This is a genomic window from Chryseobacterium sp. 14P4.3.2, assembly GCF_057799275.1.
Genome location: NZ_JBYOKO010000005.1, coordinates 173,015 through 230,685, shown reverse-complemented (window position 1 = coordinate 230,685; position 57,671 = coordinate 173,015). Strand labels below are relative to the sequence as shown.

At 35.9% G+C, this 57,671-nt stretch carries 56 protein-coding genes, 1 pseudogene and 1 riboswitch (2 of these 58 running past the window's edge); of the genes and pseudogenes, 28 read left to right on the top strand and 29 right to left on the bottom strand.

Annotation, left to right across the window (positions count from 1 at the left end):
- The 7 genes and pseudogenes from AC27VX_RS10320 to AC27VX_RS10290 form a co-directional block, all read right to left on the bottom strand.
- Positions 1-181, bottom strand: a pseudogene (locus AC27VX_RS10320) (phosphoribosylanthranilate isomerase); its annotated part reaches 491 nt to the left of the window's first position; the annotation flags it as partial.
- 82 nt (positions 182-263) lie between these two features.
- Positions 264-1,037, bottom strand: a complete 774-nt coding sequence (gene trpC / locus AC27VX_RS10315) for an indole-3-glycerol phosphate synthase TrpC (RefSeq protein WP_488695433.1) — start codon at positions 1,035-1,037, stop codon at positions 264-266.
- A 137-nt stretch (positions 1,038-1,174) separates the two neighbouring features.
- Complete coding sequence (gene trpD / locus AC27VX_RS10310) at positions 1,175-2,161, bottom strand: anthranilate phosphoribosyltransferase (RefSeq protein ID WP_236859482.1); 987 nt, start codon at positions 2,159-2,161, stop codon at positions 1,175-1,177.
- Positions 2,162-2,199: 38 nt separating this feature from the next.
- Positions 2,200-2,802 (bottom strand): anthranilate synthase component II, encoded by a 603-nt coding sequence (locus AC27VX_RS10305; protein ID WP_488695431.1) that lies wholly within the window; start codon positions 2,800-2,802, stop codon positions 2,200-2,202.
- Between the two features lie 61 nt (positions 2,803-2,863).
- Positions 2,864-4,288, bottom strand: coding sequence for an anthranilate synthase component I family protein (locus AC27VX_RS10300; protein WP_236858427.1), 1,425 nt, complete (start codon positions 4,286-4,288; stop codon positions 2,864-2,866).
- 505 nt (positions 4,289-4,793) lie between these two features.
- Positions 4,794-5,183 carry a hypothetical protein gene (locus tag AC27VX_RS10295; protein ID WP_488695429.1) on the bottom strand — a complete coding sequence of 130 codons (390 nt, stop codon included), beginning with the start codon at positions 5,181-5,183 and terminating at the stop codon, positions 4,794-4,796.
- Between the two features lie 97 nt (positions 5,184-5,280).
- Complete coding sequence (locus tag AC27VX_RS10290; RefSeq protein WP_236858429.1) at positions 5,281-5,733, bottom strand: cupin domain-containing protein; 453 nt, start codon at positions 5,731-5,733, stop codon at positions 5,281-5,283.
- A 204-nt stretch (positions 5,734-5,937) separates the two neighbouring features.
- Between AC27VX_RS10290 and AC27VX_RS10285 the strand changes: the two genes are divergently transcribed.
- The 4 genes from AC27VX_RS10285 to lysS all read left to right on the top strand — a co-directional run bounded on the left by AC27VX_RS10285 (position 5,938) and on the right by lysS (position 9,552).
- A complete protein-coding gene (locus AC27VX_RS10285) occupies positions 5,938-6,159 on the top strand; it encodes a hypothetical protein (protein ID WP_236858430.1) in 222 nt (73 codons plus the stop codon).
- A complete protein-coding gene (locus tag AC27VX_RS10280) occupies positions 6,159-6,533 on the top strand; it encodes a c-type cytochrome (RefSeq protein WP_488695426.1) in 375 nt (124 codons plus the stop codon). The genes AC27VX_RS10285 and AC27VX_RS10280 overlap by 1 nt, the downstream gene beginning before the upstream one ends.
- A gap of 3 nt (positions 6,534-6,536) precedes the next feature.
- Positions 6,537-7,466, top strand: a complete 930-nt coding sequence (gene rlmF / locus AC27VX_RS10275; RefSeq protein WP_236858432.1) for a 23S rRNA (adenine(1618)-N(6))-methyltransferase RlmF — start codon at positions 6,537-6,539, stop codon at positions 7,464-7,466.
- A 388-nt stretch (positions 7,467-7,854) separates the two neighbouring features.
- Positions 7,855-9,552 (top strand): lysine--tRNA ligase, encoded by a 1,698-nt coding sequence (gene lysS, locus AC27VX_RS10270; protein WP_488695424.1) that lies wholly within the window; start codon positions 7,855-7,857, stop codon positions 9,550-9,552.
- Between the two features lie 138 nt (positions 9,553-9,690).
- On the opposite strand, the gene AC27VX_RS10265 is transcribed toward lysS, so the two are convergent.
- From AC27VX_RS10265 to AC27VX_RS10255, 3 genes are read right to left on the bottom strand one after another with little or no spacing between them, the layout of a single operon-like run.
- Positions 9,691-10,167: a ClbS/DfsB family four-helix bundle protein gene (locus AC27VX_RS10265; protein WP_488695505.1), complete on the bottom strand. Its 477-nt coding sequence runs from the start codon at positions 10,165-10,167 to the stop codon at positions 9,691-9,693.
- 49 nt (positions 10,168-10,216) lie between these two features.
- On the bottom strand, positions 10,217-11,221 hold the full coding sequence (locus AC27VX_RS10260) for a cytochrome d ubiquinol oxidase subunit II (protein WP_236858435.1): 1,005 nt from the start codon (positions 11,219-11,221) through the stop codon (positions 10,217-10,219).
- Positions 11,218-12,561 (bottom strand): cytochrome ubiquinol oxidase subunit I, encoded by a 1,344-nt coding sequence (locus tag AC27VX_RS10255; protein WP_236858436.1) that lies wholly within the window; start codon positions 12,559-12,561, stop codon positions 11,218-11,220. Before AC27VX_RS10255 ends, AC27VX_RS10260 begins: the two co-directional genes overlap by 4 nt.
- A 214-nt stretch (positions 12,562-12,775) precedes the next feature.
- Here AC27VX_RS10255 and AC27VX_RS10250 point away from each other — a divergent pair, with 214 nt between their 5' ends.
- The 7 genes from AC27VX_RS10250 (at position 12,776) to AC27VX_RS10220 (ending at position 22,500) form a co-directional block, all read left to right on the top strand.
- Positions 12,776-13,963 carry a hypothetical protein gene (locus tag AC27VX_RS10250; RefSeq protein ID WP_488695422.1) on the top strand — a complete coding sequence of 396 codons (1,188 nt, stop codon included), beginning with the start codon at positions 12,776-12,778 and terminating at the stop codon, positions 13,961-13,963.
- 157 nt (positions 13,964-14,120) lie between these two features.
- Entirely contained in the window at positions 14,121-16,055 is a 1,935-nt protein-coding gene (gyrB, locus tag AC27VX_RS10245) for a DNA topoisomerase (ATP-hydrolyzing) subunit B (protein WP_236858438.1), read from the top strand.
- A 78-nt stretch (positions 16,056-16,133) separates the two neighbouring features.
- Positions 16,134-16,556: a DUF5684 domain-containing protein gene (locus tag AC27VX_RS10240; protein WP_236858439.1), complete on the top strand. Its 423-nt coding sequence runs from the start codon at positions 16,134-16,136 to the stop codon at positions 16,554-16,556.
- Between the two features lie 306 nt (positions 16,557-16,862).
- Positions 16,863-18,752, top strand: coding sequence for a DUF3858 domain-containing protein (locus AC27VX_RS10235; RefSeq protein ID WP_488695419.1), 1,890 nt, complete (start codon positions 16,863-16,865; stop codon positions 18,750-18,752).
- Positions 18,753-18,754: 2 nt separating this feature from the next.
- The gene (locus AC27VX_RS10230; protein WP_488695417.1) at positions 18,755-20,686 is read left to right on the top strand and encodes a transglutaminase-like domain-containing protein; all 1,932 of its coding nucleotides are present in this window, start codon (positions 18,755-18,757) and stop codon (positions 20,684-20,686) included.
- Positions 20,687-20,777: 91 nt separating this feature from the next.
- Positions 20,778-21,605, top strand: a complete 828-nt coding sequence (locus AC27VX_RS10225; RefSeq protein WP_488695415.1) for an RsiV family protein — start codon at positions 20,778-20,780, stop codon at positions 21,603-21,605.
- 4 nt (positions 21,606-21,609) lie between these two features.
- Positions 21,610-22,500 (top strand): diacylglycerol/lipid kinase family protein, encoded by an 891-nt coding sequence (locus tag AC27VX_RS10220; protein ID WP_410681077.1) that lies wholly within the window; start codon positions 21,610-21,612, stop codon positions 22,498-22,500.
- 25 nt (positions 22,501-22,525) lie between these two features.
- Here AC27VX_RS10220 and AC27VX_RS10215 read toward each other — a convergent pair whose 3' ends face one another.
- Positions 22,526-23,806 carry a dicarboxylate/amino acid:cation symporter gene (locus AC27VX_RS10215; RefSeq protein ID WP_488695413.1) on the bottom strand — a complete coding sequence of 427 codons (1,281 nt, stop codon included), beginning with the start codon at positions 23,804-23,806 and terminating at the stop codon, positions 22,526-22,528.
- Between the two features lie 187 nt (positions 23,807-23,993).
- Positions 23,994-25,682 carry a gamma-glutamyltransferase gene (gene ggt, locus AC27VX_RS10210; RefSeq protein WP_488695411.1) on the bottom strand — a complete coding sequence of 563 codons (1,689 nt, stop codon included), beginning with the start codon at positions 25,680-25,682 and terminating at the stop codon, positions 23,994-23,996.
- Positions 25,683-26,042: 360 nt separating this feature from the next.
- On the opposite strand from ggt, the gene AC27VX_RS10205 reads away from it, so the two are divergent.
- Entirely contained in the window at positions 26,043-27,008 is a 966-nt protein-coding gene (locus AC27VX_RS10205) for an NAD-dependent epimerase/dehydratase family protein (RefSeq protein ID WP_236858445.1), read from the top strand.
- Positions 27,009-27,092: 84 nt separating this feature from the next.
- On the top strand, positions 27,093-27,845 hold the full coding sequence (locus tag AC27VX_RS10200; RefSeq protein WP_488695408.1) for a polysaccharide deacetylase family protein: 753 nt from the start codon (positions 27,093-27,095) through the stop codon (positions 27,843-27,845).
- A 175-nt stretch (positions 27,846-28,020) separates the two neighbouring features.
- Here AC27VX_RS10200 and AC27VX_RS10195 read toward each other — a convergent pair whose 3' ends face one another.
- Both AC27VX_RS10195 and AC27VX_RS10190 read right to left on the bottom strand, forming a co-directional pair.
- Positions 28,021-29,226 (bottom strand): metallophosphoesterase, encoded by a 1,206-nt coding sequence (locus AC27VX_RS10195; RefSeq protein WP_300687055.1) that lies wholly within the window; start codon positions 29,224-29,226, stop codon positions 28,021-28,023.
- A gap of 70 nt (positions 29,227-29,296) precedes the next feature.
- The gene (locus AC27VX_RS10190; protein WP_488695406.1) at positions 29,297-30,364 is read right to left on the bottom strand and encodes a 3-oxoacyl-ACP synthase III family protein; all 1,068 of its coding nucleotides are present in this window, start codon (positions 30,362-30,364) and stop codon (positions 29,297-29,299) included.
- A gap of 101 nt (positions 30,365-30,465) precedes the next feature.
- On the opposite strand from AC27VX_RS10190, the gene AC27VX_RS10185 reads away from it, so the two are divergent.
- The 8 genes from AC27VX_RS10185 (at position 30,466) to AC27VX_RS10150 (ending at position 36,768) form a co-directional block, all read left to right on the top strand.
- Positions 30,466-31,035, top strand: coding sequence for a hypothetical protein (locus tag AC27VX_RS10185; protein WP_488695404.1), 570 nt, complete (start codon positions 30,466-30,468; stop codon positions 31,033-31,035).
- A 3-nt stretch (positions 31,036-31,038) separates the two neighbouring features.
- Positions 31,039-31,770, top strand: coding sequence for a bifunctional demethylmenaquinone methyltransferase/2-methoxy-6-polyprenyl-1,4-benzoquinol methylase UbiE (ubiE, locus tag AC27VX_RS10180; protein WP_262912515.1), 732 nt, complete (start codon positions 31,039-31,041; stop codon positions 31,768-31,770).
- 3 nt (positions 31,771-31,773) lie between these two features.
- On the top strand, positions 31,774-32,556 hold the full coding sequence (porT, locus tag AC27VX_RS10175; RefSeq protein WP_488695401.1) for a type IX secretion/gliding motility protein PorT/SprT: 783 nt from the start codon (positions 31,774-31,776) through the stop codon (positions 32,554-32,556).
- A gap of 138 nt (positions 32,557-32,694) precedes the next feature.
- Positions 32,695-32,997 (top strand): hypothetical protein, encoded by a 303-nt coding sequence (locus AC27VX_RS10170; protein ID WP_236858451.1) that lies wholly within the window; start codon positions 32,695-32,697, stop codon positions 32,995-32,997.
- Complete coding sequence (locus tag AC27VX_RS10165) at positions 32,997-33,284, top strand: cell division protein ZapA (protein ID WP_034695967.1); 288 nt, start codon at positions 32,997-32,999, stop codon at positions 33,282-33,284. Before AC27VX_RS10170 ends, AC27VX_RS10165 begins: the two co-directional genes overlap by 1 nt.
- A 226-nt stretch (positions 33,285-33,510) precedes the next feature.
- Positions 33,511-35,100, top strand: coding sequence for a ribonuclease Y (rny, locus tag AC27VX_RS10160; RefSeq protein WP_300687049.1), 1,590 nt, complete (start codon positions 33,511-33,513; stop codon positions 35,098-35,100).
- Between the two features lie 73 nt (positions 35,101-35,173).
- Positions 35,174-36,415: an MFS transporter gene (locus tag AC27VX_RS10155; RefSeq protein ID WP_236858453.1), complete on the top strand. Its 1,242-nt coding sequence runs from the start codon at positions 35,174-35,176 to the stop codon at positions 36,413-36,415.
- A gap of 170 nt (positions 36,416-36,585) precedes the next feature.
- On the top strand, positions 36,586-36,768 hold the full coding sequence (locus tag AC27VX_RS10150) for a bacteriocin-like protein (RefSeq protein ID WP_236858454.1): 183 nt from the start codon (positions 36,586-36,588) through the stop codon (positions 36,766-36,768).
- An 80-nt stretch (positions 36,769-36,848) separates the two neighbouring features.
- On the opposite strand, the gene AC27VX_RS10145 is transcribed toward AC27VX_RS10150, so the two are convergent.
- The 4 genes from AC27VX_RS10145 to AC27VX_RS10130 all read right to left on the bottom strand — a co-directional run bounded on the left by AC27VX_RS10145 (position 36,849) and on the right by AC27VX_RS10130 (position 41,030).
- On the bottom strand, positions 36,849-37,784 hold the full coding sequence (locus tag AC27VX_RS10145; RefSeq protein WP_488695397.1) for a YeiH family protein: 936 nt from the start codon (positions 37,782-37,784) through the stop codon (positions 36,849-36,851).
- A 139-nt stretch (positions 37,785-37,923) separates the two neighbouring features.
- Positions 37,924-38,799, bottom strand: coding sequence for a LysR substrate-binding domain-containing protein (locus AC27VX_RS10140; protein WP_236858456.1), 876 nt, complete (start codon positions 38,797-38,799; stop codon positions 37,924-37,926).
- A gap of 238 nt (positions 38,800-39,037) precedes the next feature.
- Positions 39,038-40,345 carry a voltage-gated chloride channel family protein gene (locus AC27VX_RS10135; protein ID WP_488695396.1) on the bottom strand — a complete coding sequence of 436 codons (1,308 nt, stop codon included), beginning with the start codon at positions 40,343-40,345 and terminating at the stop codon, positions 39,038-39,040.
- 30 nt (positions 40,346-40,375) lie between these two features.
- A riboswitch (Fluoride riboswitch) is annotated at positions 40,376-40,443 on the bottom strand.
- 119 nt (positions 40,444-40,562) lie between these two features.
- On the bottom strand, positions 40,563-41,030 hold the full coding sequence (locus AC27VX_RS10130) for an acyl-CoA thioesterase (protein WP_236858458.1): 468 nt from the start codon (positions 41,028-41,030) through the stop codon (positions 40,563-40,565).
- Between the two features lie 118 nt (positions 41,031-41,148).
- Here AC27VX_RS10130 and AC27VX_RS10125 point away from each other — a divergent pair, with 118 nt between their 5' ends.
- Together AC27VX_RS10125 and AC27VX_RS10120 are read left to right on the top strand one after the other, a co-directional pair.
- Positions 41,149-41,511 carry an arsenate reductase family protein gene (locus AC27VX_RS10125; protein ID WP_236858459.1) on the top strand — a complete coding sequence of 121 codons (363 nt, stop codon included), beginning with the start codon at positions 41,149-41,151 and terminating at the stop codon, positions 41,509-41,511.
- A complete protein-coding gene (locus AC27VX_RS10120; RefSeq protein WP_300687039.1) occupies positions 41,511-41,900 on the top strand; it encodes a hypothetical protein in 390 nt (129 codons plus the stop codon). The genes AC27VX_RS10125 and AC27VX_RS10120 overlap by 1 nt, the downstream gene beginning before the upstream one ends.
- A gap of 49 nt (positions 41,901-41,949) precedes the next feature.
- Here AC27VX_RS10120 and gcvT read toward each other — a convergent pair whose 3' ends face one another.
- From gcvT to idi, 3 genes are read right to left on the bottom strand one after another with little or no spacing between them, the layout of a single operon-like run.
- Entirely contained in the window at positions 41,950-43,026 is a 1,077-nt protein-coding gene (gene gcvT, locus AC27VX_RS10115; protein WP_236858461.1) for a glycine cleavage system aminomethyltransferase GcvT, read from the bottom strand.
- A 9-nt stretch (positions 43,027-43,035) separates the two neighbouring features.
- Complete coding sequence (locus tag AC27VX_RS10110; protein ID WP_236858462.1) at positions 43,036-43,506, bottom strand: hypothetical protein; 471 nt, start codon at positions 43,504-43,506, stop codon at positions 43,036-43,038.
- A gap of 2 nt (positions 43,507-43,508) precedes the next feature.
- Positions 43,509-44,018 (bottom strand): isopentenyl-diphosphate Delta-isomerase, encoded by a 510-nt coding sequence (gene idi / locus AC27VX_RS10105; RefSeq protein WP_300687035.1) that lies wholly within the window; start codon positions 44,016-44,018, stop codon positions 43,509-43,511.
- Between the two features lie 302 nt (positions 44,019-44,320).
- On the opposite strand from idi, the gene AC27VX_RS10100 reads away from it, so the two are divergent.
- A complete protein-coding gene (locus AC27VX_RS10100; protein ID WP_236859485.1) occupies positions 44,321-44,731 on the top strand; it encodes an LNS2 domain-containing protein in 411 nt (136 codons plus the stop codon).
- Between the two features lie 88 nt (positions 44,732-44,819).
- Positions 44,820-45,779 (top strand): D-2-hydroxyacid dehydrogenase, encoded by a 960-nt coding sequence (locus tag AC27VX_RS10095; protein WP_236858464.1) that lies wholly within the window; start codon positions 44,820-44,822, stop codon positions 45,777-45,779.
- Between the two features lie 67 nt (positions 45,780-45,846).
- Here the strand turns inward: AC27VX_RS10095 and mscL are convergent, their stop codons facing one another.
- The gene (mscL, locus tag AC27VX_RS10090; protein WP_236858465.1) at positions 45,847-46,227 is read right to left on the bottom strand and encodes a large conductance mechanosensitive channel protein MscL; all 381 of its coding nucleotides are present in this window, start codon (positions 46,225-46,227) and stop codon (positions 45,847-45,849) included.
- 246 nt (positions 46,228-46,473) lie between these two features.
- On the opposite strand from mscL, the gene AC27VX_RS10085 reads away from it, so the two are divergent.
- Entirely contained in the window at positions 46,474-47,979 is a 1,506-nt protein-coding gene (locus tag AC27VX_RS10085; RefSeq protein WP_488695391.1) for an NAD(P)H-hydrate dehydratase, read from the top strand.
- 245 nt (positions 47,980-48,224) lie between these two features.
- Here the strand turns inward: AC27VX_RS10085 and lgt are convergent, their stop codons facing one another.
- Together lgt and yidD are read right to left on the bottom strand one after the other, a co-directional pair.
- Positions 48,225-49,073 carry a prolipoprotein diacylglyceryl transferase gene (gene lgt / locus AC27VX_RS10080; protein ID WP_262912549.1) on the bottom strand — a complete coding sequence of 283 codons (849 nt, stop codon included), beginning with the start codon at positions 49,071-49,073 and terminating at the stop codon, positions 48,225-48,227.
- A gap of 449 nt (positions 49,074-49,522) precedes the next feature.
- On the bottom strand, positions 49,523-49,771 hold the full coding sequence (yidD, locus tag AC27VX_RS10075; protein ID WP_236858467.1) for a membrane protein insertion efficiency factor YidD: 249 nt from the start codon (positions 49,769-49,771) through the stop codon (positions 49,523-49,525).
- Between the two features lie 102 nt (positions 49,772-49,873).
- Between yidD and AC27VX_RS10070 the strand changes: the two genes are divergently transcribed.
- Complete coding sequence (locus AC27VX_RS10070; RefSeq protein WP_236858468.1) at positions 49,874-51,151, top strand: replication-associated recombination protein A; 1,278 nt, start codon at positions 49,874-49,876, stop codon at positions 51,149-51,151.
- Positions 51,152-51,211: 60 nt separating this feature from the next.
- Here AC27VX_RS10070 and AC27VX_RS10065 read toward each other — a convergent pair whose 3' ends face one another.
- The 5 genes from AC27VX_RS10065 to AC27VX_RS10045 all read right to left on the bottom strand — a co-directional run bounded on the left by AC27VX_RS10065 (position 51,212) and on the right by AC27VX_RS10045 (position 56,654).
- Entirely contained in the window at positions 51,212-51,646 is a 435-nt protein-coding gene (locus tag AC27VX_RS10065) for a hypothetical protein (protein WP_236858469.1), read from the bottom strand.
- Between the two features lie 115 nt (positions 51,647-51,761).
- Positions 51,762-53,990 (bottom strand): DUF2339 domain-containing protein, encoded by a 2,229-nt coding sequence (locus tag AC27VX_RS10060; protein ID WP_488695388.1) that lies wholly within the window; start codon positions 53,988-53,990, stop codon positions 51,762-51,764.
- 111 nt (positions 53,991-54,101) lie between these two features.
- Complete coding sequence (locus AC27VX_RS10055; protein ID WP_488695386.1) at positions 54,102-54,809, bottom strand: hypothetical protein; 708 nt, start codon at positions 54,807-54,809, stop codon at positions 54,102-54,104.
- Positions 54,810-55,157: 348 nt separating this feature from the next.
- Positions 55,158-56,006, bottom strand: a complete 849-nt coding sequence (gene pheA, locus AC27VX_RS10050; protein ID WP_236858472.1) for a prephenate dehydratase — start codon at positions 56,004-56,006, stop codon at positions 55,158-55,160.
- A 225-nt stretch (positions 56,007-56,231) separates the two neighbouring features.
- Positions 56,232-56,654, bottom strand: a complete 423-nt coding sequence (locus AC27VX_RS10045; RefSeq protein ID WP_236858473.1) for an acyl-CoA thioesterase — start codon at positions 56,652-56,654, stop codon at positions 56,232-56,234.
- A 136-nt stretch (positions 56,655-56,790) separates the two neighbouring features.
- On the opposite strand from AC27VX_RS10045, the gene dnaA reads away from it, so the two are divergent.
- Positions 56,791-57,671, top strand: the 5' portion of a protein-coding gene (gene dnaA / locus AC27VX_RS10040; RefSeq protein WP_236858474.1) for a chromosomal replication initiator protein DnaA. The gene runs 574 nt beyond the window's last position; the window shows 881 of its 1,455 coding nt (coding positions 1-881); it begins with the start codon at positions 56,791-56,793; its stop codon lies off the right edge, out of view.

The window sequence follows — 57,671 nt, the reverse complement described above, 5'->3', positions numbered from 1 at the left end:
CGATCTTTGAAATGTCTTCTAAAGTCAAATGATTCAGAACATATCTCGGAGATTTTTCATAGAAAATAAAACCAAGAAAGCTGACTTTCATTGCGATAAGATCCTCAATCTGGTTCAGTTTCGTTAAACCACATACTTTGAGATGATAAGGGAGGCTTCGGTTAGCAGGTTGTGCGTTCATATTGTGTGAAAGTTAAACGTTCTGTAACATTTTGAAAGATTAATCATTCATTCTCAATTTTAATTTTCAAACTAGCACATTTTCAGATTTGTTTGGTAAACTCTTCAAATGCTTTGGCAGGATCTGTGTTTTTCATGAAATATTCTCCCATCAGGAAGCTGTCGAATCCCTGTTCTTTTAAATAATTAAAATCCTCAAGGTTATAAATACCACTTTCAGCAACTGACAGAATATCTTTTGGAAGAAGATTTTTTAGTCTGACAGAATGCTGAAGATCTACTTTGAAATCTTTTAGATTCCTGTTGTTAATTCCGACAAGATCTACGTTTGAGTTGCAGTGTTTCAGTTCCTCTTCAGTATGGATTTCCAATAAAACCTCCATATTAAGCTCATGGGCCAGATCCGTAAATTCCTGAACCTGATTGACCGAAAGACAGGAAGCAATAAGTAAAACAACATCAGCTCCGATACTTTTTGCCTCATAAAACTGATATTCATCAATCATAAAATCTTTTCGCAAAACCGGAATGTTGATCTGATTTCTTACACTCAGAATATCATCAAATTTTCCTCCAAAGAAATCCTTATCCGTTAAAATGGAAATTCCGCTGGCACCAGACTTTTCATAAGCTGAAACGACCTCTAATGGCTGTGCATTGTTATTGATGATGCCTTTAGATGGTGACTGCCTTTTAAACTCAGCAATAATTCCATTTTTATTCTTAACCGATTCTTTCAGGGAATAGGTTTTTCTTTCAAAAAACTCAGCGTCCTTTAACTGCTCAATGGAAGAAATGATTTTTGCCGCAGCTACTTCTTCTTTTTTTTTTTCAATAATTTTATCCAGTATAGTCATTTGTTTGTGTTAAGGTTTTTGAGTTGAAAATTGAAAGTTGAGAATTGAGAGTTACTAAAGCCCGTAAGCTATCTAAGTTTTCCATTTTCATTTTCAATTTTCAATTTTCAATTTCTCATTGTTCGTTTTCAACTTTCTTAGTTAATCAAAAGTTCAAAACTGTTCAGTGCTTTTCCGCTTTTCAGACTTTCCTTAGCTAATAGAAGACAGTTTTCATAAGTCCCGAATTTTTGGGTGTGGTGAAGTGCTACAGAAGCGTTGGCCAAAACCACAGAATTTTGCTGTTCGGTACCATTGCCTTCAAGAATATTTCTAAATATTTTCGCAGTTTCCTGGATGCTATTTCCTGCTTTAATATCTTCCAATGTCACCGGATTGAAACCCAGATCTTCGGCAGAATAAATTTCCTCACCGCTCTTGGTAATTACCTTACTGTCATGGGTCAGACTTATTTCATCATAACCATCCAGACCATGTACAAGAATAAATTCGGGATCCTCTTTTTGCAGGAGATACTGATAGATTCTTGCAATTTCCAGATTGTAAACTCCTATCATGGAAAATTGAGGTTTTACAGGATTTACCAATGGACCTAAGAGATTGAAAAACGTTCTTAATCCCAGTGATTTTCTCAACACTCCAACCGATTGTAAGGCAGGGTGGAAGTAAGGAGCGTGCAAAAAGCAGATGTTAGCCCTCTCAAGGTCTTCATTAAGCTGATCAGAATTATTTTTGAACTCATAGCCCAGCTCTTCCAGAACGTTGGACGAACCTGTGGTGGTGGAAGCCCCGTAATTGCCATGTTTTGTTACCTTCTGTCCTGCTCCGGCCACCACAAAGCTGGCCAATGTAGAGATATTGATTGTATTTTTTCCGTCACCTCCCGTTCCTACAATATCCATTGCATCCCGGGCATCAATATCAACAGAAACAGCCATCTGCAGTAATGCTTCTCTAAAGCCTTCCAGCTCTTTCAGGGTGATATTCCGCATCAGGAAAACGCTGATAAAAGCGGTTACTTCTGCAGCATTGAATTTATTCTGTGCAATTTCAATCATCATCGCTTTTGCTTCGGGTTTTGACAAAGTATGATGGTTGAAAAGGTATTGTAATATTTCTTTCATTTGGGGAACTTTTATTGATGATGGGATTTCTGTTGTTTTCATTGTAGAAGAAAGTTTTTAATAATGACTTCTCCTTCAGGGGTCAAGATACTTTCGGGATGAAACTGTACGCCGTGTACATCGTAGGTTTTATGCTGTAAAGCCATAATCATTCCGTCTTTATCTATGGCTGTGATCTCGAGTTCTTCAGGGAAATTTGCTGTATTGACGGCCCAGCTGTGGTATCTTCCCACCTCAAGGCCTGACCTTAGATCTCTGAAAAGTTTTGTATTTTCTTTTACCAGCTCTGTGGTAGTAGCTACCCCATGAAAAATCTCTGACAGGTTGATAAGGCTGCCTCCAAAGGCTTCCGCAATAGCCTGCTGTCCAAGGCAAACTCCAAGAATACTTTTTGTAGGTGCATATTTTTTGATTAAATCTAATAATATTCCTGCTTCTTCAGGAATTCCGGGGCCGGGAGATAAGATTATTTTGTCATACTGATCTACTTCTTCCAGAGTTATTTTATCATTTCTCACCACATCTACTTTCTGATTCAGAATCCTTTCAATGATCTGAACAAGATTATAGGTAAAGCTGTCATAATTATCAAAAACGAGAACTTTAGGCTGTGCTGGCTGAGTGTTTATAGTGTTGTCCATTTTTTATTTTTTTATTTGTTGGTGTTGGTTTGTAAAATTGTATGTTTCCTGTTTGAAATTTTCAATTCTCAACTAACTTCTCCGCTTTTTCTACCGCTTTTTTCAGCGCATTCAATTTATTATTCACTTCCTGTAATTCACTTTCAGGAACAGATTTTGCAACAAGGCCTGCTCCTGCCTGATAATAGAGGGTATTGTTCTTGCTTAAAAAAGTTCTGATCATAATGGCTTGATTACAAGTTCCGTTTAACCCTATCATTCCTATGCAGCCTCCATAATATCCGCGGGAATCTTTTTCATACTGGTTAATTAATTGAAGAGCTTTATGTTTAGGGGCTCCGCTTAAGGTACCCTGAGGGAAAGTTGCAGACACCATTTCCAGAGGGTTGATTTCTTCCGGCAGTTCTGCTGTTACTTCACTTACCATATGGATGACATGGGAGAAAAGCTGTATTTCTTTAAGTTTCGTAACCGTTACATTTTTTCCAAGCTTTCCAAGATCATTTCTTGCAAGGTCTACAAGCATAGTATGTTCTGCATTTTCTTTGGGATCAGCTTTTAAAGCTTCAATTGACTCCAGGTCGGTTTCAAAATTTCCGGTTCTTTTCGCTGTTCCCGCAATCGGATGGATTGTGGCTTTGTTGTCTTTGATAATCAATTGGCTCTCAGGACTTGATCCGAATAGTTTATAACTTCCGTAATCAAAATAAAAAAGATAAGGTGACGGGTTGATGTTCCTTAACGCACGGTATACATTAAACTCGTCTCCTTTGAATTTCTGCTCAAACCTTCTGCTTAGCACCAGTTGAAATACATCCCCACGCATACAGTGTTTCTGAGCTGTTTTTACAAGTTCAATATACTCTTCACTGGTAATATTTGAAGTTTCCTGGCCATTTTTTTCAAAAGGGTAGACTGGTGTATTCTGATTTTTGATGAGGTTTTCCAGCAGATGAAGTTCAGATTTTATTCCGTGAATCTGATTTTCAATAATATGCATTTCATCATTAAAATGATTGATGGCAATCACATATTGATATAATCTATATCTCAATATAGGAATCTCCACTTCCGGGCTTTGGGTTTTAAATTCCACATTTTCGAAGAACTGTACAGCTTCAAAACTGGTATAGCCAAAAAGACTTTGAGCAGTTTGTTCTATAGGATCATTGGTCTTCTCACATTCAAAGGTTTTGCGGAACTCTTCAAATATATCAATGATATCACGTTCTATAATAAACTGCTTTACCGGGGCAGAATGCGGCATTTTTACTTCAAATTCAGTAAGGCTTTTTACTTCAATTCCGGCAATCGCATTGATGGCGATAAAGGAAAAGTTGTTGTCAATACTCTTTGAATCAGAGCTTTCCAGGAGAATTGTGTCACGGAATTTATCTCGGATTTTAAGATAGATATTCATGGGAGTATGAAGATCACCCAGTGTTTTTTTTGAAACGGTTTTTATTTTGATTGTATCAGTAAACATCTGCTGTTTTATTTTTTAAGATTAAGGAATAAAAAAAAGACTTCAACGGAATCCGTCAAAGTCTATATATTGTTTATTTTAATTATTTCTGCTGTACAGTTAACAACATGACAATACTTCCAGACCCGACGAAGAGTTTGAAAGCCACCACCAAATATTGTTGCTCATGTTAAACATGTTACAAAAGTAGAAATTTTTTTAATACAAAGAATAAAAAAAATCAGAAAATAAAGAAAACTTAATATAAGAGCTTGTTATTTAAGCTGTTTGAGCTCATGTTTCAATTCTTTGATTTTTTCTTTGTAAGTTTCATTATCATATTCTTTTACATACTCTTCCAATGCGGCTATATATTCTTCAATGAATTCCTTATTCGTTTTGTCTGCCTCATACTTGGTTTTTGCGGAATTAACGGGAGCTAGTTTTTCATATTCTAATAAAATTTTTCCTTCTGTGGACTGATCATAAAGAATGACAATGTTTTTTTCATACCCTGGAATATATTTTATGGGAAGATCCTTTTGACTGGGGATTCTGATTGAATTTCTGATAGGATAAATAGAGGCAGTTGTAGTGGAAAAAAGGTCGTCGTGTATTTTCCGTCCTGTTTCTTTACAATAGCTTCATAATCATGAATATATGATTCGTTCAACGTGGAGTTGGTTTCAATATCTGAGGTGATAATAGCAGTACTTTCAACACCATAGGTGTTAAGAAACCAGGCGTTTAAAAACTGTCCGCAAAATCCATTCAAAATTGCCAAAGGAATGACAGGAATCAGAAATAATACTTTTTTGGTTACATAAGAGAGTAATCCAAAGAATAAAAAGAGCAGTATCACAGTATAAAAACCATGATGACTCGTAAAAAACAGAATTTTTGAAAGTAAAATCATCTTTAAATTTACTATTATCTTTTAATATGATGTTTTTTTAATCGCTTAGTTGACGAAAGAATTTAATGTCTTTGCGAACTTAGCATTAAAAAATAAATCAGTGTATCGGTTCTGATAGTGGGATATCAGGAGATCCACAATAGAAGACAATCAGGGTGGCTCCTTTCTCTCCCGTTTTACCTCTATGAGCCGTATTAACCATCTCGGGAAGCACCTGTCCTTTTTTTATCAATTGTGTTTTACCATCTTCTTTTCTTTCGATCTGAATTTCACCTTTTTCTACATAAGCTGCGTTGATAACAGGGTGCTTGTGCCAGTCCAAAGCCGTATTGGGGGGAATAGCAATTTTAAGCACTGAAATCTCTGGCTGTCCGGTGGGATAGCTTTCATAAAGACTTCCGTCCCATGATTTTGTGGTTTTCAGTAATATTGCAGATTCTACTTTATCAGAATAGGAGGATGTTTGAGGATCTGATGAATCCTCGCAGGATAGAATGAGGGATACAAAAGAACCAATTAAGGCCATTTTTAATAAATTTTTTGTGATCATAAGTTTTTAATTAAGAATACTATTTTTTTTGTTTGGATGATTGGTAACACAAAAGTAATAAGCTTATTTAAAATTCCCTATATTTTGAATTAATTTTTTTATAACAATCAATTTAGCCTGATTATTAAAATTTCTTTCAAAGAAAACATTTGTCATAAGTTTAAAACTTTATTTTTTATATTTTTGCTTCCAAATTAGAAAACAATGAAAAAAGTATTAGCAATTGCATTTATCGGAGGTTTATTAGTCGTAAACTGTTCTAAAAAAGTAGATCACTCTTTACAAGACAGCAACACAATGCTTGAAGAGCCAACAACAGCTACTGTTGCAGACTCTACAGCTAAACCTGCTGCTGCTCCAGCTGCTGCAACTCCGGCTACCCCTGCTCCTGAAGCTGCTAAAACAGATTCTACAGCAAAAAAATAATGAAAAAAATATTTTTGGCAGGTACATTGGGCTTTCTGATGTTTTCCTGTTCTAAAAAAGAAAATACAGCAGAAGTGGCGGTATCCTCTGAAAATGCTACCGTTTCAGAGCCGGCAAAATCTAATCTTTCAGGTGACCAGATCATGGAAACATTAGACTGCTCCGGATGCCACTCTCTGAATGAGAGAATGATAGGACCTTCTTACAAAGAAATAGCAGGCAAATATTCTGAAAAAGATACAGAACTGCTGGCTTCCAAGATTATAGAAGGCGGAAGTGGAGTTTGGGGAGGTGTCCCAATGGCTGCCCATCCACAGGTATCTAAAGAAGATGCTAAAAAAATGGTAGAATATATTTTAAGCCAGAAGAAATAAAATATGTCTGCTGAAAAATCCAGTCTGCACACAAGAAATCTGCATCGTAATCCCTATGATTTTGATCAGCTTATTTCTTGTGTGCCGGAACTGAAACACTATGTCTTTGTGAATGCGTATCAGACGCGGACCATTAATTTCAGTATTCCTCAGGCTGTTAAGCTGCTTAACAAAGCCTTACTCTTACATTTCTACAATATTAAAAATTGGGATATTCCTGATGCCAACCTTTGTCCTCCCATTCCGGGAAGGGCAGATTACGTACATTATATTGCCGATCTTTTAGCAGAATCCTTTGGTGAAATTCCTTCAGGGTCTTCAGTAAAAGGCTTAGATATTGGGGTAGGGGCGAATCTTGTTTATCCTTTGATCGCACACCGTTCTTATGGATGGAAGATGACAGGAACTGATGTTAATGAAGATTCTTTGAAAAATGCACAGCACATTTTAGATCAGAATCCAGACTTAGAGCCGGTTATCCAATTAAAATATCAGCCTGACTCAGGTCACCTATTCAAAAATATAATGGGTGCTGATGATCGGTTTACATTTTCCATGTGTAATCCTCCCTTTCATGATTCTGAAGAATCAGCCGTAAAAGGAAATATCAGAAAAACGAAGAATCTCAAAAAATCAAAATCCAGACAACCGCTCCTTAATTTTGGGGGACAACAGTCAGAATTGTGGTGTGATGGTGGTGAAATCGCATTTATTACAAAAATGATCCACGAAAGTTCTCTATACTCATCACAGGTTCTTTGGTTTACCTGTCTGGTTTCTAAAAAAGATAACCTACCCAAGCTAACAGCGCTGATAAAGAAACTAAAAGCTGATTTCAAAATTATTGATATGGTGCAGGGGCAAAAAGTAAGCAGAATACTTGTGTGGACGTTTATCCCTCAACAGAACCGAAGGGGTTGGGTATCCAAGTAATAATTTCTATTCCTTTTTAGCAGCTTATCCCGCTATTCACTCATACTCCTCACGCCTAAGCCAAACGCCAGAGGGTGTTGCGGGGTAACCGTTGCTATCGGGGCTAGGATTATAATAGATACTAGATATTGCTATTAAATATCCCTATTTGTTTTATCTGAAAGTAGAGTAGGCTTTAATGCGTACCAATATATCAGTAAATCTATCAGCTTTAGCTTACACCTTATTATCTTTGATAATTATTACTGTTTTCTGAAATCGTATCCATTCCTCACTTATGAATCATCTGCTGAACTTAATTTTTCGGAAATAATTTAGATTTCTGAAAAAAGCCATTGATGGTCAACTCAAAAATGCCTAAATTTGTACGCTTTTAGAAAAATAAGAAATGCAATTATCAGAACAAGAAATCATTAGAAGAGAAAAGCTGAATAAGCTTACTGAAATGGGGATTAATGCGTTCCCTGCGGATGAGTATACAATTACAGATACTACAGAATCTATAAAACAGGACTTTTCTGAAAATAAACAGGTTAAGATCGCTGGTAGATTGATGTCCCGCAGAATTCAAGGGAAGGCTTCTTTCGCAGAATTGCAGGATTCTAAAGGAAAAATCCAGGTTTACTTCAACAGAGACGAGATCTGTCCGGGTGACGATAAAGAATTATATAACGAAGTGTACAAACACCTTTTGGATATCGGAGATATTATCGGTATCGAAGGAGAATTGTTTACCACTCAGGTAGGAGAGAAGACCGTTTTAGTGAAAAACTTTACCCTTCTTACAAAAGCTTTACGCCCTCTGCCTCAGCCGAGAACAGATGAAAATGGAGTTGTGCACGACGGATTCACAGATCCGGAATTAAGATACAGACAACGTTATGTAGATTTAACAGTAAATCCACAGGTGAAAGAAATTTTCGTGAAGAGAACAAAATTGTTCAATGCCATGAGAACTTTCTTCAATGATGCAGGATATTTTGAAGTTGAGACACCTATCTTACAGTCGATCCCCGGAGGAGCTGCTGCAAAACCGTTTATCACGCACCACAATGCTTTGGATATTCCATTATATTTAAGAATTGCCAATGAACTATATCTGAAAAGACTGATCGTAGGTGGTTTTGACGGAGTATATGAGTTCTCTAAAAACTTCAGAAATGAAGGAATGGATAGAACCCACAACCCGGAATTTACTGCAATGGAAATTTATGTAGCTTATAAGGATTACAACTGGATGATGGATTTCACTGAGAAATTATTGGAGTTTTGTGCTATTCAGGTAAATGGTACTACAACCGCTACATTTGGAGAACATCAGGTTGATTTCAAAGCTCCTTATCCAAGAGTTTCCATGACAGAAGCGATCCTGAAATTCACAGATTTTGATATCACCGGAAAAACTGAGAAGGAATTATACGATTTCGCTAAGTCTATCGGAATTGAGGTGAATGAAACAATGGGGAAAGGGAAATTAATTGATGAAATATTTGGTGAAAAATGTGAAGGAAACTTCATTCAGCCAACTTTCATTACAGATTATCCGGTTGAAATGTCTCCATTGACTAAAAAACACAGAAGCAAAGAGGGCCTTACGGAACGTTTCGAATTAATGGTTTGCGGTAAAGAAATTGCAAATGCTTATTCAGAGCTTAATGATCCAATTGATCAGAGAGAACGTTTTGAATCTCAAATGGCTTTATCAGAAAGAGGAGATGATGAAGCAATGTTCATCGATCAGGATTTCTTGAGAGCTCTTGAGTATGGTATGCCGCCAACTTCAGGACTAGGAATCGGTATGGACAGATTAATCATGTTCTTAACGAACAATGCATCCATTCAGGAAGTGTTATTCTTCCCTCAGATGAGACCTGAAAAAGCAGTTCCGCAAATTGAGCTCGGAGAGGATGAGAAAGTAATCCTTGAAATCCTCAACTCGCAGGAAGAGGCAATGGCTTTATCTGAAGTGAAAGAAAGAAGTAAATTATCCGGTAAAAAATGGGATAAAGCTTCTAAGACTTTGACTAAGAATAACTTAGTGAAAGTAGAGAAGATTGACGAAAATGTTTTGATGAAACTGGCATAATATCATCAGATTAACGATATTCTAAGAGGTTGTTCCATTTTTGAGACAACCTCTTTTTTATTTTGGAAAATAATATATGCGTCTTTTTTATAAGTGTATTCGCAATTGAAATATTTAAAAATAAAAACCGGTGCAGAATTATTCTGTACCGGTTTTTTTGTTCCATTTTCGCAGCTGCGTTCTGAAATTTTTAAACGGGGCTACTGTATTGATGTGTATCCATTTCCATATGGGCCATTTTGCAGGAGTGGTTGCCCACTTTCTTTGTTCCGGTAAAAACAATGTTTCATGATCCAGAGATTCTATCCATTCTATAATTTCATTGATCTGCTTTTTCAGTAGGGCTCTTTGCTGTACCAGTGTAAAAACACCAAATTGATTATAAAAAGATTCATATAAACCTTTTAAATTATTCCATTTATAATCAGCAGTCGGGGTTTTCACATCAATCTCTTTCTTTTCATCATATTCCCATTGCAGAAGCAAATGGGTCCATCCGAGCTGATAAGAGAGATTCTGTGATGGTGTTTTATCTACTCCGGCTTTTAGTAAATCTTTATCAGCTTCTTTGATATCATCAAATTCCTTATCATACAACAGATATCTGTTCTTTATCTCTTCAATCAGTTATGTTTTATCCTTATAACTCTGCATAGGGTACTATTTATTTTCTCAGTTTACTGAAGGAAGCCATCAGATAGAATAAGAATGGGAGGATAAATAATGAACCCAACATTAAAGCCCACGCCAAAACAGAAATAGTCTTTTCAGGAGCCATATGTTCCAACAGGGAAAGATGCTGTCCATTTCCTAATAAAATAATATTAGGATTGTGCTGATACGTGGCTGCTACCAATATCATTACGATTTGAAAACCTGCCAAGGCTCTTACCGGTAACAGTTTTTGACGGTTCAGTGCTCTAAGAATCAATAAAAGGGCGATGGTGGCAAAAGCAATAGCCATAATACCCAAAGGCTTGGAAAATACCCACTTTAAAAGAGGAATATCAGAAATATAAGCAGTAGCAAATACAAGAATTCCAGTAATAACAACAAATATCATGGTTTGTTTAGACTTTCTGATCATCAGCAACAGTTCTGCTTTATCTTTTGTTTCTCTTAACGAAAAAATAGAAGCAAGATAAGCACAAAGTGCTACCGTAAATAAACCTACAGAAACACCAAACCAATTCAGCCAGCTGTAAATATACAGATCCACAAACCCTACAGCATCAGGATTAATAGAATGTGAAACAGTAGCTGCAGCTATTAGCCCCAAGAAGAAAGGGGTGAGAAGACTTGCGTAATAAAAAATATGAGTATACAGCACCTGCCAGTTGTCTTTTACAGCATCATAATGCCTGAATGTAAACGCTGTTCCTCTGGCAATAATACCTACGAGCATCAGAACCAGCGGTATGTGGAGATAGGTAGACATTGTGGTATAGATTTCAGGAAACCCTACAAAAAGGATTACAATAGCAATAATCAGCCACATATGGTTCGCTTCCCAGACAGGAGCGATAGATTCATACATGATCTCCTGGGTTTTATGACGGGATTTTTTATTGGTGAAAAGCTCCACGATACCTGCTCCAAAGTCAGCGCCTCCCAGAATAATATAAAGACAGATGGAAAGCCAGAGAAAGCCTATAACAATGTAAATCATGATTTTTTGTTTTTATCGTTAAACTGAGCGTCGGTAGGGTCGTAAAGTTTGGGAACCATTTGAATCTGTCTCTTTAAAAGGAAAACCAGGATCAATGATAATGAGATGAAAATAGCCGTAAAAAAGTAGAATGAATACTGTATTCCCGGCATGGGAGTCACGGCATCTATTGTTCTCATAATTCCGTAGATAATCCATGGTTGTCTCCCCACTTCAGTAACTGTCCATCCGGCTTCCAGTGCAATATACCCAAAAGGAGTTGCTATCAAGAATGTTTTTAATAACCATTTTTTAGTAAGCCATTCTTTTTTGAAAAAGAAAGCATATAAGTAAACCACGCCAATAAATATCATCACCATTCCAAAGAAGATCATTATCTGAAAAGCATAATGGGTAACGGCAATAGGAGGCCATTCATCTTTTGGAAAGTCCTTGAGTCCCTTTACTTCAGCATTAAAATCATTGCTCACTAAAAAGCTTAATACTTTTGGAATTTTAATGGCATATTTGATCTCCTCTTTTTCCTCATCAGGAATTCCGCCAATCACAAATGCAGCCCCTTTTTCCGTCTCGAAATGAGCCTCCATTGCGGCAAGCTTAATAGGTTGTCTTTCTGCTACTGATTTGGCAGCAATATCACCGCTTAAAGGGGCTCCAAATGCTCCGATAAGGGCAAATCCAACGGCAATTCTAAAAGCTTTGGTATGAAATTCAACATTTCTTTTTCGCATAATCATAAAAGCATGAACTCCGGCCACTGCAAATCCGGTCGCACAGAAGGCTGCCACAGTCATATGAAGAGCCTGAGGAAACCATGCATCATTGAGCATTGCTTTTATAGGGTCTATATTAAGGTATTGTCCATTGATATAATCAAATCCGGTAGGTGAGTTCATCCAGGAATTGGCAGCCACCACCAGAATTCCTGATGCCAGGCCGCTTACTCCAACCAGGAAGCCGCAAAACCAGTGGAACCATTTATTAAATTTTTCCCATCCATATAAAAAGAATCCGATAGCAATTGCCTCAATGAAAAAGGCTGTCCCTTCTAAGGAAAACGGCATCCCGAATATAGGACCGGCATGTTTCATAAAACCGGGCCATAGCAGTCCCAATTCAAATGAAAGCATTGTTCCGGAAACAGCACCTGTTGCAAATAGAATGGCTACCCCTTTGCTCCAGGCTTTTGTAAGTCCTTTATATACTTCGTTGTTGGTTTTTAAGTATTTCCAATGGGCAAAAGCCATTAGAAAAGGCATCACCATTCCCACACAGGAGAATATGATATGGAAGCCCAGAGAAAGCGCCATCTGGGCGCGGGCAGCTATAAAATCATCCATAATATCAACTTTTCAGTAAATAAATTTACGCATAAATTATTGATGTTGGGTATGATTTAAAACAGTTGTTATTTCAGCAATACATTTTAATTTTGAATCTTTTATTGGTTACCTACTCCTTATGTTTTCCTAAACAAAAGCTCTACATTTTTTTCACTTTTATACCCCGAAAAAAAATATCATCTTTGCAGGAATTTTGATTAAATTAACAACCATGAAATTTTTAAATAAGGGCGTTTTTATTATTTTTTTTCTATTTTACTCGTATTCTTTTACTCAGTATAGAAACGGATTGAAGGGAATTTATATGCCCCAGGGAGAACAAGTCAATCTTCCGGCAGAATATAACTTTTTTATAGACGAAGGACGCAGAATCGCGGGTGAGGTATTTTACCAGAATCTTCAACGTTCCAGTGGAAGAGACAGTAGTTTTAATTCATTGGAACTTATTTTTTTTGAAAACAGAAAATATGATTTTCTGAATACTGGATTTGTGCTGGTTCCACAAATGAACAGCAAGCTGATGGGAAAGAATATTTCCACGGTTACGGTCCGAAATAACAATACATGGAAAATGGCTTTTGGAACAGTAGACTTTGCTACTTACAATCCCCGAAATAATGTTACCAATTTCCTGTACATGGTTATTTGTCGGAACATGACGAATGAACAGGTTCTTGCTCATTTTTTTAATAGGATGGATACTCCAGCAAACAGTAAGATTTCAAAATATGTTCAGTTGATCAGGGATATTAACAAGGCGAACAAAATTAATGTAGGAGAAAAGATTGATGAATTTGCACCTGGGCTGTTAACCAGATTATGTAAAGATATTAATGCCCAGACTTTGGGTGACGAATGTACATTGGCTCTTTATAAAGCTTATATTGAAGATAAGGATGAAAATGTAACAAGACAGAATATTGACCGTTTCTTTAGATCATTGGGTAACCTATCTCTGCAGAATATGACCAATGATTATGTTCTTCCAAGAGGAGATCTGAATATGATGAATAAAGACATAAAACTGGTATTGCCTAATGAATTTTTTTATGCAAAAAAGAAGAACGACCAATCTGATGTTTCTTTTTTTATCGAAAAAATTGAACAGAACTTAACTTATGATTTTGATGGGAAAACCTATGTTCTTATATTTAAAGTAACGCCCCATATTGACAGCATGTCTTCAGACTTTAATTTTTTAGGAGAATATTATAATACGCTTAAAGGAAAACAGCAAGTTGAAAATATCGAGGTGAAAAAAAATGAAATTAATTATTTTGAATTTTTTCTATATCCGGATAGGATGGAAGTACAGGTAAATCTTACCAAGAAAGAAAATAGATTCAGCTATGGTTATAAATTGAAAAATATATTTAAAATTAAAAAGAATAATCCATAGATCTATAGATATGAGTTAAAAAGAAAAACGAGCAGAAAAAGTCTGCTCGTTTTTCTTTTTAACTCTACATTTTTTTGACACTTTTTAACTTTCATACCTCGAAAAAAATCACGATATTTGTAAGTCTTTGCATATAGCAAGATTTTTAATATTTAATATGAGTCAGAAACAATATACAGCTAGTAGTATTCAGGCATTGGAAGGAATGGAGCATGTTCGTATGCGTCCTTCAATGTACATTGGTGATGTTGGGACAAGAGGTCTCCATCATTTGGTTTATGAAGTAGTCGATAACTCTATTGACGAAGCGTTGGCAGGATACTGTGATACGATTTTCGTAAGCATTAAAGAAGGAAACGGAGTTGAAGTAAGCGATAATGGTAGAGGGATTCCGGTTGATTTTCACGAAAAAGAACAAAAATCAGCCCTTGAGGTTGTAATGACCAAAATAGGAGCCGGAGGTAAGTTTGATAAAGATTCTTATAAGGTTTCAGGAGGTCTTCACGGAGTGGGGGTTTCGTGCGTGAATGCACTTTCCAACGAAATGATCACTACAGTTTACAGAGACGGTAATGTATACCAGCAAGTGTATTCCAGAGGGAAAGCACAGACTGGAGTTGAAGAAATTGGCCATAGTGAAAAAAGAGGAACGAAACAGTTTTTCCAGCCGGATGATAGTATTTTTACAGAGTTAGTCTATAACTATGATACTTTAGCAAACCGTCTGAGAGAACTTTCATACCTTAATAAAGGAATTACAATTACCCTTACTGACGAAAGAGAAACTTTAGAAGACGGTTCTTTCAGAACAGAAATTTTCCACTCTGAAGGAGGATTAAAAGAATTTGTTGGGTATATTGATGGAAGCCGTGAATCTATTATGGAGCACGTTATTTTCATGGAAGGAGAGAGAGATGATATCCCGGTGGAAGTAGCAATGCGTTACAACACTTCTTTCAACGAGAACCTTCACTCTTATGTAAATAATATCAATACTCATGAAGGAGGAACTCACCTGGCAGGTTTCAGACGTGCTTTGACGAGAACCCTTAAGAAATATGCTGATGATTTAGGTATTCCACAGAAAGAAAAAGTAGAAATTACAGGAGATGACTTCCGTGAAGGATTAACCGCTGTAATTTCTGTAAAGGTAATGGAACCTCAGTTTGAAGGACAGACAAAAACGAAATTAGGTAACTCTGAAGTTTCCGGAGCTGTAGATAAAATTGTTGGGGAAATGCTGACTAACTTCCTGGAAGAGAATCCTAGTGAAGCAAAGTTAATCGTTCAGAAAGTAGTTTTAGCAGCAAAAGCTAGACAGGCCGCTAAAAAAGCCCGTGAAATGGTTCAGAGAAAATCTCCAATGGGAGGTTCTGGTCTTCCTGGGAAATTATCTGACTGTTCATCTAAAGATCCGGCAGAATCTGAACTATTCCTTGTAGAGGGAGATTCCGCAGGAGGTACTGCAAAGCAGGGACGTGACAGACACTTTCAGGCGATTCTTCCATTAAGAGGTAAAATTTTGAATGTTGAGAAGTCTATGCTTCACAAAGTATATGACAACGAAGAGATCAGAAATATCTATACCGCACTTGGAGTTTCTGTAGGAACAGAAGAAGACAGTAAAGCATTGAATATGGTTAAGCTAAGATACCATAAAGTTGTGATCATGACCGATGCTGATATTGACGGATCTCACATTTCCACACTGATTCTTACTTTCTTCTTCAGATATATGAAGGAACTTATTGAGAATGGATATATTTATATCGCTCAACCTCCTTTATATTTACTAAAGAGAGGTAACAAAAAAGTGTATGCCTATAATGAAAAAGAACGTGAAGAATTTACTCTGGAAATGTCTCCGGATGGGAAAGGTGTAGAAGTACAACGTTACAAAGGTCTTGGAGAAATGAACCCTGAGCAGCTTTGGGAAACAACCCTGAACCCTGAACATAGAATCTTGAAACAAGTGACTATTGATAATGCAGTGGAAGCAGACAGTGTTTTCTCAATGTTGATGGGAGATGAGGTTCCACCAAGAAGAGAGTTTATCGAAAAAAATGCGAAATATGCAAAAATTGATGCATAATCGTTTTTAAAAAATAGTAAAAAAGCTTCTAATTATTTAGAAGCTTTTTTTATATTTGGATAAACTAAAATTAATAATATGTTAACTCTTTTACAAACAGCTTCTTATGAAGGAGCAGATGCAGTTTCCGGCGCAGCAGCTGCAGGATTAGGAATTGGAACAATGTTTATGGGATTGGTATTCTATATATTCTATGGATACTGTATGTATAAAATTTTCAAAAAAGCTGGGAGGGAAGATGCCTGGGCAGCTTTTATTCCAATCTATAATACAATAGTATTGCTGGATATTGTAAAGAAGCCTCTATGGTGGATTATTTTATTCTGCATCCCTTTGGTTAATATTTATGCATGTTGGGTAGTCTATGACAGGCTTGCTAAAGGTTTTGCAAAAGAAACTCCTTTGTACACCATCCTTATACTTTTCTTTGGATTTATTTTTATTCCTGTACTTGGACTGGGGAGTGATCCTTATGACAGTAAGAGAATTCCAAATGATTAAAAAAATAGAAATGATAAAAAAAGACCTCAGAGATGAGGTCTTTTTTTATGCGTAAATACTGTTTTTGATAACGTATACGCTTGTTTAATAGTGTTTTGTGATATTGTTTTATATTATTTTAACAACTATTAAGATTTTCTTATGTTTGCATAATTTTAATAACCATGATGAAAATACCATTTCCAGAAGCTCTTTCTGCTTCAATTTACTTTACACCACCATATTCAATGGTTGTTATTATTCGTAACTTAAAAATAGCAAACTGAATTTTAACAATTTATTATTTCGTAAAAAATAACAATCAAGATGAAAATTTTAATTTTAGGGGCTCTTTCAACAGCCTCGATATATTTCGCACAGATCTATCCGGCTTCTTCAATTCCTGAAAATTTAAAGAAAAATGCTGATGTTGTCATCAGAAAAAACTTTACAACTGTTCAGATTAATAAAATTGATGAGATCAGATATCAGTATAACAGAATAATGACGGTTATCAATAAAGATGGAGATTCAAAAGCAGCAATATATATACCTTATCAAAAAGGGAATAATATTTCAAATGTAAAAGTAACAATATACGATGAAGCAGGGAAAAAAGTGAAGAGCTTTTCAAAGTCTGATTTTAGTGATTTTGCCAATAATCCTCAGGGAATATTTTATTCTGATAATAGGGTCTTAGCATTACCCTATACTTCAGCATATTATCCCTATACAGTAGATTTTTCATATGAGCTTACGGATGAAAATACTGTTTTTATTCCAGATTTTATACCTTTTTCATCTAATAATGTTTCTTTGGAAGAAAGTCAGTTGAAAATAACTAATAAATCAGGAATTGAGCTTAAAACTAAAAGCTATCCTTCAAAATATAATTATGCTTCAGTGATAGAAAGTGATAACGGAGCTGAGAAGACATATACTTTTAAAAATGTTCCGGCCATTGATGATGCACTGATGGTACCCGAGCCTGTAAAGATATTGCCTAAGATGGGCTTTTCTCTGGTACAGTTCAATCTGGCAGGAAAAAAAGGTACTTTAAATAACTGGAAAGATTTCGGGGTTTGGTATTACAATAATCTGGTAGAGCCGGTTGCTGTTTCTACACCTGCCATTAAATCTGAAATTGCTGCTTTGAAATTAGAGGGATCAACAGAAGATAAGGTGAAAAAGCTTTATCAGTATATGCAGTCTAAAACCCGTTATATATTTGTAGGGCTGGGGATAGGCGGCTGGCTTCCTATGTTGCCGGATGAAGTGAATAAAAAAGGATATGGTGACTGCAAAGGACTTACCAATTACATGAAAACACTTTTGAATGAGGCAGGTATTCCATCTAATTATTGCATTATCAACTCCAGTTCATCACAGGTCTCTTTTGATCCTGATTTTCCTTCGATGGGAGGGAATCACGCTATTCTGATGATCCCTACAGAAAAAGGAAACATCTGGCTTGAAAATACCTCTCAACAGATTGCTTTTAACCATCTGAGCTACAGTACAACCGATAGAAATGTGCTTGCTGTAACATCTAAAGGGATCGAGATTATTAATACACCAGCCTATAAGGCTGAAGAAAATAGGGAAAAGCAGGTGTTAAAGATAAACCTTAGTGAAGATAACAGTATCACAGGAGAGGGGAGCTTTTTTTATACAGGAAGTCAGTATGATTATAATTTAGGATTTGTAAATCTTAACCCTAAAGAGAAAAACGATGCCCTGAAAAGCAGGCTGAGTATCCTAAACTTTGAAAAAGTTGAAATGAAAAACTTTGTCAACGACAGAGATAAAGCAGTTATCACCTATGATATCGACTTTAAAACCAATAATTTTTCTAAAAAAGCAGGAAACAGTCTTCTGTTCAGAGCTGTTCCTATTTTTTCAGATAATGTATATAAAACTGATGAAAACCGTGAGCTTCCTTTTGAAGTAAGACAGTCTTTTGAAGATGATTATGACATCGCCTTTACTCTCCCTAAAGGATACCGAATAGATGAAACTCCTGCAGATTCCAATCTGACTTCTGAATTTGGATATTATAAAATAAGTTTTGTAAAAAGTGATGATCAGGTAAAAGTGATAAGAAAAATACAGATCAATAAAGGAATTTATTCAAAAGAAAAATACAATGATTATGTGAGTTTCAGAAAGAAGATCATGAATATGGACAACTCAAAAATCTTAATTACAAAAATATGAATATGAAAAAAATAATAGTATTAGTCTTATGTTCTGCAAATGCAATACTTATTAATGCACAAAAATACCAGTTTCTAAACCCTCCAAAATTTAACGATGCAGATTTATCTAAAGTAAAATCACTTCTGGATGAAAATGCACCTGCAGAAATTCTGTATAAATCCATGTATTTTATGGTGGATACTTCTACAGGGAACCTGAGCAAAAAATATTTTTACAGAGTAAAGATTTATGATAAAGATAAGGCAGAAGAATGGTTGAATCTTGAAATTCCTCTTTATAGCTCAAACGGCAGCAGGGAAACCTTAGGGAAATTCAAAGCTTTTACCTATAATCTGGAAAACGGAAATGTTGTTCCTGTGAAAGTGGAAAAAAGTTCGCAGTATAAAAGTAAAGAGAGCAAATATGTTACAGTGACTAAATTTGCTTTTCCCAGTGTGAAAAACGGTTCGATTCTGGAATATCAGTATGAAATAACATCTCCATTTTTATTCGCTATTCCGGAAATGTTGATAGAGTCTGATACCCCTTCCCTGATTACAGAATACGTTTTGGACGCTCCCCTTAATATTGCATATAATATAAATTACACAGGAAGTATAGCTCCAAAATACAGGGAAGTCGAAGAAAGGAACTTATATGGTACCCAGTGCAAAACGTTTAGATTTGGCTATGAAAATCTTAAAGGATTTAAAACTGAAAAGTGGGTGAGGAATGATAATAATTTCCGTACAAAAATCAGTGCTGAACTGAACTCAACCAATTTTAGAGAGCTTAAGCTATATTCATCTTCATGGGATCAGATCAGCAAAAGACTCTATGAAAATGAAGAGTTTGGAGGAGAACTTAAAAAAACGAAACTAGCCAAAGAAAATATCCCTGCAGGAGTGTTGGATATGAAAACGGAGCTTGAAAAAGCCAATGCTATTTTTTCATTTGTTCAAAAGACATTTAAGTGGAATAAAGACAGAGGAATTTATACAGAAGACGGTATAAAAAAAATGCTGGAAACCAAAGTAGGAAATGCCGCGGAAATTAACCTATTCCTCGTAATGATGCTTCGCGAAGCAGGGATAAATGCCAATCCGCTTATTATATCTACAGTGAACAACGGGTTGATCAATCTGATATCACCTAATGTTTCTAATATGAATTTTGTGTTGGCAGCTTTAGAAATTGAAGGAAAACAGCATATCTATGATGCAACAGTTAAGCAATCTTCTTTGGATGAAGTTCCATTGAGAAACTGGAATCAGTATGGGGTGCTGGTGACGAAAAATAAAGCAATGCCAATTGAAATGGCCAATATTAAAGTAAGTAATACTTTCCTTACTGCTGAAGCTAAAATCAATGAAGACGGAAGTGTTTCGGGAACATATTCAGATCGTGATACCGGCGCTTTTGCAATGTATGCTAAAGATAGTTACGATGATAATCCTGAAAAGTATAAGAAAGTGTACAAGGATAATTTCGCCATAGATTTTACAGAAATTGATTCAAAAGTTTTGGAAAATGGAGCATTTGAAAGTAAAATGAAATTTTCTTCAACGAATTTGATTGATCATGTAGGTAAAAAAATGATCATCAATCCTATGTTGTTTTTAAATAAAAACTCCAATGAATTTGATCAGACGGAAGCAAGGAAATTTCCTATCGATTTTGGAGCGCCAACCACCAAAGTCAAAAAGGTTATTCTTGAAATTCCAGAAGGATATACCATTGAAGAAATGCCAAAAGAAAAAAAGATAGTAACACAAGACAAAGAGATAGAATATACTTATTACGTTGAGAAGAAAGAAAATAAACTGGAAGTCACTTCTACTATGAAAGTGGCAAGTGCAGATTATCCAAAAGAATATTACTCAGCATTTAAACAAATCTGGGGCGTTGCTTCAAAATTCGAAAACCAGGTTATCAGTTTAATCAAAAAATAATTGATCTGCTAAAAGGATTACCCTTAAAAATATTTTTATAAAACCATTCATCTTTTGAATGGTTTTTGTATTAATATAGAAAATGAGAATTATGAAAAATACTATTGCTGTCTTAGTATTGTCTTCATTCTTAGCTTTTACAGCCTGTAAAAAAGGAGAAGCGAAAGGGGAGAAAATAGAAAAAGCAGAACAGAGGCCGTCAGAAAACTTTGTGGTAGATTCCGTAAATGTGAATGAATCCGTTAAAATTACAGACTCATTAAAACTTTCTTATACATCAAAACTATTGGTTCTTCCATCTTTAAAAGACAAAAAGTTATTAGACAGTATTTATTTCCAGAATGAAAAGATTAAAGATTTTTCCAAAAGTGGACTTCAAAGCTATCTGGAAAATGAGAAAAACAGCTATTTCAAATCTATGAAAGAGGATAATAAAGACTGGTACTCAGATATTACCTCTGCTCAGGAGTGGTATTCGAGTTCTTACATGAATCTGATATCCAATACTAACGGATATATGCATATTCGATACACAGGAAGCAGCTACGAAGGAGGCGCACATGATAATTATGGATTTTCAGAAAGGGTTTTTGACCTTAAAAACAGTAAAAAACTTGAACTCAAGGATATTACTTCAATGCCTAAAAATAAAATTGAAGCTATTCTGATGAAGAATATCAATAAGATTAACAGTGGCACAACGGATGGTGACGGAGAAGTGAAGAATTCTGAAATGCTTTTGGTAGATAAAATCCCCGCTTCTGATAATTTTTATTTTGATGAAAAGAATCTCTATTTTCATTACAGCCCCTACGAAATTGCAGCTTTTGCCGCAGGAGATATTACAATTCCGGTTTCATGGGAGGAATTAAATGGGACATTAAATGCCGAATTTAAAGAAAGAATGAAAATTAAGTAAATTAATGCTTCCAGTTCAGGAAGCATTTTCTATTTTTGCGGTGATGAACAAAGTAGCTTTTATTATCAATCCTTTTTCCGCCAAAAAAAACTATCAGCCGTTTTTGAACGAGCTTATATCTAAGGTTGGAGATCCCCTGTATTATGTCTCAGAATCTATTTTGGGAACAGATGAATTTATTCAGACTCACTTTGAGAATGTAGATATTTTTGTAGCTATAGGTGGAGATGGTACAATCTCTACTGTGGCCAAGAATCTGATTAATACAGAAAAAATTCTGGCTATTTTTCCGGCAGGTTCAGGAAATGGATTTTCTAACGAAACCCGTTTCAGTAAAAATCTTGATGAGCTTTTAGAAAAGATAAAAGCAAAGAAATCCAGAAAGATTGATACATTTACTGTCAATGACAGGCTTTCTATTAATGTATCAGGAACAGGGTTTGATGGTAAGGTAGTTAAGGAATTTGAAAAAACAACCCGTGGATTCAAAAATTATATTAAAGTTTCCCTGAAAACCTTTTTCAATTATAAACCGATCAAGGTGAAGTTCTTTGATGAAAAATATGAACAGTATAACGGGAGATACCTTATGCTGAATATTGCCAATACCCGCCAGTTTGGTAACAATGCCTATATTGCTCCGAAAGCGAGTAAAAGTGACGGTCTTGTAGATATGGTTCTGGTAAAAAAATTCCCTTTAACCTATTCCGCACTTTTCGCTTTCAGAATGTTTACCAAAAGATTGAAAGACGATGAATATGTAACCTATCTTCCGGTTTCCGAGATTTCATTTAAAGTAAATACCAAAAACTGGCATCTTGATGGTGAATTTAATAAAATAGAATCACCTATTCATGTAAAAGTACAGCCTTCAAGTTTGAATATCCTGATTTAAATTGGATAGGTTCTAATCCCAGCTATTACCTATTTAATTTCTTCTCCATTTCTTCCGGATGGTTCAAACAGTAATGAAGCTGGTCTTTGTCAAGCTGTTTTTCCCAATTTGCAACGACTATTGTAGCTACAGAATTGCCTATTACGTTGGTTAAGGCTCTGCATTCGCTCATAAATTTGTCAATTCCGAGAATAAGCGTCATTCCGGCAATAGGAATTTCAGGAACTACGGCCAGAGTTGCTGCCAGAGTTACGAATCCAGCACCTGTAACCCCTGCTGCGCCTTTTGAGCTTAGCATAGCCACTAAAAGAAGCATCAGCTGTTTTTCAATTGGCAGATGAATGTTTAATGCCTGTGCTATGAATAGAGAGGCGAGGGTCATATAGATATTGGTGCCGTCAAGATTAAAAGAATATCCCGTGGGAACCACCAGTCCCACTATTGCACGTGAGCAACCTGCTTTTTCAAGCTTTTCCATAATTCCCGGAAGGGCAGACTCCGAAGAGCTGGTCCCTAATACCAGAAGAAGCTCTTCTTTAAGGTAGAAAAGAAGCTTGAAAATATTGAATCCATTGTACAGCGCAACTGCTCCTAATACCAAAACTACAAAAAGAATAGAGGTAATATAAAAGGTAGCCACCAGGAATATAAGATTTAGGACAGAATGAAGGCCATACTTTCCAATAGTAAATGCCATGGCTCCAAAAGCCCCTATGGGAGCAAGCTTCATCAGTATATGAACAATTTTAAATACAGGAGTTGATAAATCCTGTAGAAAATCAGTCACTTTCTGACTTTTTTCTTTCGTCAGAACCAGTGCAACGCCCATTAAAATAGCTACAAGAAGAACCTGAAGAATATTATCACCTACCAAAGGACTGAATAAAGTGTCCGGAATAATATTCATAATAAACCCTGTAAGTGTTGACTCATGGGCTCTTGCCTGATACTGTGATACATCCCCTGTAAGGGTAGAAGGGTCAATATTTAAACCATGACCGGGCTGTAAAATATTTCCGACAAATAAACCAATGATCAGTGCAAGAGTGGAGAATGTGAAAAAGTAAATCATTGCCTTTACAGCAATTCTTCCCACTTTTTTCAGATCGGTCATGTGCGCAATACCCAAAGTAAGGGTAATGAAAATAACCGGAGCAATGATCATCTTTACCAATTTAATGAAGCCATCTCCCAACGGTTTCATTTTTTCTCCCAGTTCAGGATAGAATTTTCCTAAAAGAATTCCTGCAATAATAGCAATGATTACCTGAAAATAAAGCTGCTGATAAAACTTTTTTGCTTTCAATAGATGCGGTTTTTTGAGAAGGCGAAATTATGAATTTTTTATAAAAATATGACAAAAGTCATGAGTTTTAATATAAGCTTAAGCAATTGTATCAGGTGATGAGAATCTAATGTTTGATTTCCAGATACTAAGAAGGGCCGGATTTTAAAATCCGGCCCCTGATATATTCTATTTTGAATCATTTTTATTACTCTACAGCCACTGAGTCGTCTCCACGGCCATCTGCTACCGCATGAATATTTCCATTTTCATCAAGCACGATCATTTCTGTTTTTCCGATTTGCTTGGTCTTTTCAATGATATAATTTTTGTTTTTCAGCTCAGCAATAGTGCTTTCGGGAAAATTATTTTCTACAGTGATTGTTTCCGGAAGCCATTGATGATGGAACTTGGGTGTATTCACTGAAAGATTGGCATTTAATTTAAAATCTACAACATTGACAACAGACTGATATACTGAAGTCGGAATTGTAGTTCCTCCAGGTGTTCCCACTACCATATAAGGTTTTCCGTTCTTAAGAAGTATGGTAGGAGTCATAGACGAAAGCATTCTTTTATTAGGCTGAATTGAATTGGCTTCTCCGCCTACCGCTCCAAACATATTGGGAACTCCTGGTTTGATTGAGAAATCATCCATTTCATTATTTAGAAAAAAGCCTGCTCCTGAAACCAATACTTTACTTCCGTAATAGCCGTTAAGAGTTGTGGTCACAGATGCTGCATTTCCGTCTTTGTCAAGTACAGAAATATGCGTAGTTTGCATTGACTCTTTTGGTTGTGTAATTATTTTTCCTACCTCTGAGCTTGGTGTTGCTTTGTCAAAACTGAAGCTTTTCCATCTTTTTTTCAGATATTCATCAGAAATAAGATAAGAAGTTTTGTCCTGAATAAAATCCGGATCTCCCATATATTCTGCCCTGTCTGCAAAAGCTCTTCTTTCAGCTTCAACCATGATCTGAACTGCTTTTGTAGAATTTTGCTGATATTTTTCAAGGTTTTCAAAGCTCGCCATCCTAAGCATTTGAGCCAATAGAAGACCGCCGCTGGAAGGTAAAGGCATAGAAACAACATTGTTTCCTTTGTAATCAAACTCTAATGCTTTTCTCTCAGCTACTTTATAATTTTTAAGATCTTCCAGAGTGATAATACCATTACCTCTTTTCATTTCTGCAACCAAAAGTTCTGCTGTTTTTCCCTCATAGAATCCTTTTGCCCCTAGTTTTTGAATGAGTTTCAGCGTTTCAGCCAGCTCTTTTTGAACTAACAGGTCTCCTGCTTTCCATGGAGTATCCTTTACAAATAGGATTGAAGATTTATTATTCTTCTGGAACTTTTCTTTCTGGCTGTTCAGCATATCTGCTTCTTTTCCTGTAATGGTGAACCCTTGCTCTGCAAGATCAATAGCAGGCTGGATAATTTTATCCATCGGAAGTTTACAGTACTTTAATGTGGCAAAGAAACCAGCCACACTTCCCGGAATCCCTACTGCAAGCCTTCCGTTTTGAGACAGATCCGTATCCGCTTTTCCTTTTTTATCAAGGTACATATCTCTGGAAGCTTTTTTAGGAGCTGTTTCCCTGTAATCCAAAGTGAATTTTTCACCATTATTTTTCACGCCTACCAAAAATCCACCTCCTCCAATGTTTCCGGCTTGCGGATACACAACGGCCAATGCATATTGTGTGGCAGTGACTGCATCATAAGCATTTCCTCCCATTTTTAAGATTTTTGCTCCTGCTTCACTGGCCAGAGGATGTGCTGATACCACCACGCCCTTGTTTTTTACCTGTACTTCTTTGACAATACTGATGTCTGTAAACTGTGCCCAGCTTAATTGACTGGACAATAGTACCGAAACAATTAAAAACTTCTTCATATGATTTTCTTTATAACAAAAATAGAGAATTTTTGTCTAGATGATTGTTGATGATGGCGGAATAATTTCAGGTAACTGCTAAATAGCTAAAAGCACAAATCGCACGATTTGTTTTGGGAACCGAATAGTAAGGTAATTGGAGATTATTTGGAGCTTTGATTTTTAGTACACTGTTTTTTCACTGATATATTTTACAAAAAAGGTATGAGAAAGTGTGATTTGACTGGAAATTTGAAATGAAAAACCTCAAATTCATGATGATTTTTCGCTCTAAACTTCGGTATATTTTTAAATACACCTTTTTTATAATGGTTGACTTGTTTTTTTTACTTTTGTACAATTCTAAAAAAAATCTGAAAAATGGAATCCTATACGGAAAGAATACTGATTACAGGTGCCTTGGGACAAATCGGCACAGAGCTTACGAACAGACTTGTTGAAATTCACGGAGCAGACAACGTTGTTGCTTCAGGATTGGACAGATGGCAGGAAGGAATTACTTCTGCAGGACACTATGAAAGAATGGACGTTACTAATACGCAGCTTGTGAGACAGGTGGTTAAAGATTATGATATCACGACAGTGTATCACTTAGCTTCACTTTTGTCAGGAACTTCAGAAAAGCAGCCTATTTTCGCGTGGAAATTAAATCTTGAACCTCTGCTTCATTTTTGTGAAATGGCAAAAGAAGGGCTTCTTAAAAAGATTTTCTGGCCAAGTTCAATCGCTGTGTTTGGAAAAGGAATTCCAAAGCATGATGTAGGGCAGGAGGTAGTACTGAACCCGACAACTGTTTATGGGATTTCTAAAATGGCAGGAGAAAAATGGTGTGAGTACTATTTTGATAAATATGGAGTGGATGTAAGGAGTATCAGGTATCCGGGATTGATCTCATGGAAGACTCCGGCAGGTGGCGGAACAACCGACTACGCTGTTGAGATTTTCTATAAAGCAATAGAGGAGGGGAAATATACAAGTTTCATTTCTGAGAATACAGGAATGCCAATGTTGTATATGGATGATGCAATTAATGCAACATTAAAATTAATGGAAGCTCCAAAAGAAAGTCTGACTGTTCGTTCATCTTATAATCTTGGAGGAATGTCATTTACTCCAAAAGAACTGGCTGAAGAAATCAAGAAAGAAATTCCTGATTTTTCGATCGATTACAATCCTGATTTCAGACAGTCCATTGCAGATTCATGGCCGGCTTCAATTGATGATTCAGTAGCGAAAAAAGACTGGGGACTGACCTATGATTTCGGAATTTCTGAAATGACAAAAGATATGATCAAGAATCTTAAAGTAAAATTAACTAAGAATTAATTATATAAAGTTATTGTTTAATTAATAGATGTTTTAACATCTGATTTTTAATATTTTATAAATTTTATCTAAAATTTAATTTAAATGGTATTATTGACTTTTAACATTACGAATATGGAAGCTGAAGCAAAAAACGGGCTTCAGATTTCGGATGAAGAAAGGTTAAAGATTATAGAAAATAATACCAAAGCAATTCTTAGGATTTTAGATATTCATGATATAAAATCAAGTTTTTTTGTGGAGGTTTCTCTCACTGGAAAACTACAGAATCTTATAAAAGCAATTTCATCCAAAGGGCATGAAATTGCTTTTTATAATAAAGATTCAAGTCCGGAAGAAATAGAAAATGCCAAGAAGAATATTCAGGAACTTCTGGAAAAACAGATCAGAGGAATTCGTCAGAAAGAGGTAAAGGTTTCTCAGGAAATCCTGAAGATGATGGAGTTCAATTATGTTTCCAATATCGATAATGCCAATATTCTTTTTCCTCTCAAACGTCTGAAAAGAGATACTGAAATTACAGAAGAGGATGGGTTGAGTATTGTGCCGGAAAGTATCTCTCCATACAGCCAGCTGCCATACAATGATTTTGTATTTCAGATCCTGCCGATGAAGTATTACCAGAATATGGTTCTGGAAACATTGCAGAATGAAGAATTTGTTTTGATCTATTTAAACTCCTGGCAGTTTACCGATTTTAAGAAATACCGCTTTGAGATCCCTTTTTACAGAAGTTTATTTTCGGGCAAAAAAATGGAGGACAAATTAGATGCCCTCCTTACTTTTCTTAATGACAGGGAAATGGCTACTTCCCGTATGAAAGATTATATATTTTGAGTTGAAAATGAAAAATGGGAAGTTGAAAATTTACAAAACTTCTCTCCAATTCTAAATTTAAAATAGAGAAAAGTAACTGTAAATATCATCAGTAAACTAAACCACCAGAAACTAAATTTCCAACAGCAAATAACCGATAACTATTAATTTTCAATTTTCCACTTTCAACTAAAACCTAGCTCAGTTCAAAAAGAGTGATCTCTGGCAATACACCCACTCTCCCCGGATATCCCAATACTCCAAATCCTCTGTTTACATAAAGCATTTTCCCCTCACTCTCATATAGATCTGCCCATTTCGGGTAGCGGTACTGTACAGGTGACCATTTGATATTTTTAAGATCTAAACCAAATTGCATACCGTGAGTATGTCCCGAAAGGGTTAGATGAATATTCCCAGGGTGTTTTTTTACCACATAATCAAAATGGGTAGGGTCATGGCTCATTAATATTTTTGTTGCTGATTCCGGTACGTTTTTTAACGCGTCGTCAATTTTACCAAATTGAGGAAACGGTTTTAATCCCCAGTTTTCAACTCCCAAAATATATAGCTTCTCACCATCTTTTTCAATGACTCTGTGTTCATTTCTCAGCATATCAAAACCAGCCTGTTTTTCATAATCAATCAGTGTGTCAAGATTTTCTTTTTTAGCCTGAGGAGATTCCCAGGTTACATAATCACCGTAATCATGGTTTCCTAATACAGCAAGTTTACCGTCTTTAGCCTGTATTTTTGAAAATAAAGGAATGAAAGGTTTAAATTCATCTGCAACATTGTTCACCATGTCTCCCGTGAACAGAACCAGATCAGGTTTTTGCTCGTTGATCAGGTCGATCGCATGCTGCAATTTACCTGGATCTGAGAAGCTTCCGCTGTGAACATCCGAAATCTGTATAATTTTATACCCTTTAAAACTTTTCGGAAGATTGGCAAGCTTCACTTTTACCCTTCTCACTTTGTGACGGTATTTTCCGAAGGTAATTCCGTCTATGAATAAAGCAGAAAGAACTCCGCTCATTCCCAATCCTATCAGGCTTAAGAATTTTCTCCTTTCCGGAAAGAAGTTTTCAGTAGGTTTTGCAAAGCCGATCAGATATCCTCCGGCACGGATAATATCATCAATCAGTAAAAATAAGACTACAAAAATTTTAGGAAGAATAAAAACCAAAAATAATGAAATCATAATCTGTGCCCTTGCTGTACTCCTGTCAGATTTTTGATAATGAGCGATTTCGTAAGCAAAGATCCCATATACTGCTAACGATATAACCCAGTATCCGACCCTAATCCAGAAGTTATCCGTAAGTGTTTTTATGGCTTGATAAATATACACTTCCAAAAACAGGAAGATTCCGGCGATAATTAAAAAGTTTTTTTGCATGTTCTGGTTAAAAAAAGCACAAAGAATAACTTCCCTGTGCTTTTATATTTTTTTGTTTATTAAATATTTTTTAAGGAAATCTGTAAACGATAGCATTGATGTTCATTCCGGCACCTACCGAAGTCATCACAATGTTACCTTTTTCTTTAAACGTTTGACCCGCCATTTTTCCTTTAATTATTAAATCATACATTGTAGGAATAGTTGCTACAGATGTATTTCCAAGATCCTGAATGGTCATTGGGGAAATAGAGTGGTCATACTCCTTTATATCGTAAAGTCTGTGAAGTCTTTCAATCATAGCATAATCCATTTTGGCGTTGGCCTGGTGAATTAAGATTTTATCTATATCTTCAATAGAAAGACCTGCATCTGTAATGGTTTCTTTGATGGCTACCGGTACGTTTTTAAGAGCGTATTCGTAGATTTTTCTTCCCAGCATTCTTACATAAAGACGTTTTTGATCTACTTCTTTATTGATTGATGGAGCATTTTCAAGATAATTCAGTTCCGGACCATTGTCGCAGATTGTGTTGTGGGCAATGATTCCAACATTCTCATCGTCAGTAGCTTTTACCACTACAGCACCGGCACCGTCAGCAAAGATCATCCTGTTTCTGTCATGTGGATCTGTTACACGGCTTAATGTTTCCCCTCCAATTACTAAAACGGTTTTAGCAACCTTTGCTTTAATTAAATTATCAGCCAAAATCATAGCTTCTACCCATCCCGGACATCCGAAAAGCATATCATACGTTACGCATTTTCTGTTTTTGATACCCAGTTTGTTCTTTACCCTTGCTGCCATTGTCGGCATAAAATCAGCGTATCCGTTTTCAGTAACTTCCCCGAAATTGCTTGCGTAAATAATATAATCTAATTCCTCACCGTCTACTTTTGCATCCTCAAGGGCAACTTTTGCGGCTTCATAACCGATTTGTGAATTGGAAAGATCTTCCTCAATGAATCTCCTGTTTTCAATTTCTGTTATTTCTACAAATTTTGCAATCGTTTCTTCCACAGGCTTTTCAATCTTTACTCCATCCTCTGTGTAGAACTCGGAATTCATGAAATAATCCCTACCAATAACTCTGTTCGGAATGTAAGATCCAGAACCAATAATGATCGTATTCGGCATTCGTTTATATGATTTTTTTAAAGTTGCAAAGTTAATAATTAATATTAATAACAAAGAATTAAAAATATTATTAAATTTGCAAAAATTGTACTTTACAATCTATGAAAAACAACTCGTCCTTGAAAGGCTTACTTATTGCAGCTGTGGCGTTTATCGTTGCCTTTGGGATCTACTTCCTTTTTTTAGCCAAGAAGAATTATTATGTCGTAGATAATCCTACCCCGAATACGTATTACTTTAAGATCAATAACGGATCTGAAGGAATTCTGTCTGCCGGGCAGTATGTGCATGTGGATTTGAATAAAGGGAAAAACTCTATTCAGGTCTTTGATCAGAATAAAAAAATGCTTTACGATTCTGCATTTGAAGTGAACAAAATTCGTGGTTTGATTAACATTACACATCAGGATTATTACATTAACGATCAGTATTATGGGTATAATCTTAAAAAAGATTCCCTGCTGATGACACTTGATAAGACTGTTATTGACGGAAAGGATTATTTCGGAGGGGCAAAACGCTTCAACAAGCTTTACACAGAAGATTTTTACTACAATGTGGATGAAGATTATGACAAACTGATCAAGAATATCCAGCAGGTAGAATCAAGATCAAAGATCTTCAGAAAGCAGGATTACCTAAATTATTATAAAGAATATTACAAGTTTTAAGTTTTGACAAAAGATATCACCAAAGTTACTCCCTACAATTCAGAGGCTACTAAGAAAAGCCAGGTAGAGGATATGTTCGACAATATTGCACCGAAGTATGACCTTCTGAACCATGTTTTATCCATGAAAATTGACGTTTTGTGGAGGAAAAAACTGGTAAGATGGATGAAAAATGATAATCCGCAGGAAGTGCTGGATGTGGCTACAGGAACGGGAGATCTGGCAATTACCATTGAAAAAGGAACCGGTTCAAAAGTAGTTGGTTTAGATTTATCACAACAAATGCTGAATGTTGGCGTTATTAAAATAAAAAAACTTAAATTAGACGGCAAAATTTCAATGCAAAAAGGGGATGCAGAAAATCTTCCTTTTGAGGACAATAGATTTGATGCTGTGTCCGTTGCATTTGGAGTGAGGAATTTTGAAAACCTTACCAAAGGTTTGGCAGAGTTAAGAAGAGTAGTTAAAGATAACAAAAGTGTTTATATACTGGAGTTTTCAAAGGTTGAGGGGTTTATGGGGCCATTTTATATGTTTTATTTCAAAAATGTATTACCTGCCATAGGCAGATTGGTTTCCAAAGATAATAGGGCGTATACATACCTTCCGGATTCTGTAAATGCTTTTCCTTTCGGGGAGAAGATGAAACAAATTCTTTTAGATACGGGATTTAAGAAAGTTGAATATAAAAAATTAAGTTTAGGTATAGCCACAATTTATAAAGCAACAAAGTAACCTATGAATAAATTTCTATTAAAAGCACTGGTTTTAACCTCAGTAAATGTTGCCATTCTTTCGAATGCGCAATTCAGAACCCGAAACAGAATGGATAAGTTGGAAGACTTTGACGAGCAAAAATTCAGTTGGGGGTTTTATTTGAACGGGAACAGACTGGACTATCGCATCGTACTGCATCCGAGATATGGGATGAACGGGAATGAAAACCTTGTCACATCCAAGGAGAGTTATAGTTTCGGTGCCGGGCTGATTGCAAAATGGAGACTGAATGACTACTTAGATGTAAGAATGGAACCAGGTTTACAGTTTGCACAAAGACAGTTGACTTTTAATACCCAATCTAATGATATCTACGCGGGTGGATCTTTAACCAATCCTCCTTTTATGCCTGTTCCGCTTCAGGATAAAGATAAAGTTAGAGAAATTAAATCTACATTGATTGATATTCCTGTGCTTTTGGAGCTTCATGGGCAAAGATGGTATAACTCAAGACCTTACATTGCCGGTGGGGTGAACTATGTGGTGAATCTTCAGTCTAACGCAACTTCTACTGATGATAACATGCAGGGAATCTTCAGATCAACAACGCATAACTTTGCTTGGTCTGCAGAAATGGGGATTCAGTTTTATTTCAACAAATTTAAATTGACCCCTGCCATCAGAGGAACATTCTTTATGAATAACGAAAAAGTGGCTGATAACGCTACCACACCTCCATATTGGGCGGCTGCAATGTCTACATTACAGACAAGAGCAGTAATGTTCGTTCTGAAATTTGAATAATAAATTTCATATTAAAAAATACAAAGGAGGTGCCTGGCGCCTCCTTTTTTGTTGGTATTTCAAAATATAGAGCGTTTTATTTTTGTTAGTGTTATTATTTTTTTATTTTTGCTTTCAGTTAGAATATACAAACCTGAAATGCTTCAAGATTTAGAAAACAATTTTTCAGAATTAGAGAGAAAGATTTCGACTCTGCAAAAGAACTATAAGAATCTTACGGAAAATTTAGCGGAACTAAGTGTTGAGCATGAAGAGTTGAAGAAGAAGTATGATGAGGAAAGACGAAGAAATCAGGTATTAGCAGAAGAACAAAAAAATATAAAACTTTATTCAGCAATATCAGGGAATCCTGAACACAATAGATTAATGAAAAACCATATCAACAGATTGGTAAAAGAGATTGATTTCTGTATTGCTCAGCTTCAAAACAGTGGACTATAATGGAGGTAAGGAGAATAACCGTAAACATTGCAGGAAGGGTATACCCGCTGAACGTACCGGCAGCAGAGGAGGAAACTTTGCGTAAAGTAGGGAAGCAGATAGAGAATATGATTAAAGATTTTGAACAAAACTTCGATGTAAGAGATAAACAGGATGCTTTGGCTATGTGTGCCCTTAAACTGGGAACCAATGCAGAAGTAGTATCTCTTAACTACGAGAAAAATATTAATTCAACCAATGAAAGATTAACGCAGATTAATCAATCATTGAATGAAATAGGGAAATAGATTTTTTTTCCCTTAAAGACCTGCCTACAATAATTCTAACACATTAAAGGTAAACTCAACGCTAAACAATTACCGAGCAAATGTCCAGTGAATGGCGTGCCGGATTCCCGGATTACAGACAGTGGAAATCAGTTCAAATCGTGTTGATTAGGAGTTTACTCTCAATCCCTGGATTATTGTGGGCTTTTTTTATTTATATGAAGACAATTAAAACTCAATATATATTATGACAACAGCCATTATAGTCGGCGTTATTTGCTTAGTTATTGGGGCAGTAATAGGGATGTTTTTCTCTAGAAGCTCTCTGAATACTAAGGCAAAATTTATCATAGATGATGCAAAGAAAAATGCCGAAAACCTTATAGAAAAAGCTAACGTACAAGCCGAATCCATAAAGAAAGAAAAGAACCTTCAGGCAAAAGAAAAATTTCTGGAGCTAAAATCACAGCATGATGCTGACATTCAGTCCCGTGAAAAGAAAATACAGGAATCTGAAAAGAGAATGCAGGAGGTTGAAAAAAGAACCAAGGACAAAGAGCATAAGCTGAATGACGAACTTAGCAAAGTAGGAAAACTTGAAAAAGATTTGGATAAACAGATTGCTGATTATTCCAAGAAAAATGAGATTTTAGAGAAAAAGCAGCATGAATTAGACACTGCTAACGCTAAAAAAGTTGAAATTCTTGAAAAAATCTCTAACTACACAGCAGACGAAGCAAAAGCAGAATTGGTAGAAACCATGAGAGCTGAAGCTAAAACAAGAGCTCAGGCACACGTTCAGAGCATCATGGAAGAAGCTCAGATGAATGCGAAGAACGAAGCAAGAAAAATCGTTATTCAAACCATTCAAAGAATCGGAACAGAGCAGGCTATTGAAAATTCAGTATCTGTATTTAACATTGAATCTGATGAAGTAAAAGGTAGAATTATCGGTAGAGAGGGTAGAAATATCCGTGCTTTAGAAGCGATCACAGGAGTGGAAATTATCGTTGATGATACTCCGGAGGCGATTCTTCTTTCGTGCTTTGACCCGGTAAGAAGAGAAATTGCAAGACTATCCCTTCACAGATTGGTTACTGACGGTAGAATTCACCCGGCAAGAATCGAAGAAGTGGTAGAAAAAACAAGAAAGCAAATAGAAGAGGAGATCATTGAAGTAGGAAAAAGAACGATCATTGATTTAGGAATCCACGGATTACACCCTGAGTTGATCAAAATCGTTGGTAGAATGAAGTACCGTTCTTCTTATGGACAGAACTTACTACAGCACTCAAGAGAAGTAGCTAATATCGCTGCAACAATGGCTGCTGAATTAGGATTAAACGTAAAGCTGGCTAAAAGAGCAGGTCTATTACACGATATCGGTAAAGTTCCTGAGCAGGAATCTGAATTACCACACGCGTTATTAGGAATGCAGTGGGCTGAGAAATATGGTGAAAACCCGGAAGTAGTTAATGCTATTGGAGCTCACCACGACGAAATTGAAATGAAATCGTTATTATCTCCGATCATTCAGGTAGCCGATGCTATCTCAGGAGCAAGACCGGGAGCAAGAAGACAGGTACTGGAATCTTATATTCAGAGACTGAAAGACCTTGAATCTGCAGCATTAAGCTTCGAAGGAGTATCAAGTGCTTATGCAATCCAGGCTGGTAGAGAACTGAGAGTAATGGTAGAGAGCGGAAAAGTAAATGATGAAGTAGCTTCTCAATTATCTTATGACATCTCTGAAAAGATCCAGAACGAACTGACTTATCCGGGACAGGTAAAAGTAACAGTAATCAGAGAAACGAGAGCTGTCAATATTGCAAGATAATAATCAGATTAAGATATTTTATAAAAACCTTTCAAGAAATTGAAAGGTTTTTTATTTTTATCAAAACTTAAAAATGCAAGAACTGTCACTGTCTTCAAAACTGAAGTACATTTTTTCTATTCCCGTTGTTATTTCTGCCCTGGGCTATTTTGTAGATATCTATGATCTCCTTTTATTTGGGATTGTAAGAATTCCAAGTTTAAAAGCATTAGGGCTTAATCCTGATGCGGATGGGACCTTTATTCTGAATTGTCAGATGGTAGGGCTTCTCATTGGAGGAGTCTTCTGGGGGATCTTCGGAGATAAAAAAGGAAGACTTTCCGTACTTTTTGGTTCTATTCTCGTGTATTCTTTAGCGAATATAGCCTGTGGCTTTCTGCCTTATTTTCCAAAAGAGCATTTGGTGTACCAGTATGCAGGCTTAAGATTTATAGCAGGCATAGGGCTGGCCGGGGAGCTTGGAGCGGGAATTACACTGGTTTCTGAAAGCCTGCCGAAGAATTTAAGAGCGATCGGAACCTCGGTGGTGGCTGGTTTTGGATTAATGGGAGCCGTAGTAGCCCAGCTCACAGTAGAACTGGCCGGAGGATGGAACATCTCTTATGTCATTGGCGGAATCATGGGAATTCTGCTGCTGTTACTCAGAATAAGTGTATCAGAATCCGGAATTTATAAAAATATTGAACATAAAAGCGTTTCCAAAGGGAACTTTCTGTCTTTTTTTACCAATAAGAACAGATTGATAAGATATTTAAAATGTATTGCAGTGGGATTACCCACCTGGTATTGTATAGGGATTCTGGCCGTTTTAGCCAATCAATTTGCCCCTGAACTTGGAATAAAGGATGTCAACCCCGGAAAAGCAATTATGTGGGCTTACGTGGGGATATCTGCCGGCGATTTGGCGAGTGGTTTTATTTCCCATATTTTAAAGTCCCGCAAAATGGCTATATTTTACATGCTGAGCTTTACTTTGATCGGCGTGGCTGTTATGCTCTTTGGGAATACCAATACAGAAACAAAATATTATATGTTTTGCGTATGGCTTGGCCTTGGGACAGGGTATTGGGCGATGTTTGTAACGCTGGCGGCAGAACAGTTCGGAACCAATATCAGAAATACAGCAACTACCACAGTCCCGAATATGGTAAGAGGATTGGTTCCTGTGATGATTCTGGCATTTGACACCCTAAAAGGAAATTTTTCCGTGGTAGAAAGCGCTGCGATTATTGGAGTAGTGGTATTCGGACTTGCTTTTTATTCTTCGCTTACCATTTCGGAGACTCATAATAAGGATCTTGAATTTACAGAATAATTTAATTTGTTTAATAATTTTGAATGGATTATCCTAGTTGTTTTATAGATTAATACGATTAAAATCAATATATTATTTAAATTTATATTAAATTATGTTGCGGGTGATTAATATTTGTTTAACTTTGGAAGGTAAGTAAAACTATACTGTTTAATCAAAAACTAATTCACATGAACATTATGAAAAATGCTAAAAAGCTAGCAAAGCAAGATCTGAAAAATATTACAGGAGGGATAAGCGGAACTCCGGATTTATCTCTTTGCGGATGCAACTGTGCAGGATCTGTAGAAGGTCCTAAATATTGCGCGCAATATATCGCTTGTCCGCAAGTTTATACTTGTGGCGAGTATTAAGAAATTATTTCTACATGAAATAAACATTTCCACATTTAATATGCAGAACCCTTTTGACCTTCAAAAGGGTTCTGCTGTTTTTAATGGATAATATAAAGCAGACTGCCAACGCTTATCGTAACCCAAAGAATTACAGCGGTTAGTAGAGGCTTAAAACCTATGGTTTTTAATGTCTGAATAGAAAGGGTAGAGCCAATGAAAAACAAGGTCAGATTTAATCCGGATTTTGCCAAAACAGTTATAGAAGCACTGAAACGTTCAAGAAACGGGAAATAGGTATTAAGGAGAATTGCCAGAATAAAATAACCGATAAACCATGGGATTTTTATTTTTGAATCTTTACTTTTAAAAACAAACATGGTGATCAGTGAAATGGGAATGATCCATAAAGCACGGGCGAGTTTAACGGTTGTTGCTATTTTCAATGCTTCATCTCCATATTTACCGGCAGCACCTACTACAGAGCTTGTATCATGAATTCCCACGGCACACCACAAGCCAAACTGTTCCTGTGAAAGATTCAGAAGATGACCCATAGCGGGGTAAACAAACAGGGCAATAGAATTTAACGTGAAAACAATAGCCAGGGCAAGGGAAATCTGTTTAGTACTGGGTTTAATAATGGGAGATACAGCAGCAATAGCACTTCCGCCACAAATAGCAGTCCCTGCAGAAAGAAGATAAGATAAAGGTCTATCGAGTTTAAAGACCCTTCCTAATACATATCCCAGACCCATTACAACGGCAATACTTACAACAGTTAACATCAATCCTGTTTTTCCGGCATGCAGAGCTTCATCCAGCTTCAGTCCGAATCCCAGACCCACAATCGAGATCTGTAATAGCAAATGAATGTAATGATGAAGGTTTTTTTCAAATGGATTTCCGATAAAAATGGCCAGTCCAAAGCCCAAAGCAAGAGCTATAGGTGATGATATAAAGGGAGTAAGACACAAAACAGCCAATACAATAAAAAATACTTTCCGTGTCATTTCATTTTGAATGAAATCTTTCATAATGCGAACTTTTAAAATCTGCATCAAAATTGCGGAATATAGTATTACAAAGTAAATTGTATTTTGTTATGTTGGATAACTAGAGGTTATAATTGTTGGGTGTCAGATAATAGATAATTGTATTAATACATTCTATTAACTATTCAGCAAACCTTAGAAAAATTTCTATCAGGTCAGATTGTCCTCCTTTTGGGAGGATAAAATGAAAATCTCTTTCAATATTAAAGTTTTTGATATCAACAATAGTCAGGGTTTTGTTTTTCAGCTCATTAAGAATTGTGCTGATGGAAAGAAATGCCATCGCATCAGAATGCAGAAGATAGTTTTTGATACTTTCGCTGCTTCCCAGCTGGATAAGAGTATTCAATTCGTGGATATTGATTCCTTTCTCCTTTAAGCGGTTGTGGATGAACTCCAATGTTCCGGAACCCTGCTCGCGGAAGATCAGATCAATATCATAGAGATCTTTAAGATTTAAAGTTTTATTGGCCAGCACATGATCAGATTTTGCAGCCAGAACAATTTCATCAGCTTTAAAAGTTTTATAATCAAAATAAGAAGATTGGGATTCTCCTTCAATAATTCCCAAATCAATCTTTCCCTCCTTTAAAAGAGTCGAAATAGCTTCCGTATTTCCTGTAAGAAGCTCAATTTTAATATCCTTATAATAGACATTGAACTTGGCTAAGATTTCAGGTAAAATATATTGGGCAACGGTAGTACTTGCTCCGATAATAAGTTTCCCTTTATGCTGTTGATTGAGCTGACTGATTTCAAATTCAAGGTCACGATAGATATTTCTTATCTTTTCAGCATATTCATAGAGTATTTTTCCGCCTTGGGTAAGCTGAATGGAAGTTCCTTTACGGTCAAACAATTTGGAACCTAACTGAGTTTCTATTTCTTTGATATGCTTTGTGACAGCAGGCTGGGAAATATGAAGCTCTTCTGAGGCCTTCGTAAAACTGAGTCTTGAAGCTACCGTATGGAAAACTTTTAATCTGTAATCAAACATGGCGTAAAATTACGAATTATAGTTGTGATGAGTAATAGTGGGAAATTGAAAATTAAAAGTTAAGAATTTTCAGGTAATATTTAAGAGCAGGAACAGAGACTGTCAAAAGAAGAGTAGATAGAATTTAAGCTTTGGAGACTAAGTTTGATAATACAGATGAATACTATCTTAATCAGATTATTCATAACACATGCAATATAAAGTCCTGTTGAATCTGCATATTTACAATATTTTCAACTTACAAAAAGTCCGAAACAGATTTATCCTGTTGGCTTTCATATCTTCTGTTTTTAGCTTCTCCCACTTTCTGTCTGGTATAAATGCTGTTGTGTCCTGAAAGAAGATAAGATACTACGCACGCAATAGCTACATACACACCACATTCAGCTCCGAATAATTCTATTCCCATCAGCATACAGGCCAGCGGAGTATTCGTAGCTCCTGCAAATACAGCTACAAATCCCATTCCTGCTAATAATCCGAAGGGTAAAGGAATAAACACGGATAATGCGCTCCCTAATGTTGCACCGATAAAAAATAACGGAGTTACTTCACCTCCTTTGAACCCTGCAGATAAAGTGATGATGGTAAAGATCATTTTTAAAGCAAAATCATACAAGGGAAGCTGCTTTTCAAAAGACTCCAGAATAATGGGAACTCCCAAGCCGATATACCGGGTTGTTCCCATGGCAAAAACGGATAAAGCAATAATAATTCCACCTGCTGCTGGGCGAAATGGAGGATATTTGATATTAGTTTTAAATACAGAACCTGCCCAATGGATGATCTTACTAAAAGCAGCAGCACAAATTCCAAAAGTAATTCCGGCTAAAATACTGTATAAAATGGGCAAAAATTCCAGTTTTGGAATAAAATCAATATGATAATGAGTATGCTTTACATTCCATAAGGTTGTTGTCCAGTCCGCTAAAATAGCAGAAGCAAAAGCCGGAAATATAGCATTATATCGGATTTTTCCGATGAGAAAGACTTCAAGCCCGAAAACAGCTCCGGCAAGGGGAGTTCCGAAAACAGAACCAAATCCGGCAGCAATGGCAGAGATAATCAGTATTTTTCTTTCACTGGTATCAAGTTTAAAAGGTTTTGTAAGCTGATCAGCAATAGCTCCCGCCATCTGAAGAGCTGTTCCTTCACGGCCTGCAGATCCGCCAAACAAATGGGTAACAAGGGTTCCGAGGTAAACAAAAGGAGCCATTTTGAAGGGAATAGTTCCCTGAGGATTATGAATAGTATCAATAAGAAGATTATTTCCCGCTTCAACATCTTTTCCCCAGTAATAATAGAGAAGCCCGATAAGAAATCCTGCCACAGGAAGAAACGCAATCAGCCAGAGGTGGCTTTCTCTGAAATCAGTAGCCCATTCCAACGACTGAAGAAATCCCGCAGATGCTGTCCCCGTTAAGGCTCCGATAATAATGCTGATCACCAGCCACTTTAAAATATAGGGGAGGGCCGGAAATTTTCTGAAGAAAAAATGAGTGTGAAAAATCGCTTTTTTACCAATTGTTCGTTGATTTTTTGACATAATAAACCTGATTAGTTATTGTTAATAATCTCTCAATCAGGCGTCATCAGCTTTTGAAAAGCGGTTGGGTAAGGAAGAACACCATTTCCTTTTGATAGCACAAATATAAAAAGAAGAATCTGTTTTTCAAAAAAATATTACTTTGGATCATGAACATCCGTTTTTTTATCAATAAAAACATACATTTTGTTCAGAATCAATACTTTTCTCTCAGCTCCTATAAGAAAGGTTTCATTTCATTTTCAATCTGCGTTCTCAGTTCCATCAGGCGCTTGGCATATATTTCAAGCTGTTTTTCTTCCTCTGTTTCTGGAGTCCACTTAGGAACCGGAAGTTTTTTACCATTTTCATCTACCGCTACAAAGACTATGATACAATGTGTCTTTTTATCAAAAGTAGGCTGTTTTAAGTTTCTTGAAAAAACATTGATCGCAATATGCATACTTGAAGTTCCGGTGTAGATCACCTGTGCATCTACTTTTACCACTTCTCCTATTTTGATAGGGTCATAAAAACGGATTCCTCCTACATATACCGTTACAGAATAATTTCCGCTCCAGGTGGTAGCACAGGCATATCCCGCCTGGTCAATCCATTTCATAACACTTCCTCCATGTACATTCCCTCCATAATTAACATCTGAAGGCTCTGAAATAAACTGAAAAGTAATAGGCTTGTTCTGCATATTTATAAAATTTGAATAAAGTTATTTAATAATTTCCAAAGTCATAGATTAAATCCTACTTTTGGAGGACGAAACTTTCAATGAGAGAGAGTTTTAACAAATAACAGATTTACAAATAATGAAGAAAGTATTTTATCTCAACTCTTGTGATACGTGTCGAAAAATTTTAGCCAAGTTTAATCTTAGAGATTGGGAACTTCGTGAAATTAAGAAAGAGCCTGTCACAAAAGAAGAATTAGCGGAAATGTATGAAAAAACGAAATCATATGAGGCACTATTCAGTAAAAAGTCTACTCAGATTAAATTGAGAGAACTGGATATTAAATCTTTGACGGAAAAGGATTTTAAAGAATTACTGCTGGATCACTATACTTTTTTGAAGCGTCCTGTTTTCGTTACTGATAAAGAAATTTTTGTAGGAAATGATAAAAAGAATGTGGAAGCTCTGCAAGATTTTTTCAGGGAAAATGATGCTAAATAATGAGAATATTAAATGTTCTTTTCTTTTTCCTGATTTCTTTTTATGGATTTGGACAGCAAAAAACAGATACAGTCAAGAAAGCAGAGGTTTTTTCACGGTTGGTATCTATTGATATCTCAAAAATAAAGACGCCCTGTGATTGTTCTGATGCAATGGAACGTATTGCAGACTGTTTAGTGAAAATAACAGATCCCTTTTCTTCTAAACAGGAGATGGAGAATGACAGGCAGGTTAAGAATTTTATTGATCTGAGCAATGTGAAAACTGCACAGGTTGCCAGTCAATGTGAAAAGAAACTGGGCTTCAGAGATTCTGATATCTTTGAATGTAAAAGTTTTAAACAGCTAAAAGAAAAGTCGGCAATTCTCAATAGAAAATTCAGAAAATAAAAAAACCGCAGAGCAATCTGCGGTTTTTTCTGTAAATATCTTTTTCTAATTATACAAAAGGAGCTTTCACCACTTTTGCAGGGATATTTTTGTTTCTTACCTGAATGAAGATTTCAGAACCTATTTTAAAATGAGGTTTGTCTACATACGCAAGACCCAATCCTATTTTTTTCATTGGAGACTGTGTTCCCGAAGTTACCTTTCCGATTACCTTTCCTTCAGCATCTACTACAGGGTAATCATGTCTTGGAACCCCTTTGTCCGTAAGTTCGAAAGCAACCAGTTTTCTGGTAATACCTTCTTCTTTCTGCTTGGCAAAAGTTTCTTTAGACACGAAATCTTTATCAAATTTAGTGATCCATCCTAAACCAGCTTCAATAGGAGACGTTGTATCGTCGATATCATTTCCGTAAAGACAGAACCCTTTTTCTAATCTTAAAGTATCTCTCGCTGCCAATCCGCAAGGTATAATTCCCTCTTCTTTTCCAGCATCAATGATAGCATCCCAAAGCTTCTCAGCAGAGTCGTTATTAAAATAAATCTCGAAACCACCACTTCCGGTATAACCGGTGTTTGAAATAATAATATCATGTACTCCAGCCACAGAACCAACGGTGAAGTTGTAGTAAGGTATTTCTGAAAGGTTAACATCCGTCAGCTTTTGAAGAATTTCCGTAGCCTTAGGCCCCTGAACTGCCAATAATGACATCTCATCAGAAGCATTGGTCATTTTAGCCCCGAAAGTATTATATTTTGAGATATGGTTCCAGTCTTTTTCTATGTTTGAAGCATTTACAACCACGAAATATTTATCATCTTCCATTTTGTAAACGATAAGGTCATCTACAATCCCTCCATCTTCATTTGGAAGACAAGAATATTGAGCTTTTCCGTTTTCCAGAACGTCTACATTATTTGTAGTTACAAATTGTAGCAGGTCTTTTGAACCCGGACCTTCGATAATAAACTGTCCCATATGGGAAACATCAAATAATCCCGCTTTTTCTCTTACTGCAAAATGCTCTTCCGTTACTCCGGAATATTGTACAGGCATTTCAAAACCTGCGAAAGGTACGATCTTAGCTCCCAAAGAAACATGTTTGTCGTACAAGGCTGTTTTCTTCATATTTAATTTTTATTTCTTTATTTTAAAACTGTTGAAAGTCTCATTGAATAAGGTCATATAGTTTCCGTTCCAGAATTTCTGGCCACAGTTGATGGAAACTAAAAATAAGTTTTTGTCTTTTTGAAAAGCTTTGGTCACCCAGAATAGTTTCTCTTTCTGATCAAAATGCTCATAGAAATATTCAGTGTATCCTTTTTGGCTCTTTTTTTCTTTTACTTTATTCTCGGCATCTTCAGATTGATAAAGTGCCAGGATGAATTTTTTTACCTCTTCCTTTGGCAGCGGAAGATCATGGTATTCCGAAATCGTAATTGCCCCGATCTGGCTGGTAGGGAAGATATTAATAATCTCACTGTCATTAGTGGACTTCCATCCATCAGGTACATTGATTGAGTAGTTGGAACTCTCATAGACCGTCGCTTTTTGGGCAAAAAACAGACTTCCTGATAAGAAAGCAGCAAAAAGCAGTATTTTCTTCATGATTAAAAGTGGTGTTTATATTCTTCAAGAATGATTTTAAACCATTCTGTAAAGTTTTCGGGATGCTCCTTAATCTCTTTGTCCAGGTTTTCAAAAGAGATAAATCTTACCTCTTCCACCTCTTCTCTATTGAGATCAAAATCGGATTCATGATTTCCTACAAAGACATGATCAAGCTCGTGCTCCCAAAGGCCGCCTCCTACATCTGCTTTATAAATGAAATTGAATTTTTCTGAAAGTTCCGCTTCTATTCCCAGTTCTTCCTTCAGTCTGCGTGTAGCCCCCTCCAGATAAGTTTCGCTCTCTCTTGGGTGCGAACAGACAGCATTGGTCCATTGGTTAGGAGAATGGTATTTTCCGGAAGCTCTTTTCTGAAGAAGCATTTCACCTTTGCTATTGAATAAGAATACAGAAAAAGCACGATGTAATAAGCCGTTGATGTGAGCTTGCTGTTTTTCCATCAGCCCCAAAACTTTATCATCAGGATTTACTAAAACTACAAATTCTTCCATTCCTACAAATGTAAGAGTAATAAATGTATTTTGGAAATTTTTAGATAAACATCATGTTTTTTGTGACTATCTAAAGACAGGGAATCGATTAAAAGGAAAATTTGATATTTCCATGATTTTAATTTCAATATTCTTTGCTATCATGTTTAAACGAAAATTTTTAATCATATCTATGAAAAAGAATGATAAAATATTAATATTATTTATTAAATAGTAATTTTTATAGTAAAATATTAACATAAACCAAGTTTAACAAGGCTGTTAAGGCTAAAAACGCTAACTTTGTTTCTTAATGTTTAATGATGGAATTAGAATACAAAGAACATATCAGTCCTATCCTTAAGGATGGAATCAAAAATTACTTAATTGACATAGACGGAACCATCACAGAAGATGTTCCCAATGAAGAACCCGAAAGAATGGTTACCTGCGAACCTTACCCTGACGCACTGGAAACAGTCAACAAATGGTATGATGAAGGGCACCAGATCTGCTTCTTTACCTCAAGAACCGAAAATTTGAAACAAATCACAATAGACTGGTTGGATAAGCACGGCTTTAAATACCACAGTGTGCTTTGCGGTAAACCAAGAGGAGGCAATTACCACTGGATAGACAATCACCTGGTAAGAGCTACAAGATATAAAGGCAGATTTACAGATTTGGTGGAAAAGCAAGTGACTATCGAGGTATTCAAAGAAGACGGAGAATAAAAAAAATATAAATCAAAGATTTAAAGATTAAACAACCTGAAACGTTTTTAATTTTTAAATCTTTTCATTTTTTAATATACTTGTATTTATGAAAGTTTTAGCAAACGACGGCTTGGATCAATCAGGGATTGATGCATTAAAAGAAAAAGGCTTTGAAGTCATTACAGCAAAAGTTCCGCAGGAGTTTTTGGTAGATTATATTAATGAGCATAAGATCCAGACTTTACTGGTAAGGAGTGCTACACAGGTAAGAAAAGATATTATTGATGGATGTCCTTCTATTGATATTATCGGAAGAGGTGGTGTAGGAATGGATAATATTGATGTGGACTACGCAAGAGAAAAAGGAATTCATGTGATCAATACTCCGTCAGCTTCCTCAGAATCGGTTGCTGAACTTGTTTTTGCTCATTTATTTTCAGGAGCGAGATTCCTTCAGGATTCCAACAGAAAGATGCCATTGGTAGGAGATACAGAATTTGCCGGACTTAAAAAAGCATATGCTGCCGGTATTGAATTAAGAGGAAAGACCATAGGAATCGTAGGGATGGGAAGAATCGGGCAGGAGGTTGCCAGAATTGCTTTAGGACTTGGGATGAGAGTGGTTGCTGCTGATAATAATGTGGGAAGAGCCAGTATCAAAGTGAAATTCTACAACAATCAGTTTATCAATGTAGACATAGAAACGGAGTCATTACAGGAAGTTTTAAAACATTCAGACTTTATTACCCTGCATGTTCCGGCTCAGAAGGATGGATATATGATTGGTAAAAATGAGTTTGATATGATGAAGGACGGGGTGGCTGTTGTCAATTGTTCCAGAGGAGGAGTAATTGATGAAGCAGCTTTAGTTGAAGCATTGAATTCCGGTAAAGTAAGATTTGCAGGACTGGATGTTTTCATTAATGAGCCTACACCATCCAAAGAGATTCTAAATCATACTAAAATATCGTTGACTCCTCATACCGGAGCTTCTACTCTTGAAGCACAGGATAGAATTGGACTTTCCCTTGCAGAACAGATATCAAGCATTTTACAGATCCATTAATCGGATCGGAATAAGATAAAAAAGCACCTCGGCCGAGGTGCTTTTTATTTTTAAACTGCCAGGCAGATTATATATTACTTCTGCTTTTTAACAAATCTCTGATTTCTGTCAATAATTTTTGGTCATCTGTAGGACCTGCTGGAGCTGGAGCGTCTTTTTTGTTTACCCTATTGGCAATCTTGATGATCCAGAAAAGAACCATAGCAATACAAAGGAAACTGATCACAGCAGAAAGGAAATTCCCGTAAGCAACCCCATTCCAGGAAAGCTTAGCGATATTTTCTGCACCAGCAGCTTTCAGTGCCGGATTTAGAAGCAACGGAGTAATTACATCCTCAACTAAAGAAGAAACAATTTTACCAAATGCTGCCCCAATGATCACACCGACAGCAAGATCGAGAACATTGCCCTTAAAAGCAAACTCTTTAAATTCTTTAACAAATCCCATAATTTATATTTTTTTAATTAGTATATACACAAAAATATAATTAAAAAATGTAAAAAACGGTACTTTTTGTAGTTTTTTATTCCCGGAATGTAGAATTTTATTCCGAATTCATAGTCCCATTTTTAATGGAAACCTGAAATTTAAATTGATCCCTTATCTCATCAGTAATAAGCCCGTATTTTTATTGTCAGTGTACCATAGTAATGGAAAATCTTTTGTAATTTGCTTAAAACTTGATTGAATCTTATGAAAATCTTCAACGCAGAGCAAATACGCAGTTGGGATAGGTTTACCATTTCTCACGAACCTGTCTCTTCCATCCAATTGATGGAAAGAGCTTCACTGGCTGTTGCCAGTTGGATCTCTGAATATTGTAAAAATCATAAAAAGATAGCTGTTTTTTGCGGAAACGGAAATAATGGCGGAGATGGATTATCCATTGCAAGAATGCTTTATCAAAAAGGTTTTGATGTGGATATTTTTGTAAATGGCCCCAAAGGTAAATTTTCGGAAGATGCTTTGGTTAATTTGAAAAGACTTAGGGATATAACAGGAATTTCTGTCAGAAAGCTTAATCAGATAGAGCAATACAATTTTGATGATAAAACAATTATTATTGATGCCCTTTTTGGAACAGGACTGAACAGAGCTTTGGAAGGGGAATATAAAATACTTGTTGACCAGTTAAATACAAAAGGAAGTCTTAAAATATCAATTGATATTCCTTCAGGATTACCGGCTGACGGAATGCTTGAGAATGACAAACTTCCCCTGAAGGCAGATTATACCCTGAGTTTTCAATCCTGGAAACGGAGTTTCCTGCATCCTGAAACTGGAAAATATACCGGAAAAGTAGTTATTCTTGATATTGATTTAAGTAAAGAATATTCAGAAAAGACAAAAAGTGAGTATTTTGTGACAGATGATTCCGTTATCGATTTTATTTTTAAACCAAGACAGGATTTTTCCCATAAAGGAAACTATGGTAAAGCTGTCATTGCTGCCGGAAGTTACGGAAAGATGGGAGCCGCAGTATTGGCTACAAAATCGGCCTTAAAAACCGGTGCAGGACTCACTTTTACACTTGGCCCGAAGTGCGGCTATGAAATACTACAGACTACATGTCCTGAAGCGATGTTTATAGAAGGAGGCAGCCTGTTTGTGACCAATTTTGAAGGAGAAAAGGACCTGACTTACGGAATCGGCCCCGGCTTGGGAACTCATCCGGATACAGAAAATGGTCTTTTGAAATTCCTGAAAACCCATACTCATCCTTTAGTTTTGGATGCTGATGCATTAAATATCATTTCAAAAGCTCCGGAAAACCTGAAACTGATTCCTGAACGATCAATTATAACTCCTCATCCAAAAGAATTTGAAAGACTTTTTGGAACTTCAGACGATTCTTTTAAGAGATTGGAACTGGCTAAAGAAAAATCAAAAGAACTGAATATCTATATTATATTGAAAGATCACCATACACAAACCATTACTCCACAAGGAAGTGTTTTCTACAATATTACCGGGAATGCCGGGCTTGCCAAAGGAGGAAGCGGAGATGTTCTCACGGGAATTCTGACCTCGCTTTTATCACAGGGGTATTCTGAAGAACAGGTATGTGTGTTGGGAGTCTGGCTTCATGGAAAAGCAGCTGACCTAGCTGCAGAAAAGCATTCAAAAGAATCCATGCTGCCAACAGATGTTGTGAATGAATTGGGAAGTGTGTTCAGGCTTTTAGAAAATAAACTGTAACATTTTTTATGGTTTTGTAGCTAAAGGATATAAAAGCTTAAAATATAGAAAATGAATACAATCATTAAAAAGTAGCAGAGAATAATGGTGACAGGGATTTTACTGAAGGTACTTCCCTTGGTTAAAAAAACGGGATAGAAGTTTCTAACCTCTTCAGTGGTCTTTGATGATATTGAAGAAGTCAATTCTCATAGTAAAAAATAAAAAAAGCTTTTCAGAATCTGAAAAGCTTTTTTAAATTTCGATTATTCCGGTTTCCCGTTTTCTTCTTCAGTGATTTTAAACTTCCTGGAAACAATCATAATAATTACTCCCGCAATCATAAATGGAATAGAAAGTACCTGTCCGGTATTTAAGTTTCCTATTTGGATAAACTCATCGCCTTGTGGCTCCTTCAGGAATTCAACAAAGAATCTGATGGCCCAAAGAATGATAAAGAACAGTCCAAATAACCATCCCTGCTGATATTTTTTATTCGTTTTTCTATAAAGAATCCATAATAGAATGAAAAGGGTAACATATCCTATAGCCTCAAATAACTGGCTTGGGTAACGAGGTACAGTAAGGCCGTATTCACTGCTCTGCTGTGGGAAAAGTAAAGCAAACGGAGAATTTGGATCTGCAGGTTTTCCTACAATCTCAGAATTGAAAAAATTTCCCATTCTTACAAATGCACCTCCTAAAGCAACTACAATACCCAATCTGTCATACACCCAGAAAGGATTTTTTTTGATAATTTTAAATGAATAATAAAGAGTAGTAAAGATCAGTGCAATAGTCGCTCCATGGCTTGCCAGCCCTGAAAACCCTGTGAACTTTAAGCCATTTTTTGTGCTGATCGGCAAAAATACACTCCAGAAATCTTCTTTAAATAGTTCCGGCTGGTAAAAAATGACGTGACCTAATCTCGCTCCCAGGATGGTTCCTATTAAGGTCCATGTGAAAAGAGGTTCCAGGTATTTTTGATTAACATTATCGATCTTAAAGATTCTGGTCATTAAAATATATCCGAAACCAAATGCAAACACAAACATCAGACTGTAAAAGTGCAGTGTAAAAGCTCCCAGCTGGATACCTTTTGAAGGGTCCCATATTTTAAAAGGAGTTTTAAGCTCTACTTTATCAGAACTGCTGATAGGCTTTGCTGATTTTACAGCATATTTGAAAGTGGTAATATTGTCTTTATTAATTGAAGAGTTAATCAATTTAAAGTTTTTATCAAAAAACTGGTATTTATAATCCTTGTATCTTGCCAGTGCTGATGCACCATAGTTATAGTAAGCAGGCTCAAAATTGGACTCATTAAGGATCACCACAACATTATTACTGATTTCCCTGTCCGGAAAAGCACTAAGATCTCCGAGTTCTGTGGTAGAATAGATTTTTACAGGGACATTGTTCCCGTTGATGTCTAAAGTTCCATCAGATAAACCTCCAGGGTATTCCTGTGCAAAAAGGCATTGAGTAATCAACGCGAAAAGTACAAGGTAAATTCTGAAAAAAATAGTATTCATTTTTCTATTGATTTAATAGTTTGATTTTTTTAATTTTTATGTTTTGGAGGAACAGGGTCGTAGCCGCTTCCGCCCCATGGGTGGCATCTTAAAATCCTTTTGAATCCCATCCAGAAGCCTTTGAATAATCCATGAACCTTAAGTGACTCCAGCATATAATGTGAGCAGGTAGGATTATAACGGCAATTTTTGGGAAGTAGGGGCGAGATAAACCACTGGTAAAATTTTATCAAAATTACCAAAGGAAATGTAATGATTTTATTGAATGTAAGTTTCAAATCAATGCAAAAATAGGGTAAAAAAATGAAAATTAGTTTAATTTTGTTAGAAGTTTCAGAGATAAGAAATCTGAAATATTGATCTTAAAAAATAGAATTACTTTGAATCAAAATATTCCATTAGCTGAAAAATTAAGACCTAAAGCTCTTGCTGAAGTATTGGGGCAGGAGCACCTTACCGGTGAGAAAGGGACAGTCAGAAAAATGATTGAAAATGACACCCTGAATTCGCTGATCTTCTGGGGACCACCGGGGACAGGAAAAACCACTCTGGCAGAAATTATCTCTGAGCAATCCGGTAGAAAGTTCTATAAACTTTCCGCAGTTTCTTCAGGGGTAAAAGACGTACGTGATGTAATTGATGATGCCAGGAAACAGAATTTGTTTTCAGGAAAGCCTCCTATCTTATTCATTGATGAGATTCACCGTTTCAATAAATCCCAGCAGGATTCGCTGCTGCATGCTGTAGAAAAAGGCTGGATCGTTTTAATTGGGGCTACCACAGAAAATCCAAGTTTTGAAGTGGTTTCAGCACTACTTTCCCGAAGCCAGGTTTACATTTTAAAAGCACTAAGCTATGAAAAGCTTGAAGAACTTGTTGATATAGCCTCTGAAAGATATAACAAAGATGAAGGGACAGAATTTCAAATTCTTGAAAAAGAAGCTTTGATACAATATTCCGGAGGAGACGCCAGAAAACTGATTAATTCTGTAGAATTGGTTTTGAATCAATATAAAAATTCTAATGTCACAGAAATTATCAATACGGATGTTCTGGAGGTTCTTCAGGAGACGATGGCTCTTTATGATAAAAACGGAGAGCAGCATTATGATATTATCTCGGCTTTTATTAAATCCATGCGTGGTGGTGACCCGAATGGAGCTGTTTACTGGCTGGCAAGGATGATTGCCGGAGGAGAAGATATTAAATTCATTGCAAGGAGAATGCTTATTCTTGCTGCTGAAGATATTGGACTGGCCAATCCGAATGCATTGGTTATTGCCAACAATTGTTTTCAGGCAGTAAACGTTATTGGAAACCCGGAGGCACGGATTATTTTAAGCGAAACGGCGGTTTACCTGGCTGTATCTCCTAAAAGTAACTCTGCTTATATGGCGATCAATGAAGCATTGGCATTGGTAAAGCAAACCGGAAATTTACCAGTTCCGCTTCATTTAAGGAATGCCCCTACAAAGCTGATGAAAGACCTTGATTATGGCAAAGAATATAAATATGCCCATTCTTATGAAGGTAATTTTGTAGAACAGGATTTTCTTCCCGAAGAGATAAAAAACGTAAAATTGTATGAGCCGGGTAATAACTCTACAGAAAAGAAAATCTATGAAGAGCTAAAGAAAAAGTGGAGCAAAAAATATTAAAAAAATAAGGATACTGTGAAAGCAGTATCCTTTGATATAATGTATTATAGTGATCCGAAATTATCCCGCAGTATTAATGAATAATGTTTTCTTACCATTGTGATCCTTTTGTTCTGCTTTTTTCAGAATCTGTGGATATACTAGAGTCTTTGTATCATTAAACTCAACTCCATCAATAAAAACAGGAGTGTCCTGTGCAATGCCATACTGAATATTGATATCAGCCAGAGACATGATGTCAAATATGTTTTTTCCGTCTTTAAATTTATACTCAGTCACTCCTTTTGTAAATAACTTGCTGTATTTCTTCAGGCTTTGAGGAAGACTTGCAGGAGTCGTATATACCTTCGAAACCTGTACAAGGTTTTTTTTCGCATTGAACATATCAACGGTTCCGATAACATTATCAGCTACAGCAAACTTAGTAGCAGTCTTTTGCTGTGCAAATAAAGTTGCAGAAGATAATATTAAAAAAGAATAGAGCAATTTTTTCATGGTCAGCATATTATAAATATTAAAAACGTGATAAATATAGTTATTTTTTATAAAATGTGAATGGAATATCATTTAGTTTAGAATTTTATTTAAAGATATCATTATATAATATCGATTATAAGTCTTTGTTTTCCTCCGTTTTATCCTTTTTGTCAACCATATTTTTGATGATATTTTTAAGACGCTGAAATGTGAAAGAACTCAATAACAAAATAATGCCAAGAGCTATAAATGCACTTATTCTGGAGATATTGTCCATTTGCCATACATCATAACCATAAAGTTTTAAAACCATAAGTCCTACCAGCGCAAAGCCTATTTTATTATATTCCCGAATGCTCTTTTTTAAGCCGGTATAAATAAAAATGCTGGCCATGATTGTCCATATTACGGGCAGGTAAAGAATATTAAAATGTTTTTTTAGTTCATAGGAATGAGGGATATCTGGAGAAGCAATTAAAACATATGAATGATGAAGCTCACAGCTTATGGAAACAATAAGGGCTAAAGAAAGAATCCAGTAAGAGATTTTATTCTTATGAAATTCCGAAGAAGGGATTATTCTCAAACCTGTATATATAAATGGGATCCACTGAAGAAGATGTAACAGATAAAAACCGGATTGTAGTTTTTTAGATAAGATAGCTGCAACCACTGATGAAGTGGAAACAGATATATTCAATAGTATCAGGAAAAGAAACAGGTAGATTAAAATAGCCTGAATATCATTTTTGATGTTAAGCTGCCTTCTGAAAAATAAGAGCACAAAAATATAATAAATAGTGAATAAGAGTCCTGTGTTGATAACCGCCACCCAGGATATCTCCAGCATATGATAGATGATTTCAAACAGAAGGGAAGCATAGATTACTGCATAGCTGGTTCCCGTAATAAGGTCTTCAAAAAAAGGATTTACTTTACTCTGTGTGTCTTTTTGGGTGGTTTTTAGTAAATATAAATTAATAACTATAGAAATGATTGTAAATAAACTTGTGATGAATATTGGATTAAAGATAATATGGTAGTCGTGTCTATTAAAGTATTCAGCCCAGGTAACAGTTTGGGCAATCATTACCAACGGGAAAAGAATATAAAAGAAGGTCTTGAAAATCTGATGCCCGGTCTTTTTCCAGATGAAAAGAAGCAGGGTCGTTTCTATGGCCCATATGCTGGTCATAAAATGGGTTTTGAACTGAATCGCTATTGCAGTTGTAATAAGACTGATTGTAATACCTGTAAATACAGTATATGAAATTCCGAATTTTCTTAGACCATATTCTCTAAAAAGAAAAAAGGAGTTGATTATTGCAAAAATAAGAGGGAAAATAATAGATGGTTCGTATTTTAATTCGTCAAAAATATAAATAGGACCTATAATGCCTGAGAAATTAACGAACGTAACCATTAAAATATCAGAGATTGAAAGATGGCCTTTCCTGAAATAATCATGCAGAGCGAAAATATAAAAGATCACATAGCTGATCATATAAAAAGTGATATTTAAAAACTCTGGGTTTTCAAGGGTCCAGTAAAAAAGATAAGCTGTTGTAAAAAGATAAGCTGTCCATCCCACACTTTTCCAGTGCTGAAGAAAATTGGCTGTAAGCATTCCTATATTTAAAAGGCTGAGGTAAATAAACAGGAAAAGGTAATTACTTTGTCCTGTGCTGATCATCAAAGGAGCAGAAAAACCTCCTATTAATGAAAAAATAATCAGGACTTCACTTTTATAATAATAGGACAGTACAATAGAGACCGCTGTAATCAGACATGTAATGATAAAAGCAGTATTTTGGGAAAAGAGATGATATTCCCTGAAAGCGATGGTTGCTGTAAAATATAAAACAGCAATTCCCCCGCCAGTTATGATGGAGGCAAATGTTGTATAGTTTTTTCTGAGAAAATGTCCGATAAGTATAATTCCTGCTCCGATACCAAGGCCAATTCCTGCTCTTGCCGTTTCTCCTATCCAGTTTTTGTCAATGGCATATTTTACAAAATAGCCAATTCCTAAAACCAGTGTGAAAATACCAATGATGGTAAGCGCATTTTGTTTTAGAAAATCAGATAAGGGACCGAGCCAGTCTTTTTGAACTGTTACAGAAGATTCTTCATTGGGTGTCGTTATTTCTTCTATACTTGCTTCGCGAGACTGTATGGGTTTAGGTATAATGATTTTTTCAGCCTGAATGTTTTCGCTGGAAATTGGGGAGGGAAGGGAAGTAGCATTCATTTTGGAATTGAGGTCAGTTACTTTTTTTTCAAGTTTTCTGATCTTGGAGTTCAGGTTGTTGAAAATAATAATAATGACTACAATTACGATGACACTAAGAAGTTCATTCATTCGATAGTTTTTATCAAATATAAAGAAATGTGTTTGAAAATTCTGTTAAAAAATTAACCCATCACTACAAAGCGATGGGTTAACGGTATAGATAACTAACAATATGTTTTACTAGTTGGATACTTTATAAATATAAAATGAAGAAATACTGTTGGTTAATAGACCTGCTGTTATTGCAGAAGATCCGGTAAGGCCGAATGTGATTTTATCTCCTGCCTGTAATGAATATATGCCATTAATGGTGGTGTCGGAAATCGTAAGGTCCAGTAATACGAGATTAGCCCCGCTAAATGGGCGGCTGTCTATAACAGTAGCTACTGAACTTCTGGTTCTTAAAATACCTACACCAGGGCTGTTAGCAAGTACTGAAGCTTGTAATCCTGTTCCCAAACGAAAAGAAAAAGTGATTGCATAAACGCCGGTAGTTGGAATAGTATATGTGTTATCTGTATCACTGAACAAAGCTGCTGTGCCTATTGTTCTCTCTGCCTGCAAGAAGTTAACCGATCTGAATCCTGTAGGAAATAGGCCAAGAGACAAAAGGCTCAGAGTGGCAGTTTTTTTTGCAGAGTAAATACTTGAATTAACATTGGAAGCTGCAATTAGCAACTGTGGGTCCAGTGTGTAGACTTCTGTAGTGGCTGCATCTTGAGCTAAAATCTGGTACCCGGTAACAGTAGCAGCAGGTGGTGTAACCCTAACTCTTAATGTTCCATTAACATCCAGAGTGGCTGTAGGCGCATCAGTATTAATACCAACTTGTGAAAATAACGGTAATGTTGCACACGCTAAAATTAGGCTGTAAATTTTACTTTTCATGATCAAGATTTTTAATTAGTTGTTAACAAATATACAATAAAAATTACACACGTTGTTGTGAAATTTTCATTTTTAATGTTAATATGATGTAATATATTTAAACATATGTTTATATTTTAATATATAATATCATGTAACTTAATTACGAGTTATTATTTGAGTCTTTTAATTAAATGGATGGTTATTAGGGATTTAAAAAATAAATTTATCCCTTTTATGTGGGTTATTTTGGAGAGTTATGAACTCTTATTAGCTGGATATTTATTATAAAATTTATATCATAAATAGTCACATAAAAAAACACTGCCATCATGACAGTGTTTTTTTTATGTGATTTATTGATATGTTTTAGCTTTCCAGAAGGAATTCTTTATAATTTCCAAGGAAATCTACATTGGCATTAATAGATTCTAGTTCTTTCAGTGCATTTCCGTGTAAGATATCTTCCCAGTGACCTTCCACATTAATAAAGAAGAAATAATTGCCAAGTCCGGTCTTTAATGTTCTGGATTCAATTTTGCTGAGGTTCATTTTTCTCCACGCGAAAACCGACAAAACCTGATGAAGCCCGCCAGGGTGATCTTCAGGAAGGGTGATCAGCATTCCGGATTTTTCTCCTAAAGTTTCCAGATTTTGGTTGTGATATTTTTTCTGCTCCTTAGATATAATGATAAAACGGGTGTGGTTCTGTTCAAAATCCTGAATATTGCGGTTAATGATTTCTAAACCATATAAATTGGCGGCATACTGATTCGCTACTGCTGCAATTTTACTATCGCGGTTTTCTGAAACGTACTTAGCCGCAGCTGCGGTGGATGAAAAATCCTGTTTGGGAACTTCTTTATAATGGGAATCCAGAAAATGAAAACTCTGGGCTAATGCCTGAGGATGAGAGTATATTCTTTCTATCTCTTCTTTAGAATTTTCAGGATGAATCATCAGATGGTGTGCAATAGGCATTACTGCTTCTGCGTCGATCTTTATAGACGGCGTCTTATATAAATAGTCCAGCGTCATAGAAACGGTTCCTTCAATAGAATTTTCCAGAGGTACTACAGCCTTTACTGCTTCGCCGTTTTCCACCGCATTAAAGCAATCCAGAATGCTTGCCTGTGGTAAAAGCTCTTCATTCGGAAAAAGTTGTGCAGCAGCAAGCTGGGTAAAGCTGGCATGAGGCCCCAAAAATGCAATCTTCATAAATAATATATATAAGGTATAATAAATAAAGGTACAAAGGTGCGAATTAATTGACAAATGAGGTTAAAGAATTAAAAATGGAAAGTTGAAAATGGAAAGTTGAAAGTTATTAGCTGTAAGCCCCAATATTTCAACCTATCACTGATTTTGCCAACTTATAACTCCTCATTATCAATTCTCAATTCTCAACTTTCCATTTTTCATTATCAATTCAGTTTTCAATTTTCAACTCTCTCCTTCTTGTTTCCAATTTTTTTCAATCAGTTCCATCAAAAAGTCCGGACATTTGATTACCTTGCTTGTTTTTGCATCCAGAAAGAATAGAGTGGTGGAAGCTTCTGTTATTTTAATATGCTCTTCATTGTAAATTTCGTACTCAAATTCAATTCTTACACCAGGAATTTTTTTAACATAAGTATGGATTTCCAATTTTTGATCATACAGTGCAGGGCGAATATATTTGATTTTATAGTCTGAAACCGGGAGCCAAATTCCTTGGTTTTCAATTTCATCGTATGAAATTCCTATACTTCTGAACAGTTCAACTCTGCCAACTTCGAAGTACTCGGCATAGTTACCGTAGTATACATATTTCATAGGATCTGTTTCTGCGTAACGTACTCGTAATGAGTGTGTTGTGTGTATCATTTTTAATGTCAAATTATACATACAAATATATTTTTAAATAATCAATACCTGCAATATTTTTTTTTGAAAAGAAAATATTGGACCTTTGTCTTCCTTCTAAAAACAGTACAAACAAAGAATAATCGGGGCATAAAAAATGGATGATAATTTAATGATGTTATGGCAGAAATGCCTTCAGTTTATGCGTGATAATTTAAACGCAGCTGAAGACAATTCTGACCTAAAAAAACTTGAAAAATCTTTCGATATGTTATTTGATAAGGTGCAGCCACTTTCATTAGTAGCTAATAACCTTACACTTATCGTACCGAGTGATTTTTACAAGGAATATATTGAGGATAATTATCTGTCCTTACTTTCTGCTGCCCTAAAGAAAAATATTGGAAAAGGAGTGAAATTATGGTATTCAGTAATGGAAAACAGACCAAAAGGTCTTGAAAAGCCAGTTACCATGAATATGAAGGGACAAAGTGTTCCTACCCCAAAAACACAGGAGACAATGCCACAAGGATTCTCAGCTAATATTGTAAACCCTTTTGTGGTTCCTGGAATTAGAAAAGTAAATATAGACTCAAACCTGAAGCCGGATTATTCTTTTGATAGCTATGTGGAAGGAGAAAGCAATAAATTTGCCGCTACCGTAGCAAGATCTATCGCTAAAAGGCCCGGAGCAACTGCATTTAACCCCTTATTCTTATATGGTGGATATGGAGTTGGAAAAACACACTTAGGCCAGGCTGTGGGTCTGGAAGTGAAAAATCAGTTTCCGGACAAAGTAGTTCTTTATCTGTCATCTGAAAAGTTTATTCAGCAGTTTATCTCTGCGGCTAAAGCACACAAGCAGACAGAATTTGCTAATTTCTATCAAATGGTAGATGTATTGATTATTGATGATATTCAGTTCCTATCAGGAAAATCAGCTACACAAGACAGTTTCTTCCATATTTTTGACCACCTGCACCAAAACGGAAAACAGATCATCCTTACTTCAGATAAAGCTCCGGCAGATATTATGGA

Coding starts and splice junctions, on each gene's coding strand:
- trpC (WP_488695433.1), bottom strand. CDS start 1,037: ATGACTATACTGGATAAAATTATTGAAAAAAAAAAAGAAGAAGTAGCT.
- trpD (WP_236859482.1), bottom strand. CDS start 2,161: ATGAAAGAAATATTACAATACCTTTTCAACCATCATACTTTGTCAAAA.
- AC27VX_RS10305 (WP_488695431.1), bottom strand. CDS start 2,802: ATGGACAACACTATAAACACTCAGCCAGCACAGCCTAAAGTTCTCGTT.
- AC27VX_RS10300 (WP_236858427.1), bottom strand. CDS start 4,288: ATGTTTACTGATACAATCAAAATAAAAACCGTTTCAAAAAAAACACTG.
- AC27VX_RS10295 (WP_488695429.1), bottom strand. CDS start 5,183: ATGATTTTACTTTCAAAAATTCTGTTTTTTACGAGTCATCATGGTTTT.
- AC27VX_RS10290 (WP_236858429.1), bottom strand. CDS start 5,733: ATGATCACAAAAAATTTATTAAAAATGGCCTTAATTGGTTCTTTTGTA.
- AC27VX_RS10285 (WP_236858430.1), top strand. CDS start 5,938: ATGAAAAAAGTATTAGCAATTGCATTTATCGGAGGTTTATTAGTCGTA.
- AC27VX_RS10280 (WP_488695426.1), top strand. CDS start 6,159: ATGAAAAAAATATTTTTGGCAGGTACATTGGGCTTTCTGATGTTTTCC.
- rlmF (WP_236858432.1), top strand. CDS start 6,537: ATGTCTGCTGAAAAATCCAGTCTGCACACAAGAAATCTGCATCGTAAT.
- lysS (WP_488695424.1), top strand. CDS start 7,855: ATGCAATTATCAGAACAAGAAATCATTAGAAGAGAAAAGCTGAATAAG.
- AC27VX_RS10260 (WP_236858435.1), bottom strand. CDS start 11,221: ATGATTTACATTGTTATAGGCTTTCTCTGGCTTTCCATCTGTCTTTAT.
- AC27VX_RS10255 (WP_236858436.1), bottom strand. CDS start 12,561: ATGGATGATTTTATAGCTGCCCGCGCCCAGATGGCGCTTTCTCTGGGC.
- AC27VX_RS10250 (WP_488695422.1), top strand. CDS start 12,776: ATGAAATTTTTAAATAAGGGCGTTTTTATTATTTTTTTTCTATTTTAC.
- gyrB (WP_236858438.1), top strand. CDS start 14,121: ATGAGTCAGAAACAATATACAGCTAGTAGTATTCAGGCATTGGAAGGA.
- AC27VX_RS10240 (WP_236858439.1), top strand. CDS start 16,134: ATGTTAACTCTTTTACAAACAGCTTCTTATGAAGGAGCAGATGCAGTT.
- AC27VX_RS10235 (WP_488695419.1), top strand. CDS start 16,863: ATGAAAATTTTAATTTTAGGGGCTCTTTCAACAGCCTCGATATATTTC.
- AC27VX_RS10230 (WP_488695417.1), top strand. CDS start 18,755: ATGAAAAAAATAATAGTATTAGTCTTATGTTCTGCAAATGCAATACTT.
- AC27VX_RS10225 (WP_488695415.1), top strand. CDS start 20,778: ATGAAAAATACTATTGCTGTCTTAGTATTGTCTTCATTCTTAGCTTTT.
- AC27VX_RS10220 (WP_410681077.1), top strand. CDS start 21,610: ATGCTTCCAGTTCAGGAAGCATTTTCTATTTTTGCGGTGATGAACAAA.
- ggt (WP_488695411.1), bottom strand. CDS start 25,682: ATGAAGAAGTTTTTAATTGTTTCGGTACTATTGTCCAGTCAATTAAGC.
- AC27VX_RS10205 (WP_236858445.1), top strand. CDS start 26,043: ATGGAATCCTATACGGAAAGAATACTGATTACAGGTGCCTTGGGACAA.
- AC27VX_RS10200 (WP_488695408.1), top strand. CDS start 27,093: ATGGTATTATTGACTTTTAACATTACGAATATGGAAGCTGAAGCAAAA.
- AC27VX_RS10195 (WP_300687055.1), bottom strand. CDS start 29,226: ATGCAAAAAAACTTTTTAATTATCGCCGGAATCTTCCTGTTTTTGGAA.
- AC27VX_RS10190 (WP_488695406.1), bottom strand. CDS start 30,364: ATGCCGAATACGATCATTATTGGTTCTGGATCTTACATTCCGAACAGA.
- AC27VX_RS10185 (WP_488695404.1), top strand. CDS start 30,466: ATGAAAAACAACTCGTCCTTGAAAGGCTTACTTATTGCAGCTGTGGCG.
- porT (WP_488695401.1), top strand. CDS start 31,774: ATGAATAAATTTCTATTAAAAGCACTGGTTTTAACCTCAGTAAATGTT.
- AC27VX_RS10170 (WP_236858451.1), top strand. CDS start 32,695: ATGCTTCAAGATTTAGAAAACAATTTTTCAGAATTAGAGAGAAAGATT.
- AC27VX_RS10165 (WP_034695967.1), top strand. CDS start 32,997: ATGGAGGTAAGGAGAATAACCGTAAACATTGCAGGAAGGGTATACCCG.
- rny (WP_300687049.1), top strand. CDS start 33,511: ATGACAACAGCCATTATAGTCGGCGTTATTTGCTTAGTTATTGGGGCA.
- AC27VX_RS10155 (WP_236858453.1), top strand. CDS start 35,174: ATGCAAGAACTGTCACTGTCTTCAAAACTGAAGTACATTTTTTCTATT.
- AC27VX_RS10150 (WP_236858454.1), top strand. CDS start 36,586: ATGAACATTATGAAAAATGCTAAAAAGCTAGCAAAGCAAGATCTGAAA.
- AC27VX_RS10145 (WP_488695397.1), bottom strand. CDS start 37,784: ATGAAAGATTTCATTCAAAATGAAATGACACGGAAAGTATTTTTTATT.
- AC27VX_RS10140 (WP_236858456.1), bottom strand. CDS start 38,799: ATGTTTGATTACAGATTAAAAGTTTTCCATACGGTAGCTTCAAGACTC.
- AC27VX_RS10135 (WP_488695396.1), bottom strand. CDS start 40,345: ATGTCAAAAAATCAACGAACAATTGGTAAAAAAGCGATTTTTCACACT.
- AC27VX_RS10130 (WP_236858458.1), bottom strand. CDS start 41,030: ATGCAGAACAAGCCTATTACTTTTCAGTTTATTTCAGAGCCTTCAGAT.
- AC27VX_RS10125 (WP_236858459.1), top strand. CDS start 41,149: ATGAAGAAAGTATTTTATCTCAACTCTTGTGATACGTGTCGAAAAATT.
- AC27VX_RS10120 (WP_300687039.1), top strand. CDS start 41,511: ATGAGAATATTAAATGTTCTTTTCTTTTTCCTGATTTCTTTTTATGGA.
- gcvT (WP_236858461.1), bottom strand. CDS start 43,026: ATGAAGAAAACAGCCTTGTACGACAAACATGTTTCTTTGGGAGCTAAG.
- AC27VX_RS10110 (WP_236858462.1), bottom strand. CDS start 43,506: ATGAAGAAAATACTGCTTTTTGCTGCTTTCTTATCAGGAAGTCTGTTT.
- idi (WP_300687035.1), bottom strand. CDS start 44,018: ATGGAAGAATTTGTAGTTTTAGTAAATCCTGATGATAAAGTTTTGGGG.
- AC27VX_RS10100 (WP_236859485.1), top strand. CDS start 44,321: ATGGAATTAGAATACAAAGAACATATCAGTCCTATCCTTAAGGATGGA.
- AC27VX_RS10095 (WP_236858464.1), top strand. CDS start 44,820: ATGAAAGTTTTAGCAAACGACGGCTTGGATCAATCAGGGATTGATGCA.
- mscL (WP_236858465.1), bottom strand. CDS start 46,227: ATGGGATTTGTTAAAGAATTTAAAGAGTTTGCTTTTAAGGGCAATGTT.
- AC27VX_RS10085 (WP_488695391.1), top strand. CDS start 46,474: ATGAAAATCTTCAACGCAGAGCAAATACGCAGTTGGGATAGGTTTACC.
- AC27VX_RS10065 (WP_236858469.1), bottom strand. CDS start 51,646: ATGAAAAAATTGCTCTATTCTTTTTTAATATTATCTTCTGCAACTTTA.
- AC27VX_RS10060 (WP_488695388.1), bottom strand. CDS start 53,990: ATGAATGAACTTCTTAGTGTCATCGTAATTGTAGTCATTATTATTATT.
- AC27VX_RS10055 (WP_488695386.1), bottom strand. CDS start 54,809: ATGAAAAGTAAAATTTACAGCCTAATTTTAGCGTGTGCAACATTACCG.
- pheA (WP_236858472.1), bottom strand. CDS start 56,006: ATGAAGATTGCATTTTTGGGGCCTCATGCCAGCTTTACCCAGCTTGCT.
- AC27VX_RS10045 (WP_236858473.1), bottom strand. CDS start 56,654: ATGATACACACAACACACTCATTACGAGTACGTTACGCAGAAACAGAT.